Source organism: Bacillus cereus group sp. N31 (assembly GCF_016483245.1).
GTDB lineage: Bacteria > Bacillota > Bacilli > Bacillales > Bacillaceae_G > Bacillus_A > Bacillus_A toyonensis.
Genome location: NZ_JAEHCH010000033.1, coordinates 1 through 55949 on the forward strand (window position 1 = coordinate 1; position 55949 = coordinate 55949).

A 55949-nucleotide genomic window follows, 5' to 3' on the forward strand; every position below is an offset into this window, starting at 1 on the left:
AGAATTAAGTGAATATAAAGCAATTTATATGATTCAAGATCATCTGTACTTAGTATATGAAGCTATACAACAAGACATTCAAGAAGTATCAAAAATTTTTCTTCGTCTGTTTGACCTCTTACAGAAAAACGGACGGAAATCCCATCGATATGAGAAAAAGACAGTTTTTGATATTTTAGGCGTTGTTTATAAGTGCACTGTATCCAATCTAAATAAGAAAATTGCATAACTTTTAAAAATACACCTTATTAAGGTTTATTTGGAATGCGTATTTTTAAAAACAAATAAACAAAATATCAAGCATGTAGACAAAAAGAACGGAAGTTCATGGAATACCCAACCTTAGCTTGATGGGCATGGGGTCCCGCCCACATTTTAACGAAAATATACGCTAAGCAAATTTCAACAGAATAAGAGCCGGATTTTCTACTCTGAGAAACATCCGGCTCTTATTCCTCATTTAGTTAGTTTGTAATTTGTTCTCTTCATATTCTTTCATTATTTTATAAAACGTATTTTTCTTGAGTTCTAACATTTCCATAAACATAACAGCAGTTATTTCTCCTCTTTTCCATTTTGAATAAGTTTCTTCTATTATATTCATTTGTTGTTTGCTTAAGGTCGAAAGGTTCACCTGAGGACGGCCTAAATGTTTTCCTTGAGACTTAGCTACCGCAATCCCTTCGGCTTGTCGCTGATGAATTTTTTTACGCTCTTGATCCGCAACGTAGGATAGCAAAGATAAAAATTGATCTTCCATTGATCGGCCCATATCACCCATCTCACGAAATTTCCGACTATCAAACAGGGTTTCATTTTCTAAAACTACGATATCAGCTTGTAATTCTCTTGTTATATATTTCCATTCTGAAATTACCTCATCATAATTGCGGCCCATACGATCTAAGGCATCTATGTAAACAATATCACTTGTACTTAATATCTTTCGTAATAATTGATATTGGGGGCGATCAAAATGTCGTCCACTTGCTTTATCGACAAAAATGCGTCGAGCTTCCACTCCTCGTTCGATCATCTTATGTAACTGACGTTGTTCATTTTGATCTTTTGTACTTACACGTATATATCCATAAATATTTGCCACGTTTTGTACGCTCCTCACATTTGTTACCACAATTATACCATTTTTGTTTATAAAGGTATTCATTAAAAATAAACGTTTATAAAATGATTTTAATCACCTTTATAAACCTGGTATTTTAACGTTTCATAGATAGGGCCCTTTAGTTTGTAAAGGTATACCTTTACAAACAGGTGATGTTTTTCAAAGAACCTATTATAAGCTTTTAATCATTTAAAGAGAGATACGATTAAGCAAATTTATTTTACATAATAAAGAAGATAACATGAATGAAATCTTGCTAAGAGCATTTTTGAACAAAATAAGCGGAAACACTCTGTTAAAAGTTATGAATTAACAACAATATTTGAAAGAATATTATAAAAATTAAAGAGTTATAAAATTTAATGGAAATTTTATAATCACCCTACTTTTTATTTAACTAATTTTCTCTATCCTATATATGTGCAGTTATTTATATAACACATTTATGTTAGAGAGGGATTCGTACTTAACTAAACATTAAATAAAAAATGATGATGAAAGGTAAATGTATGATGAAAAAAATAAAAACGCTCATTTTTCCAATTAGCTTCAGTTTATTGCTAATTGGATGTAGCAATAAAGAATTAAATGGGAATTGGAGATTAGTGGATAATGATAATAATTGTCCGATTTCTTACACGTTTAGCGAAAAAATAGAAGTTAATCCAGAAACCCAAAAAAAGAAAACTATATTGTTAATAAAAATGTATACCGAAAAAATGTCAGATGAATTTAAAAATTCAGGGGCATACACTTGGCTTGATAATGATTGGATGAATATTGATTATGACAAAGATTTTACTCAGAAACAAAAAATGGTACAAGAGAAAGACAAATTGACAGCATATTTTCCAGAGGTAGAAAAAGTATGTACTTATAAAAGATAAAATTAAGATGACCTGGGAATTATAGAAGAAAGTATAGAATGATAAAGATACTTTAGTGGTATCGTTAAAAGAAAATTAGATATTATATGGAACAACGACTGCTTTTGCTTGTTATCTATTTAAAGATACTTTTGCCCAAACTTGGCTATATGGGATACGTTCTATTTATAATGCTTCTACATCTTTAATGGAAGAAAAAATATTAAATTAAAGTTAGTAAGGTATTTAAAAATATTTTTTATAGGGACATTTTTCACTTCTATCCTAAAAATGATAAGATTTGTATGTAGAAATGTAAAATTGTATAATCATTCAAAAAATACTAAAATAATTTTTCGCCATAGGGGATAATAGGAATTTAAACTATCCTCTAAAAGAACGAAATACATAATAGTATTTTTAAAGATGGTATAAAATAGATTAATCAAGTTTTAAATTGGAATATATGTAAGTAAAAGAAGAGGGAGAATAAAATGAAGCCCATTACAGTTTTAATAGCTGATGATGACTTGGAGATTGCTGAATTAATTGAAATACATTTAAAAAAAGAAGGATACCAGGTTGTGAAAGTAACTGATGGAGAAGAGGTAATTCAGGTTATTCAATCACAGCAAATCGATTTAGTTGTGTTAGATATCATGATGCCAAAAATGGATGGTTATGAGGTAACGCGGAAAATCCGCACCAAACATTATATGCCAATCATTTTTTTAAGCGCGAAAACATCTGATTTTGATAAAGTGACAGGCCTTGTACTAGGTGGAGATGATTATATGACGAAGCCTTTTACACCAATCGAATTAGTCGCACGTGTGAATGCTCAACTTCGCCGATTTCTAACGTTAAATCAATCGAAAGTAGAAGAGGAGAATAGATCCGTTTTAGAGGTAGGCGGCGTTGTTATTGATTTTGAGAAAAGAACGGTACATGTATACGGAGAACGAATTGAATTAACCCCGAAAGAGTTTGATATCTTATATTTATTAGCGAGTCATCCCAATAAAGTATATAGTCTTGAAAATATATTTCAGCAAGTATGGACAAATGATTATTATGATGATAGTTATAGTACAGTTACGGTGCATATTCGTACTTTACGAAAAAAAATTGGGGAAGATAAAAGAAAGAACAAGTTAATAAAAACGATATGGGGAGTAGGTTATACATTCAATGATTAAAATCATGAGAAGTTTTCGTTTTAAAATGATTGCCTTGTTTGCACTAAGTATGGTATTAGCAGCTTGCGGAACATATATAATTCAAAAAACATTAGGGTTCTCTTTTAGAATGATGGTTAGTCATGAAGACTATGTAGCAAGTAGGGTGGTTAGAGGAAGTGATTATTTTTCTTTTATTCCCTTCATCTTACTATCTATCTTGTTCTTTTTCTTTTTAACGAAACCATATTTAAAGTATTTTGATGAAATTTCTAATGGCATTCATCATCTTGCTAAAGGAGATTTTACAAATAAAGTTTATATATCATCAAATGATGAATTTAGTGATATTGCACGAGCAATTAATATCGCGAGTAAAAACTTAAAAGAAGCGGTTGAACGAGGAGATTTTGCAGAAAGTAGTAAAGATCAACTTATTGTTAACTTAGCTCATGATTTAAGAACACCATTAACATCTGTCCTGGGTTATTTAGATTTAATTCTCAATGAGAAAAACTTAACTGCAGAACAAATTAAATATTATTCTACAATTGCATTCGCAAAATCACAACGACTTGAAAGTTTAATTGATGAGTTATTTGAAATTACACGAATGAATTATGGTGTACAACAATTAGATAAAAAAAACATTAATATAAGTAAATTGTTGGTGCAATTAGATGAGGAATTATATCCATTATTAGAGAAAAAGCAATTAGAGGCTAGATTACATGTTGAACCCAATTTAACTATCAACGGTGACGGGAATTTGTTAGCACGAGTATTTGAAAATCTTGTAACAAATGCGGTTCGATACGGAAATAAAGGACAATTTGTTGATATGAATGGATATATTGAAGATGGAGATGTTGTTGTACAGATTGTTAATTATGGAGATAGCATCCCTGAAGAAGAATTACCCTATCTTTTCGATATGTTTTATACGGGTGATAAAGCGAGAACAGTGCAGAAAAACAGTACAGGTCTTGGATTATTTATTGCAAAAAATATTGTTGAACAACATAATGGAAACATTTCAGCACAAAGTAATGAATTTAGAACAATATTCGAAGTGAGATTACCGCAAGAAGAGAATGTAAAAATTTAATAAATATTTAATTTTCACCCCACTTTTTATTTAATTAATTTCTTCTATCCTATACATAGGTTAGGTCAAGGAGGAGTTAGAAATAAAAAGTGGGCTTTTTATATTGTGCACCGTATGTGCTGGACTTTATATAAAACAATGATTTTAAAAAGGAGATGTTTAAATTTTGTAATCTAATTTATATATCATTCCTGAAAAGATTAACTAATTACACAAAAAGAAATGCTGGTTTCCAAAAAAAGCATAGGAAAAAGTGAGGATAATATGAAAAAAGTAAATAAAGTAGTCATCGTTGGAGTGTTAACAATTGGTATAGGAGTTGGGGGGTATATGACGTTTGCTGGGAATTCTGAACCAGTTATGACCTATAAATTATCTGAAGTGATAGAAAAACATATAGAGAATCAGCAAAACTTAAGTGGAGAAGTTATTCCAAATGGCATTGAAACCATTTCATTCGATCCGACAAAAGGGATGTATGATTTAGCAGTCCAAAAAGGTGAGGAAGTAAAAAAGGGACAGCTCCTTTTTAAATATAATGATCCTATCACAAAACAAGGCGTAACGGAAGCTGAAATACAAAAGAAAATTGCACAAAAAGAAGTAACATTACTTCAAAAACAAATTGATGTAGCGAAACAAAAAGTAAAAAAGGAGAAAAATGTTGGTCTTTCTGGGGAAGCAGTAAAAGCTGCAGAAATTGAAGTGCAACAATTAGAATCACAAATTGAAATGAAAAAGTTTGAAGTAGAAAAAGCGGATGAAATGATTAAAGTAGCGAGAGAGAAGTTAAACGCACTTTCTGTAACAAGCCCTACTGATGGTGTAATTGATGATATTGTCAGAAATGCTGATGAAAAAAAAGGTATGAGCGGTATTACACTGCGTCAGGCTGGTCCATTTAAAGTGAAAGGTCAAATGTCTGAATTTGAACTTGCTAATGTAAAAGTTGGACAAGAAATAACAGTTTCATCAAAAACTGTAGCGGATAAGACATGGACAGGAAAAGTAACAGAAATTGGTTCTACACCATTAAAAAGTATGGATGAAAACAAAACAGTTTCTAATTATCCATTTACCATTACTTTAGACAATAGTGAAGGCTTACAAAATGGTTTCCACGTATACGTAAAAACTACATTAGGTGAAGCAACGGGTACAATCGTTCCAAAGACCAGCATCTTAAAAAAAGGTGACAAAAATGTTGTCTTTGTTGTAAAAGATGAAAAGGCAAAAGAACAAGTTGTCACGGTTGAATTTGAAGCTGGTAATGAAGCAAAAATTTCAGGAGTGAAAAAAGGAGAAAAAATTATCTCTAGACCTAATGTAAATCTAAAAGATGGTATGGAGGTTACCACGCAATGATTAATTTACAAGGCATTACAAAATCTTTTCAAAATGGTGAAGAATCCATTCAAATATTGCACGGAATTGATGTAACAATAAATCAAGGAGATTTCACTTCTATCATGGGGCCTTCTGGTTCTGGTAAATCAACATTAATGAATATTATCGGGTGCTTAGATAAGCCCACGACGGGTTCATATGAATTAGCTGGACAAAATATTTCAAACATGTCTGAAACCGAACTTGCGCATGTTCGTAATAAAGAGATTGGATTCGTATTTCAAAACTTCATGTTACTGCCACGACTTACAGCGTTGCAAAACGTTGAATTACCGCTTATTTATGCAGGAATCGATAAAAAAGAAAGACGTGAGCGTTCATTAGCAGCTTTAACAAAAGTCGGTTTAGCTGATCGTGCTACCCATCTTCCAAATGAATTGTCAGGTGGTCAAAAACAACGTGTTGCAGTCGCACGCGCAATTGTAAATAATCCGAAATTTATTTTGGCCGATGAGCCAACAGGTGCACTAGATACGAAAACAAGTGAACAAATTGTAAATCTATTTTACGAATTAAACAAACAAGGCTCAACTATTATTCTAATTACCCACGATCGTGAAATCGGGGAAGCGGCAGCACGTCGAATTGTCATTCGTGACGGAAACATTGTTCAGGACTGGAGAGAATAAATTTGAATATAAATGAAAATATACGTATGGCCATATCTTCTATCTTTGCACATAAAATGCGATCCATTTTAACGATGCTAGGAATTATTATTGGAATCAGTGCGATTATTACGATTCTCGCAATGGGTGATGGAAATACTGCAAAGATACAAAAAGAGATTGAAGAGAGCCGCCATATGGATGAACTCTATATAGAGTATATCAATCCGGATTTTCCACTAGATATAGCGAAAATCACACCAGATATGGTAAAGAAATTACAAGAAGTACCAGGTGTAAAGGACGTTTACCCACATATGAATATGGACGTAAAAGCCTATGTGAAATCAAAAGAAGTTCCTCTTAATTTATATGTGGGAACAGGTAATTTTATGCAGGATCAAAAACTAAAAATGGTACATGGGCGTGAGTTAACAGAGACTGAACTGGAAAAACCAATCCCTGTTGTAATTCTCAGTGAAGCTTTATTTACAAAACTGTTTGATACTTGGAATGATGATTTGTATATAGATATAAAAGGAAAACCATATAAGATTGCCGGGGTGTATAAATATGATAATATATGGCAATCAAATTTGCATGCAGGATATACATCGATTGACAATGCACCATTGATTGCAGGGGTTGAGGAATATGATGCAGTGACAATTAAGTTATCTTCTTCTAGTGAGCGAGAAACTGTAGGGAAACAAGCTGTATCTGTATTAAATGGATTGAAACCACTGGAATTTGAGCATCTATTTACAGTAGCGGATGAGAAACAAAACGATTCGGTCGTAGAAGAATCATTCAATACGATAGAAATGGTATTCACGGGTGTTGCTGGAATTTCTTTAATCGTAGGTGGTATTGGTGTGATGAATATCATGCTTGTATCCGTTACAGAGCGTACACGTGAAATAGGTGTTCGAAAAGCACTTGGTGCAACACGAAGAAAAATATTAATGCAATTTCTCATCGAAGCCTGTATTTTAACGGCAGTGGGCGGAGCAATTGGTTTTGGATTAGGTATGTTCTTTGCTTGGATAGCTGCATTCGTAGGTGGATGGCCATTCATTATATCCCTAAATCTCGGTCTACTATCTGTTGGGATATCTATAGTAATCGGTATTGTCTCTGGTATACTTCCGGCTAATAAAGCAGCTAAATTGGATCCAATTGATTGTCTACGGTATGAGTAAGAATAGTGAAAGGTATAAGTTTGATTGTAAGATGTTCATACAAAAGAGTGAATGCCCCTATGAGTATTCACTCTTTTGTAAAATAAGGACTTTCATGATGTACCCATCAAGCTGAAAATTTCAATTCCCTTTATCACAATATATCAGATATCAAGATCAAAGAAAATTAGTGTGCTATAGATAGTAGAACAAGAGAGGAATATAGTGATGAAAACAGTATTAGAAGTGAAAAATATAAAAAAAGTTTACGACACAGGTGGAAATAAATTTGAAGCATTAAAAGAGATCAACTTACAAGTGCAAGAAGGTGAGTTCGTTGGCATTATGGGACCTTCTGGATCTGGTAAGACGACGCTATTAAACGTTCTTTCTACAATTGATAATGTGACGAATGGTGAGATTTTAATTGATGGAGAAGACATCGTGAAGATGAATGATGATAAGCTGGCGTTATTTCGTCGGAATCATTTAGGTTTCATTTTCCAAGATTATAATTTATTAGATACGCTAACGGTGAAAGAGAATATTGCCCTCCCACTTGCGCTCTCAAAAGTGGAAGCGAGAGAAATTGATCGACGTGTTTTGGAAATTGCGAAGAAGTTTGGGATTGATTATATTTTAAATCAATTCCCATACCAATTATCTGGGGGACAGAAGCAACGCTGCGCAGCATCTCGTGCAATCGTTACAAATCCAAGGATGATTTTTGGAGACGAGCCAACAGGAGCACTTGATTCTAAGTCAGCAACAGATTTATTAGAAAGTATGAAGTCATTAAATGAATATGATAACTCAACCATATTAATGGTAACGCATGATGCGTTTGCGGCAAGTTACTGTAAACGAGTGATTATGATTAAAGATGGTGAATTATATAAAGAATTACACCGAGGAGAATTAACACGTAAGCAATTCTTCCAACAAGTCATTGATGTAATGTCTTCCATTTCTGAAGATAAGGCTGATGATCTTATCTAGTATGGCCATTTACAACATAATGTGTAATTAAAACACTGTATATTTTGTAGTAATAGTTTTTAGGAGGTTAAAATAAATGACTTTAATTGAAATCGTTCAACGAAATATAAGGCGAAATTTTAAGGAGTATATACTTTATTTTGTATCTTTAGCTTCGAGTATGCTGATTTATTTTATATTTGCGTCACTTCGATATAGTACGCAAATAAAAAAAGAAATGCTTAATAATGTAATGATTAATAGTGTTCTTCAGTCTTCAAAAGTGATACTCATTATTTTTATAGCCATATTTATTATTTACTCAACTAATTTTTTTATAAGAAAACGTAAAAAAGAGATAGGGTTATATTCTTTACTAGGTATTACTAAAAAAAAAATTGGTACGATGTTATTTTGTGAAACATTAATAATGGGGGGGGTAGCTTTAATAGTTGGAATACTGATTGGCAGTATAAGCTTTAAGCTATTTTTAGAAGTTCTAATGAGTTTGATGAAATTAAATGTTCCAATTACGTTCGAGTTTTCTATAAAGGCCATAATAGACACGATTATTGTTTTTTTATCCATTTTATTATATACAGCATGGAAAAACTCTCGCTTAATTTATCAATTTCCATTAATTGAAATGTTCCAAGCGAATCATAAAGGAGAAAGTATGCCAAAAGGATCTAAATCTATGGCATATATGGGTCTTATTTTAATTGGATTTGGTTATGTTTTAGCATTCTTTTTCCGTGAAGTCGTAAAATTTGTGCAGAATCCTGAGGACCCTATGAATCCGTTAATGGATCCTAAAATAATCCCGTTTTCTATTTTGATTGCGATTGTTCTTGCAACCTACTGTCTATTCACGTCTTATACAGTTATAGTATTAAAGAAAATTAAAAGTAAGAGTAACATCTATTTTAATGGTATGAATATGCTAAATATTTCACAGTTGTTATATCGAGTAAAAGGAAATGCCAAATTACTTGCGACTATTGCTATCTTAAGTGCCATAGCTTTAACGGCAGTTAGTACAGTTGTATCAGGGTATTATGTAGGGCAATCTGAAACAAATGAAGATTTTATGCAACTGTATGGAGTCTCATTGTTTATTGGAAGCTTTTTAGGGATTATATTTGTACTAGCAACTGGTTCCATTATTTATTATAAACAACTATCTGAAGCGCATGCTAATCAGAAATACTATGAGGTTCTTCATAAGATAGGTGTGACGAAAAAAGAAGTAAGAAAGTCAATTTCGAAACAAGTTAGCTTTAGTTTTATTTCACCTATAATAGTCGGACTTACTCATAGCTTATTTGCTTTACCAATAATAAACAACATGCCTATATATAATATTATTATTCCCATTTCCATTAGTATTATTGCATACTGCGTAATCTATTTTGGATATTATGTATTAACTGTTAATTCGTATTTTAGAATTGTGTATAAATAATAAATTCTTTTGATATTGCGTAATAAAAATAGGAAATACAACCTAGCAAGTTCTAAATGATAAAGAATAATGAAATGAATAAAAGCCGATATCCTTAACGTGCTGGGAATCGGTTTTTTCTATATGAAAAATTGCTTAGCGTACGAAATTCGCATTTTGTGGTACTATTACAATTTATATAATTATTTTTTGAAAATTTATTGTTTTTTAAATTTGAGCTAGAAAGATCGTCTCATCAGTCCTATCCATTTGGGAATATGAGACTATCAAATGGTGATTCTATAAAATTCAAATCGTACGTCATAGCTTTATTTTTTAAAAATGATATGATTCAAATTGAGCCTTCTGACTCGTATTGTATGCTTCAAATGCTTATGGATTACGAGGAAGATTGTACAAAGTGGCAAAAAGATTTTTGGTTAGTGTGTTATGAACTAGCTAAGAACAATATATTAAACGATAGAGAATTGGTTAGAACTAAGTGGTTGAAAAGTAAATAAACCTCTTAGTTTTTAAATAGAAATCTTAAAAAGAAAATACGTGTTTATAAGATGTTTTTAATCAAATTTTATTTTAAAGCAACATTTTAAACAAAAGATTAATTTCTTTTTTTTATGATTTAAATGTATTTTAACATTATTATAAAAGAGCCTAAATCATAGCCTGTTTTTATTATAGCTATAGCTGAAATTATGGCTAATGGATATTTAATAAATGGTTTTTTTTAGGATTCCTGTATATTTTTCATATTGTAAACCTCCATTGCGTTGATAATCTTAGTTTATATATTATCATAAATATTTATATAATGATTAATAGTTATTATGTTTAGCACTATTAAATATAATGGGAAGAAAGGTACTTAAATTTACAGAGAACAAAATGATCAAACTTTTTTATAAAAATTGTATACTAATTCACAAGGAAAGCATCCATTTTGAACAAACTTATTTCAAAATGGATGCTTCTTATTTACCATATAATATGTGTTTGCGTAATGTTTCTGATTAAACTTTATTCCAAACCAACATTTAATTCTTATTGAACTAACGGTGCAGGATATTGGAATAGGGATGTTGATATAATTAAAGGGGAATGTACTTTATTTTATAATTTATGAGGTGGAAAATGGACTCTTTAGAATTAAACAAATCTAAATATATTGTCTCTAATATCAAAAATATTTTGCATAAAAAGCTTATACTTGAAAAACCGTTAACTAAAGATGAGGTGAAAGAATTAAACCTAGTTAATCCCCCTGTATACGAAAATGAGAAGTATCTCATTCAAGAACGGTGGTTTTATAGTATTAATATCGGAGAATGGGAAGATGTGGAGATTTTTATTCAAGGGAATAATGAAAATCCCGATGTGGAGATTATCGAAATGGCAGAAAAAATATTCGATGAACTCCATCTACATATAAGCCGTGCATTAAAATATTTACAGGAATTCTTCCCTAATCAAGAAATAAAGAACTACTATCTATCCACAATATGTTTTGGAAAGATGGTTAATTTTGACGATTATATATTTTCAGGGTTTAGTTTAGCTTTTATTTTTGATGGTCACTTTGAGTTTCAGTATAAAGTAAAATTTAAAGAGGATGGATGGCCTATTGGTTTTGAAGGTGGGCCACTTTAATAATTATAGATAATTTTTTCTTATTGAACTAATGGGTGCTTTAGTTGAACAAGATTTAAACAACTTTATTATTGATTTTTGAGTGCACACACCTTTAAATGGATAGAAATTAAACAACCTTAAAGAGCTTTAATACAATACAATGTAGCAAAGCTCTTGTATTTTTTATATCTAAATTAAATAACTTTATTATCACTTTATATTTCTGTCCTATGGCCTATTTTTCCCCGTATCTCATATTCATAAAGAAAAGACACCCTAAGGTGCCTTCCCCGACTTGAACCATCAAAAACCTGAAATTTTTACATTTTTATAGAAATTATTAGGAGAATACTTCCTGTTTTTATGTTAAACTATTTGAGCTAGTATTTGTATTAATATTAGGGGGATGAATAGTATGTTGGGCAATTTCAATATGAATTCCAGTAATTATGAAAGTGGTGCGGAAATCTTAGAATTATTAGGCAGTTTAAGTCGTTTATTAATTGTACGTGAATTGACTGTAAGCGGGACTTTGACAGTTTCCCAGTTGAATGCTGCGACGCATATTTCGGAACCTATGATTTTACAACATTTACGCAAACTAACTAAAGGTAATATGGTAATTATCGAGCGCAAGGGTACAAAGCTTTATTGTAGAGTAGAAGATAAGAAGGTCATTGATATTATTGATTTATTAGGATTATCATATTAGGTTCTATTCTATGTCTTTTTTGAATTCAAGCACTTTATAAATAAAACAATAACCAAAAGAAAAGACACCCATATAAGAGTGCCTTTTCCGATAGTTTTTTAGCAGAAGCAAGAAGCTCCAACAATGATTAATAAAATAAATAAAACAACTAATAAGGCAAATCCTCCGCCACAACTACCGCAACTACCACCAAAGCCCATTTTAATCTCTCCTTTGAGTAGGAGGGGAAAATTAAGGTCACTCATGTATTTTAATGGATTCACTTTACCTTATGTTTTTAAGGATTAATTGAGCAGGTCCGTTTGAAAATAAAGAAAAGACACCCTAAGGTGCCTTCCTCCGACTTGAACCACTTTAATTTTAATAATATGTATTGGACTCCCATCCAAAGATAATTCTAACATGTTTTCATATAAATGAAAGCGGATTCTTTAACTTACTTAATTACTTTGTCCATAACTTCTTTATATTTGTTAAATTGGGCATCTTCCATATCACCATTCATTTGTATAAGGAAGTTACCTTTTGCGTAAGTATGAGAGAATAGCATCTGATTACCATTACCTAAATCGTCATAGTATTTCTTAGCTTTCTCAAGATCTTCTTTGTTTTTAAACTCAAATATTCTACCACCACTATCTTCACCTAATGCTGGAACAAGAATGCGTTTTGCTTCTTTTCTAGTATTTCCAAATTCTTTTTCTGGTAGGTCACTAGGATTGTCAGCTTCTAATCCTGCAGCTTTAAATTCTTCAATTACCTTATCAACCGTGACATTATTTGTCATTGATTTAACGCTGTCACAAGCGGATAAACCAAATAATAATAGAGCTCCAATAAGTAATACTGCTAATCTTTTAAACATAGTTTTTCATTCCTCCTAATGTAAATAAATCCGTAAATATAATAACAAATTATTCATCTTTATATCGTTATATATTGTCTAACGGAAATGAAAAGGAGTGCCGTAGCCCCCTTTTTTTAAAATTACTATATCTGTAATGATCCGACTAAGTTTATTACTCTGTTTTATCAAGATCATCCGATAATTTCTTTAAAATATCACGTGCTTCCTTCTTCTCTTCATCTGTTAACTTTGCAGTCTTACTCTTTGCTTCAAGTGATTTAAGGATATTACGTAAGGAAATCAAACAAAATAGTTATAAAAAAAGACCCCTTACGGAAAGATAAGAGGCCATCAAAAAATGTTGTATTTGAAACACGTGATGTTTCATAAAGGTATCATAAAAAAATTTATATATTATGTATAATAAATATAAAAGTTTGTGAAAATAATAAAAGTGTATAAAATCCGTATTTAAATGAAGAATCCCTAGAGTTAGGGCTCTAGGGATTCTTGTTTTGGTATAACTCACACGGTTTTATAAAAAGAATAGAACGTACTGAAGATAACATATGAATGTTTCATAAATGTATCGAAAAAGTGAACAAAATTGCTATTGTAGAAGAAGCAAAAATGAAGTTTCTAATAATTAAGTACAGAAAAGGTGTTATTTCCAGTGGATAAAATGCGCGTGAGGCACCTAATCATTATTTTACCAGAGGAAAAGAATATGTTATGAACCTTGTTGAATGAAAAAATGAATATTTTACTTTAAGCGAAGTTAATGAAATATATTTTGGGGGTTATATCAATGATTGTTATCTCGATGGACACTTTAATTTTATAAAAGTCCTAGAAGAAAAACACAACTATGAGGAATAGCAAGCTATAAAAGTGAACAAAATCGTTATTTAAATAAAAGAAACCCCGATTGTCTGCGGGGCTTCTAAGGGTAATCGTCAAGTAATGACGTACTCGACTAAATAAACATATCATGAGTTTTTTGGTGAAAATACTGTTAAATGTATCCAAATGAGTAAGGGCATCATTTTGAACAAAAACGCTATTTTAATAAAAAAAGAGCTTGCAAGGAAACAAGCTCTAACGTAATTGAGATGTCTATATATTACCATTCATTTCATTATAATTCCATCCGTTGTGGTTGAGAAATAAAGTATAAGCAATTTAATAAAAATTTTTATTTTGTAGAAATAAAAACCCTAGTTTCCTAGGGTAATGGTATAACAGCCAAATATATTTTATTCTTTTATATCGTAACTTAATATTACGTTAAAAACATCAGGGAAATGTAACCAATTGCAGAAAATAAAAGAGCAGCCAGTAAAAGTTAACTGCTCATCTCCAAGGGGGAATGGAGAAAATATAATGTTGTCTACAGTATTGACGGAATATTGAGTTTTATTCAACGTAAGATTCAGATTTAAATTAAAATCTCAGCAATTAATATTATCATTCTTACAAGAAACAAGCGTATAACAAAATCCTTATTTGAATAAAGAAGCCCTAGGGTTAGGGGATCTAGGGCTTCCTGTGTTGGTATATCTCACAAGATATTATAAAAAGAAAAGAACTTACTGAAGATAACACATAAATGTATCAAAAAAGTGAACAAAATCGTTATTTGATTAAAAGAAAAAAGAGCACAGGTTGATATGTGCTCTAAAATAATCATTTTAAAATCTATTAAATTGTTTCTTTTGTATTAGGGGTATCAAATTTATCAATTAACTTAAAGATTGCTTCTAAAAGAATTGTAGATAAAATCGCAAAGGTTAATACAGCATGTGGTGATAATTGTACTGCTGTGAAATTAAGGTTTGCTAGCCAAAAATATCCGACATACATTGTCAGGAATGTACTAACAATTGAAATTGTAAATCCTAAGAAACCTAATTCTTTTAGCTTTTCTTCAGATAATTTAAATACGTGTAATATGAAAGAGAAGATAATCCCAACTATGAAAAATCCAATACATAGGGTTAATAGTGAAATTATACTAGGGTATTCAACGTCATCAGGCATCCATTGTTTCATTCCTACAATTATTGCTGTAGGGAGCGCGATAGGTATTAATAGTGGTGATACTATTAGAAAAATTGCCAATAGTCTATTGCTGTTGTTTGTCTCATTGTTGTTGTGATTATTCATAAAGCCTCCAAAAATAATTTTAAAATTAATATCCTAGTGGATTTTAGCACATAAGCATTAGTAAGGCCACAGTCAAAAAAAGTGGATTTAAACAAAAGTGCTGTTTGAATAAAAAGAAGTTCAATACGGGGGAGAATAGTCATCTCTTATGCTGGGGAGGTTAACGGATATCCAAATTTATTAAGGGTGATTATATGTTGAAAAGCAAAGTGGTTATTTTGCTTTTGGGAATTATAATAGCAGTTTTATTTTTAAAGCCGTTAGATACCAAAGCAGTTAATATTGATAATCAAGATTTTTATAATTCTTACAATACTTTATTAGCACCATATGCAAGCAAAGCTATCAGAAATAAGCTTGGGCCAAATCATCAGTATAGTTTAACGGACGCAAAAATTTTAAAAGTTGAACGGTTTCCAAAAGAAAATTTTAGTTTTATCGTCACAGTTCAATATAAAACTTATACAGGCGCTCATAATCCTCCGAATGGCATAGAAACCGTTACTTTTAATATAGATCCAAGTGGAGTAAAAGTTATAAATTTTGTTCATAAAGATGCTTAAAAAAGAAGTGATATCCTTCACACATTAATTAGGGGGATATTCAAATTAATAAATATAATAAAAATTTCATTTTGTATTAATTTAAAACACGAAAAGAGCACTTAATAAAGTGCTCTCATGACAAGATAATTCATTTGTAAAGAGAGGAACACAGAATACTATATGTGTGCCCAGTTAATGGAGTGCTTTTTACAAACAAAAAGCAGCTAGCAAAAGCTAACTGCTCCTTATAAGGAGATACAGAGAAAACTACTTCAAATGAGTTGTGGCATACAGCTTATATACAGTATTGACGGAATATTGAATTTCATTCAAGAGGTTATGTTATATGATTAATTAAAAACTCTTTTATTAGCAGTAAAACTCCGAGGAGAGATAAGACTTCAATCGAAAACCAAAACATATCTTGTTGAGGTTTTTTAAACTCCATTACTATGGAGGAAAATAAAAATAAGGCAATGACTATACCAATACAGAGACGGATCACATCAGGCATTTATGGCACTCCTAATAATTAATTATTTTTTTATATAGGTATTTCCAATGGTACGGAATTTTAAAAATGTTTTATGGAAAATCAAATAAAAGAACACTATTCGAGTTGACTTTAAATCCTTATAGCCTCAAGGTAGGTTTTTAGTTTCTCTTTAAACAATTAAAGTAAGCCTCTACTTTCCAAAAATTTTGTTTGAGAATTGAATTATCCGATTCTTTTGAAACCTAACTATAATAATTCATTTTCAATATCATCAGCAATTCAATTATTATATAGAAATACAAATTCAATGACTTATATTTTATGTTTTGTTACGCTATATATAGCTTGATTTGTTTTTAACATAGACATATTAAGGGTACTTAATAATTTTTAGGAGGCTTTTTTGAATGAAGTTATGTAAGGTGAAAACCTTGTTACCATTATCTGCTGCAATGATTACAATAGTATCAAATCCATTAGGCGCTGCGGCTTCAACGGCTTATACGGTTCAAAAGAATGATACCCTAGAAGCAATAAGTAAACAATATGAGGTGTCCGTACAATCACTTAAACAAGCTAATAGTAAAGCAAATGATCAAATTAATATTGGAGAACGCTTAACAATTCCAGGATCTTCAACTGCAAACGAAAATGTTCAAAAAAATAATTCAGCAGTTTCAAGTAATACATATCAAGCAATTTACCAAGTGAAAAGCGGGGATACATTAAGTTCTATATCACAACAATATAAGGTTTCAATACAGATTATTAAACAAAATAATAACGTAGACGGAAATCAAATTTTTGTCGGTCAGCACTTAAAGATTGATACGGGTATTCCATTACAAGAAGTGGATTTAATGGCTCGATTAGTGAATGCAGAAGCAGGGGGAGAACCGCTTGAAGGAAAGGTTGCAGTTGCAAAGGTAGTGTTAAATCGGGTTAACGCTAATGGCTTTCCAAATACAATTAAAGACGTAATTTATGAACCCATTAAAAATGGTTATGCATTTACTCCTGTTACAGACGGTAGAATTAATCAGCCTGCTACACAGGAAGCAAGAATGGCAGTAGAAGAGGCTCTCACTTCAAAAGGAACAAATTCTGATTGGCTTTATTTCTATAATCCAAAAACCTCGACTGATAAATGGATTACAACACGTCAAACCGTTGCACAAATCGGAAACCATTTGTTTGCTAAATAAAATAATAATATATTAATGGATTTCCAATGAGATAAGGAGAGGTTATTTTTGCGTGTAATACATTCACTATTAGCAATATTAGCGGTTATATTTTTAATTTGTGGTGTTATTATTCACGAATATGTATTGGTGTTTTTGGTGGGGATTTGTTGCATGGTGATAGTAAGTTTTATGATTTCCAGTATACGTAATTGGAAGGTGAATAGGAAGCGCATTTCTATCGTGTATTTTTCTTGTGTATTAATATTATTGCTCTTAACAATATATCTTTTGTTTATCACTTTTTATACACGTTCTTTGGAATTTTAGTACTTTTATTTGTATAGCAAAAAAACCTCAGATCATGTTCTTTTGGTTTTTATTGGCCAGTTATGATTCAGTTTGTAATACCTTTAGAAAAAATATGTTCATTCTGTTAATAGAGAAACCGGTATTTAAAAAATCAAAAATAATGATGAAATCCTCAAAAAATAATCAGCTCGGTTTAACGAGCTGATTATTACATCCAGAAATCCTCAAAGTCTACGCTGTAACCTTTTCTTTTTAAGGACCTAATTAGTTTTTGGCCATTCCCTAATGAAGGCTTGTATGCGTTTGAACGAGAAATACGACTAATTGTATTTTGATTAACTCCACTCCATTCCTTTAATTCGGTTTGAGTAATATTATTTTTCCTTAAAAATTTACCAAACTTTGATAATGGTTTCCCCAAGCCAAACATTGTGAACACTCCTATTCTTAAATCCTCTATTAATCACATCTTTTCCAAAGCATGATTTTTTTAAACAAAAGTGTTAATAATGTACAAGCCCCACGCAATATGATGTATCAAGGTAGCAACCATGGTATCTAGCAAACTTATTACCAAAGTAGATACCAAATCAACTAGCCTTTGAACTAGCAAAGTATCTACCACGTTAACAGTCAAGATAATGCTATCAAGGTAATAAGCGTATAAAACCTATATTTTATCTAGTTTGTTCATTCTGTTTATAGAGGGGGCATTTAAATGCGTGGTAGGAAGGAAACAGTTTCTTTTCGTGAGTTTAAGGATCGGTCATATGAAGAGAAAGAAAAGAAAATACGTAAATACAATACATTAAGTCCTTTCGCATTCCTTCATATGTCGGATCAGGTACTCAACACTTACATTGCATTAGGAGTAATGGGAACTGTTTTAATCGGGGCAGTCATGTTAGAAAAATATTTGGTACGACATGACTATATATCCGCAGCCAAATTTGTAAGTGAAGGAATTTATTACGGCATGCGAATTGGTGGAGTTTGTTTGATTGGATATGTATTTATTCGCATCGTAATCATGTTTTAGGGGGGAGTATATGAAACTGATTAAGAAGTGGCTTCTTACACAAAGGTTAAGGAATCAACTTATAGAGGTATTTGGAAAAGCAGGTCTATATACGGAACATCAAACACGCGGGGGGAAAGTACCTATTTATCCAAAGGTACATACTGTTTCTTCCTCAGCAGAAAGTGTGAGATATGTGTTTACCATACCAAACGGATTAGATCCACAAAAGATTGAAAAGAAGTGGTTTTGTTTCCAGCAAATATTAGGACGAAATATTACGATTGAAGGTGATGTGAAAAAATTTGTCTTACATGTATTCCGTTCGAACGCTGGGCTAAAATCGTACAATTATTGTTATAAAGAATGGAAACCACTATTAAAAGATTACCGTTTACCTGTTGTGGTCGGCAGGGACCAATTTGGAAAGATGATTGCGTACGATATGATTGACTCCAATTCACCACACTTATTAATTGCAGGGGAAACGGGAAGCGGGAAAAGTAGTATGGTACGTGTTATATTATCCACACTTATTCAATATATGTCTCCTGAAAAGTTACATTTATATCTTGGTGACTTAAAAAACTCTGAATTTCATTTTTTGCGTAGAGTGAAGCATGTAAAAGAAGTTTGTATGGAAGAAATCGAAATGAAAATAATGCTTCAAAAGTTATGGAAGGAAATCAGAGAACGAAGAACACTTATGGAAGAATATGAAGTTGATCATATTGATGCGTACAACAAAATAAATCCTAATTATCAAAAACCATATATTCTACTTGCTATTGATGAAGTGGCTATGCTTAAAGATGAAAAAGAGTGTATGGCTACAATTGAAAAGATTTCAGCAATCGGGCGGTCGCTTGGAGTCTTTCTTATGCTTAGTATGCAGCGGCCAGATGCCAAGGTGTTAGATGGTAAGTTAAAACTTAATATGACTGTAAGAATTGGCTTTAAATGTGATAGTGTGATTAATAGTAATATCATGGGTACTCCTGGTTCAGAGTATTTAGAGCAATCTGGCCAAATGATTTTTAAACGAAATGGATTAAAGAAAGTGCAAGCACCTTACTTGTCACTATGTAAAGCGAAACAAATTATTGAGCCATATCGTATGGTTAAAGAGGAGAAAAAATCTAAAAACCCTTTGCCAAAAGAAATGCCTTTATTCGGGGTGTTAGATGATGAAGAGTAGAGATATAGGTATTTTGAATGACTTGAAACGATTTAGGTGTATGTCTCGTGACGATATTATTTATTTACATTTTCAAGGATTAAAGAATGCAATAACTTGTTGTAATACAGTTATGAAACGATTAAGAAGAGATGGGCATGTTGATGCTAACGTATTGCAGCACCCATACATTTATTTTCCACAACCCAGCTCTATCAAAAAAACGAGTCAAAAAATTCCTCATTTCCTTGGTATTATGGACATATACAAACAACTCGTTCATTATGAAAATCCTAAACTCTTCGAAGTTGAACCAAAGTATGGGAAAGAATATATGGAACCGGATGCTTTTACAATATGGCGTAGATCGCCATTCTTTATTGAAGTTCAAAAGTCAGTATACAGTAAAAAGATAATGCAAGATAAGATAAATAGATATGAGTTATACTTCCATAGCCAAGAGTGGCATAATGAATCTTGGCAACCGAAAACTTCTAAATTCTTTCCTTCAATCCTTATCATTACTGACAAATATTACGACGTTCAATCTTCTTATTTCCGTGTATTCCAGGCGAATTCTATAGAGAATTTTATAAAAAATTTAGCGGTAAAATCATAAAGAAAGCCTGCATAGAGTAGAACTGTTTCTTTTCAATAATGTATTAAGTCATGTGTGATGATGATTGTTAGACGGCAATAAATGCGGAAGGGTAAATTTGAAGCAAGTTATGAAATAGTAAAAAAATGAAAAAAGTAAACCTTTAAATAATTTTCAATGGTTAAGCGAATATCTCATTGTATAGCGCTAAGGGTGATAATATCTCAAGTATGAAATAATTAGTTATTTGTGACGGCCGATTCTCTTACGTGGAGGGTTAGCCGTTTTTTATTATTTTTTATCTCTTAGTTTTCTATATAAAGTATATTAAAAAGATAGGGTAAATCTTCTTCTGGAATGATACCTCCAAAATTAATAACTTGTACGATAGCCTCTCAATTATTAATAAATCCATTTATCTTAACAGATTGTCCCACATATCTGTTTGTATCAATACCTTTTTAATGTACGCTATAAAATACCCTTTATCTTATCTTTATCTTATCTTTACCTTATCTTTAAATTTTTATATTAAACTATAAACCTTAAAGTATTGATGTTTGAGTCTAAAAAGGAGCGGGAGATAGATGGTCATTACATATTTTGTAAATAACCAATTACCTTTGAAAAATAGAATTTCTTATACGAGGAGGAATATATGAAGAATACGTGTAAAATACGAATTATTATATTATTGTTTATTAGTATTTTAGGTTTAGGAACAATGCTTGGAATACTATATCTTAATCATAAAACCAATATTCAACAAAATAAAGCGCTCGCAACCGAAAAACGTGTTTTGCAATATGAGCTCACCTTGAAAAAAGAATTAGAAAAATATAATTTAGGAGAGAAAACAGCAGTTTTATTAGGAATTATGTACCAAGAGAGTAGAGGTGAGGGAAACGACCCTATGCAGTCTTCTGAATCACTGGGATTAAAGCCAAATGAAATTCAAGAGACAAGCTTGAGCATTAAACAAGGGGTAAAACACTTTGCAAAAATGTACAAATATGGAACGGAAAAAGATGTTAGCATGGAGACAATTATTCAAAGCTATAATATGGGACCAGGGTATATTGATTTTATCGCCAGTCAAGAAGTTAAACAACACTCGGAAGATTCGGCCAAAAAGTTTTCTAAGATGAAAGTTGATCAAAATCCAGCGTTGTACACTTGTGGTGGAAATAAAAATAATTTTAGGTATCCATATTGTTATGGTGATTTCACATATGCCACAAAGGTAAATGAAAAAATAAAACATATTGAAGAACTTCTTCGAAATGTACATGCCCCTTCTAAATAAGCTGTAAAATGATACTATCATCAACAATAAAATATTAGAATGTAACTTATACTTTAAATAATTCTTTTTTGTATATATTTTTGGTATGTTCTAATGCAGGATTCTTATAATAGGGGTCACGCAATATAGCTATCAGGCTAACAATACAAAATATCCCCTAAAATAAAAAAAGACGTTATTCTTTCTGAGAAATCATTGGAAAAATTAACGTCTTTTTATCGATGTGACGGTATCCTATATAAAAAATTTCAATCTTATTTCAATAAGGTGAAATAAGATTGAGACTCTTTTGTTATTTATTTTATGGAAAATGGAATGGTAATCAAAAATTCTACGCCTTGTTTTGTGTTACTCATAGAATACGTGATAAAAAGGGATTCGAAAATTTGTTTTACAATATATAACCCTAAACCACTCCCTCCCGTATTTCGATTTCTTGACTTTTCAATTCGATAAAATGGTTTGAAAATATGTTGTATATCCTCTTCTTTTATTTTGACACCTGTATTGATAACTCGTATTTGGATGTTGTTTTGTTTAGAATCCTTTGTTAACTTTATATAGACTTTTTCGTTATACGGTGAATACATAATCGCATTATGAATGATGTTTTTACAAGCTTTTTCTAAAAGAACATAATCCGTATAAACAAAAATGTCAGAATCGACTTCTTTTATTATTTGAATGCCTTTTTGAGAAGCAAAAAATTCGAGATTTTTTGTGATTGTATCTATTGATTTGGAAAGATTTACTTCTTCCACTTGAAGTTTAAAGGTATGTTGTTCTAATTTTGACATGCTTAAAATTTCGCGAACCAGTTGTTCTATATTTTCAATTATTTGGAAATTTTTCTTTAAATATTGGTCACGATTTTGATAAGGGCCGATATTATATATCATCCCTTCTAAGTATCCTTTCATAACAGTAAGAGGAGTTTTTAATTCATGTGCTACAATAGCAAAGAATTCCCTTCGCTTTGCTTCTATTTCTCTTTCTTTTTCAATATCACTTTTCAATTGATGATTCGCTTTTTGTAAATCAAAAATTGCCTGTTGTAAATTGATGGACATATCATTTAAGCTATTGGACAATTCCCCTAATTCATCCATAGAACGAACCTCAATTTTTTCGGAGAAATCCAAGTTTGCCATCTTTTGTGCACCTTCATTAATATAAATAAGTGGTTTAGTAATAAACCTTGAATAGAGATAAGCACTTCCTAAACCAATAACCAGTACAATAATACTAATATAGGGTAGAAAACGTACCAAGACCTGTGAAGCTTCATCGATCGGTTGAAATGTTGCGAACACCACAAGCGTTAAGTTAACATCTTGGAATTGTATTGGCTTGGTAGCCTCATATGAATTACGAGATTGAGCCAAACCCTTTATTGGTACTGTTGTAACAAAACCTTTTGCTGGAGTACCCCCCTGAACAATACTCCCCTGAACAGTACTCCCCTGAATAGTACTTTTAAGAAAAGGATAATAAATAAGCCTTCCCTCATTATCTTGAAGATATATCATTGCATTATTTTTTTGTGCGTATTCATCAACAAGTGGTGTTGCATTTTGAAGCGTAAGATCTTTAGATTTATCAATTATTTCTTCGATTCCCGTTTGAAGCTGATCTGTTTTGTATTTCTCATAAAATTTAGGGAGAAAGAAGTATAAAGTTACATAAATTAAGGCTGCAAAGGCTAACAAAATGAGAGATGTAGTCATAAAGAGTTTATAGGTAATTCTCTTCATCTTCATGATTTTTACAATCCTATTCATCGATTTTATAACCAATGCCCTTTACTGTTTTAATATAGGGTATATCTAATTTTTTTCGTATGTTTTTCATATGCGTATCAATCATTCGTGTGTCTCCAGCATACTCATATCCCCAAATTTTTTCTACGATATTTTCTCTTGTGAGTACCTTTTTTTCATTTTGAAGTAGTAGTTGCAAAATTTCAAATTCTTTTGTCGTTAAGGGAACGTCAACCCTATTTACATATACTTTATATGCATCGCCATCGACATGTAGTTCTTTAAATACAAAATGATTATCCGTACTTTGATTATTACTTCTTCTCAGTACTGCTTCGACTCGTCTCATCAAAACATGAAAAGAAAAAGGTTTCGTAATATAATCATCGATTCCAAGATCAAATCCTTTCATTTGATCTTGTTCTTCTTCTAGCGCAGTTAGCATAATAATTGGTATATTTGACTGACTTCGAATCATTTTGGCAACTTCAAATCCATTTAGGTTTGGCATCATCACATCTAGAAGAATTAAATCAAAGGATTGCTTATTAAATTGTTTCATGCCCTCTAATCCATCTGATGCAACTATAACTTTATACTGTTGTGTCATTAAAAATTGTTTGATTAATTCTTGTATTTCTTGATCATCTTCTACCACCAGAATGTGATAGTTCTTCATAATATCACCTCTTGTAGTCATTATCACCTTCCAATCTGGAGTTGATATGGAGACGTATTAGAAACACTATAAAAACTTCACAAGAAAACTACATGTATTTCAAATCAGATCCAGATGCATGAGATAGGTTGTATACATAACGAGACAGAGGGAGGTAATTAAGATGTCACTGGAAGCAAACATCATTCTTTCTTTATTAGATGTACAACTGTGGATGGTCCCTCATTCGAATAATATACGCATAAAAGAGAAAAAACAAAAATTGAAACCAGCACCGTGCTTAAACAAATACACAAGTGTAAATAAAAGAAAGCTATATAAGTCTAGTGAACAAAAATAGGGAGAATCAAATTGATTCTCTCTATTTTTGTATTCAATAATTAGGTACTGAAAATCTTTACTATAACTCTAGATTAACTCCATATAGAATACAGATTAAGTTTGTATGATACATGTACCAAATAGAGAGGAATGATACATGATGTTGACGATTTACACAATCTATCAAATTTTATCCCTTCCTTCTTATTTACACACAAACCTATTACCATCCATTCTCACGAGAATGCTAGGATCTAAGTTTATAACAAAAGAATAAATAGGCTAATGGATGTTTATTGTCCCTTGTTTCCACTTTTTGCAAAACACCTGTATAAACACGCATGCTACTTTGTACATTGAATACCCTATTTGTTGAGAGCCGAATAGGCTCTTTTTTTAGAGACAAGCTCGAAGTGGGTTTGAATATCGTCATACATATATTCATAGGAAATTTCAAATATAATGTTACCCCTACGAAAAAACAGTTGATTTATGTTTAAACCATGACCAAAGGTAAAATTTTCTTTTTTTGAAATGGTGATTCTTAAATATTACATTCATACATCGTATTTCAAATATCAAGATAAAAATATTCAATTGTAAATTAAAGGAGAAAGGGATGTTCACAATGGGACACTATGATACAAATCAAACAGAAAGCAATAGGAATAAAGCCTATAAAAAAACAGGGTATTTTTTCACAGGAATAATTGGTGCAGTGATTGGTGCAATTACCATTGGATTGACCACCCCTTATATAAATGAAATCAAAGGAAGTGCAGGTCAATCTCCTAAGCATAACGAAGTAAATCAGGCTACGCCGATCTCTTACAAACCAGAAGATGTGAGCAATCCTCAAAATATGATTGAATCTGCAAAAGAAGTTGTCGTAGGTGTCATTAACTATAAACAAAATGCAGATTCATTTAATACGCAAGATCAATCAGAAGAAGCTGGTTCGGGATCAGGGGTCATATATAAAAAAAACGGCAATAAGGCTTTCATTGTTACAAATAATCATGTGATAGACGGTGCGAATAAAGTAGAAGTGAAATTGAATAATGGTAAAAAGGTTCCCGCTAAAGTAGTAGGGACAGATCCATTATTAGATTTAGCGGTATTAGAAATTGACGGGGCAGATGTAAAAAGAGTCGCAACACTTGGAGACTCAGAAAAAATTCGTACAGGGGAAACGGTAATAGCCATTGGGAATCCATTGGGGCTAGAAGGTAGTGTAACAAAGGGGATTATTAGTAGCAAGGAACGAGAAATACCTGTTAGTACCCTCGGAAATCAACAAGTGGATTGGCAAGCACAGGTAATTCAAACAGATGCAGCTATTAATCCTGGGAATAGTGGAGGAGCTTTGTTTAATGAACGGGGTGAAGTCATTGGAATTAATTCGAGTAAAATTGCACAACAAGCTGTTGAAGGAATTGGATTTGCAATTCCGATTCATATAGCCAAAACGATCCTAGAGTCTCTTGAGAAAGATGGAACAGTTAAGCGTCCGATGATGGGTGTACAGTTATTAGATGTGGAGAAAATGACAGATTCTGCACGTAATCAATTAAAATTACCAAAAGAGATATCAAATGGTGCCGTGTTGGGGAATATCTCAAATCAATCACCAGCAGAAAAAGGTGGATTGCAACAATATGATGTTGTGATTGCATTAGATGGACAAAAAATAGAAAATGTCGTTCAATTCCGTAAATATTTATATGAAAAGAAAAAATTGGGGGATACAATTAAAGTAACAGTTTATCGAAATGGTGAAAAACTAACAAAAACCGTGAAATTAATGGAACAAACACGTACCACTTAACAGCCACCTTTCGGTGGTTTTTTCTATTTTACTAGTTTTATATGTACGATCATTCCATTCGTCCTCACTCCACATTAATGAACTGGCTCTCTACCAATTTTCAAAATCGATTACGTATTTTAATTTGTGTTCCAGTTTTTCTTGACTATATTAACGAATCACTACATATGCACTCCAGATAAGCCCTAATATCTTTAGATAATCTACTGAATATCTTCATATAAACTCCAGATAGTGTATTTAGAATTACAACTATCAAGGAGGTTAGGAAAAATGAATTTTATAAAACGTGCAATTCTCAGTATGAAAAAAAGAATAGGAACATCATTAATTTTGATGGCGGTCTTTCTGATTGTTACAAACTTAGTGCTGGCAGGATTTGCAATCCAGAATGCATCAAAAAAAGCTGCTGATTCAGCAAGAAAAAAACTGGGTGCTGATGTTACTTTAGGTCTTGATTTTGATAAATTAGGAAAACAAGCAAGGGAAACTGGAGAAGCGCCTAATCCGCCGCAGCTCAATACAAAAGAAACAGATCAATTAGCGAAGTCCAAATATGTTAAAGACTATAATTATATAACCCATAATTTCGGAATTGCGGATGGATTTAAATTAGTAGGAGCTTCAGAAGGAGAAGATGAAGGAAAAGGAAAAGGTAGCGTTGCAATGGTTGGAGGATCAGGTTCAGGTTCAGAAATAGATATGAATTCTTCTCTTATGATAGAAGGAGTTCGCAAGACTTTATTACAAGAAAGTTTTAAAAATGGAAAAAGTAAAATCATTGATGGGAAACCAATTACAGAAAAGATGCAAGATCAGAATGTAACTTTAATGGAAAAACGATTAGCGGAACAAAATAATTTGAAAGTGGGAGATAAGGTTAAAATTCAATCAGGGGATAAGAAGGAAACTCTTGAAGTTGAAATTATTGGTATTTATGAAACGAATGAGCAACCAATGGGTCAAAACCCCCCTCCTATGATGAATCCAGCTAATAAACTATATATGCCTCACTCTACTTTAAAGAAATTAGAAACAGATGAAGGTATGAGTAGCATTCAGGTCGTGTACTTACTGAACGATCCACAGTATATTGATGCATTTAAAAAAGAAGCAAAAAAATCTGATATTGATTTTAATTATTTTAAGTTAGATGCACATGATTCAATGTACAAGCAAATGATTGGCCCTATAGAAAATATCGCTTCTACGTCTCAAATGATTATCTATATGGTATCTATTGCAGGTGCGATTATTTTAGGATTAATCATTATGTTATCGATTAAAGCACGTCGTAAGGAAATGGGGATCTTATTATCTATTGGAGAGAAAAAATGGAAACTGATGGCGCAGTTCGTAGTAGAAGTAGCATGTATTGCTATTTTAGCATTTGGATTATCCCTAACAACAGGAGCTAAAGTTTCTCAATTCGTAGGGGATAACTTACTTTCGAGTGAAATTGCTACAGCAAGCGAAGAAAAAGACAATTCACAACATGGTAGTGTAATGATGGTTGGAGCTGGTGGTACTCCACAAAACCAAAATGAAGAACCAATAGATAAAATTGATGTAAGTGTAACAGGAGAGGATTTAGGGAAAATGGGGGGGATTGGACTGACTATTGCTATATTAGCAACGCTTCTTCCAGCATTATCTATTCTACGCTTAAATCCAAAACAAATTCTTTTAAAAGATGAATAAGGAGGCTCGATATGGAGACAATTTTACAATTTAAAAACTTAGATTATTATTATGAAAGTAACGGAAAAAAGGTAACGATACTAGATAATGTGAATTTTTCTTTTCAAAAAGGGCATTTCTACACGATTTTAGGGCCATCTGGATCTGGTAAAACTACAACTCTTAGCTTAGGTTGTGGGCTGGATATACCTAAAAATGGTTATGTACTGTATAACGGCAAGGATATTAGAAAAATTGGCTTGGATCGATACCGTAATCAACATGTATCTGTAATTTTCCAATCTTATAATTTGATTACCTATATGACTGCTCTTCAGAATGTATTAACGGCAATGGAAATTACAGGTGTGAAGGTACAAAATAAAAAAGCAAGAGCATTAGAATTATTAGAAAAGGTAGGGCTCACAGAAGTAGAAGCAAAACGAAATGTCTTGCAATTAAGTGGCGGGCAACAACAACGTGTAGCAATTGCTCGAGCACTTTCTTGTAATGTCGATTTACTAATCGCTGATGAACCAACAGGAAACCTTGATGGAGAAACAGCGAAAGAGATTATTGAGCTGTTTCAGGAGCTCGCCCATCAAGAGAATAAATGTGTAATTGTTGTTACGCATTCACAAGAAGTTGCAAAAATATCAGATCGAGCAGTTTATTTAAGTAAAAAGAAGTTAGTAGTAAATGAAATTAATAATAGTTAAGAAAAAAGTTACTATCGTTCTTAATTCACATAATTTTCAAAATTAAAATCTGTGGATGTTACTATTTGTTATATAATGTATTTGTCAAAGCATTACCCCTGTAGTTTCTATGATGAATCTGTAAGATAGTTTGTTTGCCCCGTATATTCATCTTAAACTAAAAAGAACTTGTAGAGATTCCTACAGGTTCTTTTTGTTTTAAGGATTATATATGGATTTAAAATATAATTGCAATTTTTTGAGGGGGGAAAAGTACATGTTTGTAAAAGCAGAAAGATTATTAGTACGGAAATTTGAGTTCAAAGATTGGCAAGCTGTCCATGAGTATACATCAGATATCAATGTTATGAAATACATACCTGAAGGGGTTTTTACTGAAGAAGATACAAGGAACTTTGTGAATGAAAACATTGGTAAAAACGCTAAGAACTTTCCTGTGGTATTAATAGATGAAGATATCCTGATTGGTCATATAGTATTTCATAAATATTTTGGTGAGCATACTTATGAGATTGGTTGGGTGTTCAATCCAAAATACTTCAATAAAGGATATGCTTCTGAAGCAGCACAAGCTACATTGAAATATGGCTTTAAGGAAATGAAATTACATAGGATTATCGCTACATGTCAGCCACAAAATATCCCATCTTATCGAGTGATGGAGAAGATTGGAATGAGAAGAGAAGGCTATTTTAGGAAGTGTATACCACATGGGAATGAATGGTGGGATGAATATTATTACGCTATTTTAGAAGAAGAGTAGTGTCTTAGAATGCATTATTTAAAGTAAAACTCCTATCCCTAAAGAGGCAAGTTGACCAACGTTAGTAGGATTCTTGCTACCAAAGGCGAAGTCCATTTCTGCTATCGCTGAAGTGCAAGACCGTGGTGTCCCATTACGACTCTCGTGATTGACCCTATGGGTTCTTAAAATATAGAATATTAGCAATATATTATGGTAAAATGTGTATAACTATAAATTATTAAATAGATTGGAGAATACTAGAATGAAAGTACAATTACTAAGAGTAGGGATATTGGCTTGCTTCATGATATTTTGTTGGTCCTATGAAGATGTTTCTGCTGCATCTACGTGTGAGCCATATGGTGAAATTAAGCCTAACCAAAATCCCTCTCGTCAGCACATAAATTGCCTACTAACGAACGCAGCATTAAAAGAAAATGTTCCTCCTGAAGTTGTAAAAGCTGTAGCTACACAAGAAAGTGGATGGAAACAATTTAATGGAAACGGCCAGCCAATCATAGCACAAGATGGTGGAATTGGGATTATGCAAATTACCAATCAACCTCAGTTCGATCAACAAAAGTTAAAATATGATATTAATTATAATATTGAAGCAGGTGTTAAAGTTCTTCGTAGCATGTATCAGCGAACAGATCTACCTAAGGTAAAAGCTGCTGGACCAGAAGTAATCGAAAACTGGTACTTCTCCGTTATGGCTTATAATGGAACAAAACCTGCAAACAGTCCTTTGTATAAAGCTACCGGTCAAAAAAATTTAAATGCTTACCAAGAAAAAGTGTTTTCTATTCTAGAACAATACAGTTTTTTAAATGATACAAAATTGGGGCAGTTTCCTTTCAGTACAGCTGATTTCGAATATGATCCTAACACGAGTAAAAATATTGTATTTAAAAAGAAGGAGTACGTACTAACAAATCCACATTCTTCTATCTATCACCTAAAAACAGGTGATCAAGTCCTTGTAACAAGAGATGGAGTAAATTTAAGATCTAAACCTACTTCCGCTTCAAGTGGGAAACCGTTAAGTAAAAATACGAACTTGATTATTCAAGGAAACGCTGCATATGATGAATCTGTAGATAGTAGTAATCAGTTTGTATGGTATCCAGTTAAAACTGCAGATCAAAAACTAGTAGGTTATATTTCTTCTGCATATATTATGAAAAAAGTATAATTTAAGATCAAACGGTGAAGATAATCACTGATAAAGATATGGTAGTGATGGGAACAGTTGAACCAAATATAGTTGTGGGTTTTGGTGCAAAAAAATTCTTAAACTTGGACATACCGATACTGTTACTCTACAAAGGCTTGTAATTGGTATGGAAACAAAAAAAGTTGTTCAAGTGGAAGCATTTTGATCCTAACTGTATTTTGTAAACAGTGAAATGATACAAGCGGTACAACTTGAATCTTCGTAAAGAAGCATCCCTACGTGTATACTACTTAGGAAAGTTTGGGAGGAAGTGAAGAGATACGAGCTCCCAACGAAAGTAAAAGAAAAAATAGATATGAAATAATTAGTTACTTGTGATGGCGAATTCTCTTACATGGAGGATTCGCCGTTTTTTTATTTACAATGAGAAACGCATGCTAGGATGAATATTGGGGTGAACTGAAATGTCTGACTGGTCAATGCTGTGAACGTATTAATGATTGATTTGTATAAGTACCTATACATACCAGGTTAACGAAATTTTGTTCATTTATTTTCACTAGAGGTGCATCTCGGGGGGAAGAAGAAAGTGTGCAAAAGAAGTGTTAGAAAGCCGTAGCATGATTGACAGAATTAAACTCGTAAGATATCTCGTAATAGATAGCATAATAGAGAATTAAATTGTTTTATATTTTAATATATTGTTATAATATTACGAAGGGGATAAGGTAATATAAGGTAAATAAGGTAAATATGCTAATGTTATTGTATAAATATAGCGCAAACAGGGAGAATGGACATGAAAAGATATCTAGTATTAGGATTATTGTTGTCAAGTTTATTAGTGGGGTGTGGTCAGGAGAACGCCTCTACCAAGAAAGAAACGCTTAAGAGTGAGCAAGAAGTGAAGAAGGACGCGCAAGCCGATAAGAAGGTAGATGAAACAAAGCGTGATGAATTAAAGGACGCGGAAAAGCTGAATGATAATGTGCCAAGGGATAACGAAAACAAAGCGATTGATACGGAAAAAAATGAGGATAAAGTTGATATTGTGCAGTATCAGCTTCCATTAGATGAAAGTAGTTCTACAATGCCTGTCGATTACTTTGAAGCACTTGAACATGGTATGCCATATGAAGAAGTAGTTAAGGCATTACACCGTAATGCGACAAGTGCATTTAAAACGAAGAAGTTTGATACTGAATTAATTGAATATATTTATGAGGCGCCAGAAGCGGTGATACAAGTTCAATTTAAGGACGGTAAGTTATTTGGTACGGATTATGTTGGCCAAGATAAGGAAATGTATTCAGTTATTCCTGTCGGATGGGATGTCAAAAATAATCGTTGGGCTGAAGAGAAAAACGTAAGCGTGCAATCTAATAAGAGTAAGTCAAATAATCACAAGTCTCAAATGAACGAAGGTAAGAATGTTGAAGCCAATGATAAGCCCGAAGAAGTTACTACCAACCATAAACCTAATAATAACGAAGTTGAACAACAACGTAAGGAAGTAGAAGAATTTAAGCCGAGTGATGCAGACCTGGAACGTATTAAACGACAAGAGGACCGTTGGAATACGCCATCAGGAGGTGTTGGTGCTACATGGCAACAAGAAATGGAAGAGATGAAAAAACAGTAATAAAATAATGTATATACCTATTATACGGATTAAGTGAATTTAAAGTGGAAAATTTATTTGATTTACTAACTCTTAATAAGAGTGGAAGATTATCACAAGGTAAAGTAATTATTGCTTTAAAATACTTTGTGATAATTTATAACAAAGTCTGATTATTGATAGAAATAATCGATAAAAACCCCTATTAATTTTTATGTTAATAAGGGTTTTTATCGATCTTATTTTCAAAAAATGCTCTTTAGACTTGCCTATAAATCAAATTTTATTTTTAACTAATACTACGGTTTAAAAATAATAAAAGTTAATCTATTTCTAAATTTAATTGGCTACAATTAAATTTCTTGTCTTATCGATATGATTAAGTAACATACTATACTCTTCTTCATACATAGCTAAACGTTGCGAAAGAGAGTGATTCTCTGCTTCTAAATATTCAATTTGATTTTGTAAAGTTGTCAATTCATCCATTTCTTTATAATTTTGTAGAAATGAAATAATGTCATCTAATGTAATAGATAAAGAGTTTGTTTCTTTTTTTTGTTGGGAGGGAGAAATGTTATTTTCCACTTTTCGATTTTGTTTTGCCTGTTGTATTTCTTCTTCGTATTGTTTTCGCAAGTAAGAGTTCCAACGAAATCCGCAAGCAGCAGGAGTTCTGGCCAATGGTTTAGCCGCTTCTTTAAATGCAGCTAACTGTGTTCCACCGTTACGAATATTTTGAAGCACTATTGTTGCGAGAAGTAAATCGTTATCGTTAGTCCAGGAATCTTGTCTTGAAATTACCACGTTTCCATCCCCCTTATATGCTTTTTATTATATATATGCAAGTACTTAAAATGATAGAAGCTCAACTTCTCTTAAGATAATTAGGAGTAAGTTAATAGAAGTATGTATTTTTTAAAATGCGAAATTGCATAAAAAATTAGGTTGACTATTCACTATTGTTGTAACTATAATAGTTACAGCTAAGTAACTGAATTAATAGATTTGATGACATGAATTAGTTGTATTAGTGATGTATAAGCAATTATTAAACAATGAATGGAGTTGAAAATATAAGCCTACATTTAAGACGTTTGTATAAGAAAAGAAGTTAGGTAATATACATTTTTTTATAATCATATATAAATTAAAAGAGGTGCACATTTTGAAAATTTTTAAGGGAATTCTAGTTTCTTCAATTGCGTTAACAGCATTTAATGGGGTAGGTGGTATACTTCCAAGTGAAAAGTCAGAAGTTGCCTACGCAGCTACTTACAATTATTCAAATAAGCAATTGAATTCTACTGTACATAAGCAAGTTACTAAACAATTAATTTTGAAATTTAAAAATGAAGTAAATTTACCATATCAGGATGGGATAGAAAAATTTATTAAAGAAGAAAAACAAGACCCTGAATTAATTAAAATTTTAGCTGAATACCCAAATATAACTATAAATCGACTTTTTAGTTCTTTAAACCCTACAGAAATTAAAAATTTAGGTGAAGAAATAAAAGACTCTGATCATATTTCTTCTAATTTGCTAAATTATTATATTGTAGAAACCCAAGGTAATATCGATGTACAAGCATTACTTGTAAAATTTGAGAAATCATCTCTTGTTGAAACGGCATATCTACAGGAAGAAGAAGCACCACCAGAAGAGAGTTTACCAAATTTATCTGTTAATCCATATGATGAGCCTAGACTTACAAGGCAAGGTTACCTTGAACCAGCACCATTAGGAATCAATGCACCTTATGCCTGGAGTATAAAAGGTGGAGATGGAAAAGGAACCACTTTTGTAGATATGGAGTATGGCTGGTTATTTACTCATGAAGATTTAGTGAATCAGAAAATCGAATTGATATCAGGACAGAATAAGAGTGAACACCATGATCACGGTACTTCAGTCTTAGGGATTGTTTCGGCAGAAGATAATAACATAGGCGGAATTGGGATTGCACCAAAAGCTAAGGTGAAAGTTGTATCTCAGATTAGAGATAACGGTAGATATAATACAGCAGATGCTATATTAAGTGCAGTTAACAATATGCAAGCTGGAGATATCCTTTTATTAGAAGCCCAAGCAACATACGATGGATATGGAGATAAGAACTATCTTCCTGTAGAAGTAAAACCAGATATATTTGATGCAATACGTATAGGAGCAAATAAGGGAATTATTATCATTGAAGCAGGTGCAAACGGCGGAAATGATTTGGATCAATTTAGAGACCGTAATGGTAAACAAGTTTTAAATCGTAATAGTCCTGATTTTAAAGATTCAGGGGCAATTATGGTTGGGGCAGCTTCTGCAAGGGTCCCTCATAAACGTTCATATTTCTCTAATTACGGTAGTAGAGTGGATGTTTATGGGTGGGGAAATGCAGTAGACACAACAGATGCAAAACCAAGTGAATTTATGACAAATCTATATACATCTAGCTTTAGCGGAACGTCTAGTGCATCACCTATTATTGCTGGTGCTGCTGCATCAATTCAAGGGATCGCAAAAAATAATCAGGGGAAAGTATATACACCAAGCCAGCTAAGGGATATTTTAAGTGATTCTAGTACTGGAACGAAATCTAATGATCCAACTACCGATAAAATTGGTGTGTTACCTGACTTAAAAGCCATTTTATCTAAACTTGGTTTTTCACCAAACTTAAGTAATGATTCTTCCATTGTATTTCCTGAGGAACAAGAAATAAATAATGGAAATAAGGGAAATGAAGGATCTACTATTACATTCCCAAAAGAGGATTCAGCTAATAGTGAAGGGAAATCTAGCTTCATTTTCCCAGAATAATTGTAGAGATATCTTTTATTTAGTATGACAGACTTTTATAAAAATAGTTGTTAATAATACTAGTCAGATAGGCTCTTATGTGTAATAGCATAAGAGCCTATCTGTTATACTTTTAACTAAAAGAGAAAAATGCTTTAATCAATTTTTTTCAAAAGGCCTTTTATTTATTATCTTACAAAAACGTAATGTTAGTGTCACATAAATGAATTTTGCTATTAAGAAGATTAGGATATAATTTTTGTGAAAAGAGATGTGAGGTGAATAATATGAAACGAATTATGCTCATGTGTAGTGTTGTTGTTTTCTTTACAGTATTATTAACAGGTTGTAACTTAAACCGTCTCGGTACAGATACATATTATGTGCAAATTACCAAGGATGGTGAACAATTAAAAGAGAAAAATGTAAATGGGGATACAACTTACCAATATAAATTATCTGGATTTGATAAGGATGGTAAAGAGAAAGAAATGGAGTTTACAGCATTAAAAAATCTTCGTAAAGAAGCATTTTTACTTATATATTACTCGGAAGAAAAAGGTGTGAAATCTTGGGAAGAGATTAAGAAAGACGATCTCCCTACAAAAGTAAAAGAAAAATTAAAGGTGAATTAACATATAAAAGACGCCATTGTTAGAGAAATATATCCCTTATTTGTTTAGAGTTTCAAAAACAAAAAACTGACAGTTATTGTCAGTTTTTTCGCTTTTACAGAGATAAGTACGTAATTTTTAGGTGCTTTAAGTACTAATAAGGTTTAATTTTTTTTATTATTTTAGCCAAGAAGACTTCTTCCTCAAGGAACGCGAAGTGAGTAGATGGGAGATGTATTGGCTTCGAGCAAGGGCTGTCAGGAATCCCCCTCTTCTAAACGAGGTGAAAGTGGGGGGGGTTCAAGTATTTGTTGTAGCTTAATGGATTTCGTAATGGTTATGATATAATAAAACTCAAGTATAATAAGGGGGATTAATTAAATGATTTTTCAAAGCATGATAACAGCTATTATAGAAAAATTACAAGAGACGGTGAATCCCTATTGGATAATTGTGTTTGGATCAACGGCTGAGAACAGAGAACGGGAAGATAGTGATATTGATATAGCTTATTTAAGTGACACAACTTTAGGGAACTATGAACGTTTTTTATTAGCACAGGAGTTAGCTAACATTGTTCATAGAGATGTTGATTTAGTTGATTTATCCGAAGCTTCTACAGTTTTTCAAGCTCAGATTATACATACGGGAAAGACAATATTTTGTTCTGATGAAGAACGGAAAATTATTTTTGAAATGAAAACTTTAAAAATGTATTCAAAATTGAATGAGGAACGCAAGATAGTGTTCGATGATATAAAGAAAAGAGGTTCTATATATGAAGAATGAGGTTATTTTAAATAAAATTTCCACAATAGAGCGCTGTATAAAAAGAATCCAAGATGTATATGAAAATGACCCTGAAAATTTGGAGGATTACACAAAGCAAGATTCAATAATATTGAATATACAAAGAGCTTGTGAAGCGAGTATTGATTTAGCAATGCATATTGTTGCTGGGAAAAAATTAGGACTACCCCAATCTAGTCGAGAGGCTTTTGATTTATTGGTTACAGCAGGATTACTTAGCGCAGAGCTAGCAAATAAGTTAAAGGCGATGGTGGGATTTCGAAATATTGCTGTTCATGATTATCAAAGTGTAAATTTAGATATTGTTCGTCAAATTATTGAAAAACATTTAACGGATTTTAAACTATTTACGAAAGAAGTTATGGGGATATTGGAATTTTAAACGAAAGAACAGAATAATAGAGCTAAGAAAGTGAGCAATCCTGAGAGCCACGAATTAGCTATTGATAGTAATGTTAAGAAAACGCCATATACAATTTTATACCTTACAATTTCAAAACCAAAAAGCAATGAAACTTATATGTAGAATAAAAAAGGGACCTATTTAGTAGGTCTCCTTTTTTATCTCGGAAGATATTAAATAAAAACCAGTCTTCATTCTTCACAGATAAAAACACTAAAACAATATGACTTTAAAATATCAATAAAGTTCACTAAGGGTGGTTTTTGCTCATCCCCTCGAAAAGGGGAAATAAGAAAAAAGCAAGCTTCCCTTTTAAGAAGATTTGCTTTTTTCTAAGCTATATTCATATTCTTTGACTCTTCTACATTTGCTATGGTAAGCGCTTTAATAAATACAACGTATTTATTGATTAACAAAAATATAAAACCCTTTTTCCCATCGATCTTTGAGCCATTGCAATTCTTCTTTCATATTGGGAACGTATTCGTTTGTTCGTTCCATTAATTTATAGGTTTCCACTAGTTCCAAACATCGATTTGGACTAGTAAGAGAATGTATAAAGAGCATATCACGTTTTGTTACCGATCCAAAAGAGATCCCTTCACGGCTCACCGATAATAACTCTTGAATTTCCTCTTGATCCATATTTGTTTTCTTTAGGTAATTATTCATATCGATGAATGTAGTGTAGCTCCATTTCATATTGTCATAATCATTTTCTTGTAGGAGCATTTCACGATAGGATTCCATATCATGTATGAGGAAATTACGAATCGCGTCTATAGAAAATTGCATGTACCAAACTTCCTTTACTGTATAGGATATGTGTGAGTTTTGAGGTTCCTTTAAAAAAGTATTTTCCTAATATGTAGGGAAATACTTTTTTACTTTACCATATATTTAAGTTCTTAGCTGACTTTAAAACCTGGTAATTTTGAAGGGAGAATCTTCATCGCTTCTCCTGTTTTGGGATTACGACTGTTATGCTCTGCAAGTTCCTGGACTTCGGATGTCCTCAAAAACCAAGTAACTGTACTTTTTCTCCTTGTTATAAACATTTTGCGATTTGGTACAATCCTATTTGTATCGCTGAAAACGCATCTTTTGAGTTAAGTTTGTTTCTTGTTTAATGAGTTCGATTTTTTCATCCTTCATACCTATATATTCAACAAGATTTCAGTAATCAATATAACGTGTTTGCTATATATAAAACGAGTTTCTTGCATTAGCATATTTATACTAGAGAAAGTTATGCTGTCTCGAAAAAAATCAGAGAATGATTTATATCTGATGTACTGACAGGCGTGTTGTTTTTTGGGTATATCTTCAATGTTCTTAATATAGCTACTTTACTTGTTTTATTAATAATTTGTATTTTGAAATTCAAGGATGATATTAATGTATATTTGCGTAAGTGAATAGTTTTCTGTTGAGTTTATAATAGGTGAAAAAAACGATTAATAGTTGGGGTACGGAAAGGATTCGAATTTACATTCTTTCTCAATACATATTATGGATAAATAAAGTAAAATATGGGTTGGAGTTATGTCTCATGTTGTGTTAATCCTAACAATAACTAAGGGTACATAATATGCTTTCATACCTTTGAATAATTTTGTTATAGAAGGGATGGAGATTTAAATGGCTTAAATTGTTGGTATTAATAGATACCTTTGTACTGGGGCTTTAATCTATATGCGTGAGGGCCTTTCCTTAAGTCTTGTCAGGAAGTAAGGAACAGTAAGCAAACACTTATACAATATGAATAGAGGAGAGGAATGCCTTATGAAAATACGTAGTCAAATTACATGTGCAAGTCTGGCCCTTTTAATAGCTGGAAGTTCCCTGTTATATACAACACCAACCTCAATTGTAAAAGCAGAACCCACTCAAAATGTATCTAGTTCGTTACAAACAAATACTCAACGAGATCATACTTCCGTCAAGCAAGCAATGCGGGATACATTGCAACTTGGATACCCGGGGATACTTGCTAAAACTTCTGAGGGTGGAAAAACGTGGGGGTATGCCGCTGGAATAGCGGATCTGAGAACCAAGAAACCAATGAAAACAGATTTTCGCTTTCGCATTGGGAGTGTGACGAAGACGTTCACCGCAACAGTTGTACTTCAATTAGTTGGAGAGAATCGCCTGAAGCTAGACGACTACATCGAAAAATGGTTACCTGGTGTCATTCAAGGAAATGGATATGATGGTAACAAGATTACTATCCGGCACATATTGAACCATACAAGTGGTATCGCTGAATACTCAAGGTCAAAAGACGCTGATTTTACGGATACAAAAAAATCATATACGGCTGAAGAGTTAGTGAAGATGGGGGTTTCTCTGCCTCCAGACTTTGCTCCAGGAAAGGGCTGGTCTTATTCAAACACAGGATACGTATTACTGGGTATCCTTATTGAAAAAGTAACTGGAAACAGCTATGCGGAAGAGGTTGAAAATCGAATTATTGAACCTCTTGAATTGTCGAATACATTCCTACCAGGCAACTCAAGTGTTATTCCAGGCACTAACCATGCCCGTGGATATGTCCAACCAGACGGAGCAAGTGAGCTAAAAGACGTTACTTATTATAACCCAAGTGCAGGTAGCTCTGCTGGAGATATGATTTCTACTGCTGACGACTTAAACAAATTCTTCTCTTACTTGCTCGGTGGCAAATTACTGAAAGAACAGCAACTAAAACAAATGCTTACTACAGTTCCTACAGGAAAAGAAGGAATCGATGGATATGGTCTTGGAATCTATGAAACTAAGCTTCCAAGCGGTGTCTCGATATGGGGACACTCAGGCGGCATTCTAGGGTTTACAACTCTAGTTGGAGGTAAACTTGGAGGCAAGCATACGTTGGTCGTCAATTGGAATAGTTTGGGTAGAACTGGCAGTCCTAATCCTTTTAAAAATATTTTACTTGCTGAATTTAGCAAGTAGGAAAAAGGAAAAAATTAACATAGTTTTCATAGTTGAAAATATACTTTTCTGGTTCAAAAGCCCCAACTTATTTTCAAGAAAAATTTGGGGCTTTTTTTGTTTTGGTGGCGTTTATTTTTCTTAAGCTGATGGATATGGAGTATCTGCCCTAAGTTAAATAAATTTTGACTTAAAAACAAGTGATTTTAACAACGTTAGGAGTGTTTCATGCAGCACAATGTCATTTGTGTTGTATTGGAAGAAGAAAAATTACATTAGAAAAGAGCCAGAATTCATCCTGTTAAGGGTAAATTGACTCTTAATATTTAAAAGGATGGAAAAAAGAAACACAGAAATAAAAAACCTCTGTGTTTCTTTTTGATTAATATATTTACTGAACTTTCCGGTACAGATGCTCCTTCTACCCTATTATAAAAGCGATTTTGAACGTAAGTAATTTGTAAGAAATGGGTAAGAAAAAAGAAATTTTCATTGTGTATGATAAAAATATAAAGAGGCGTGAAAGGCGGAACAGATATGACTTATATATGAAAAACAGACCAGTAACAAGAGTGTTTCAAGGAAAAGAAGTAATTTCTGTGGTTAACATATATGTGGAAAAAGAGGGATTTACCCAGGACAGAATGGCGTTTGTAAAAATAATAATTATGAAAATGATTACGAATTCAATGTTGACTTTTTTTCATTGGTGGAGATGGTAGCTGTGTGGTTAATACGAAATAGCAAGAAACCACCTATACAATATGAATAGAGGAGAGAAATGCCTTATGAAAACACGTAGTCAAATTACATGTGCAAGTCTTGCCCTTTTAATAGCTGGAAGTTCCCTGTTATACACAACGCCAACCTTAATTGTAAAAGCAGAACCTACTCAAAGTGTATCTAGTTCGGTACAAACAAGTACTCAACGAGATCGTAATTCTGTCAAGCAAGCAGTGCGGGATACATTACAACTTGGATTCCCGGGGATACTTGCTAAAACTTCTGAGGGTGGAAAAACATGGAGTTATGCGGCTGGGGTAGCGAATCTGAGCAGCAAGAAACCCATGAAAACAGATTTTCGCTTTCGCATTGGTAGCGTGACGAAGACGTTCACGGCAACAGTTGTACTTCAATTAGCCGAAGAGAACCGCTTGAATCTAGACGACTCTATTGAAAAATGGTTGCCTGGTGTCATTCAAGGAAACGGGTATGATGATAAACAGATTACTATCCGGCAATTATTGAACCACACAAGTGGTATCGCTGAATACACAAGGTCAAAAAGTTTTGATCTTATGGATACTAAAAAATCGTATAGGGCTGAAGAATTAGTAAAGATGGGGATTTCGATGCCCCCAGATTTTGCTCCAGGAAAGAGCTGGTCTTATTCAAATACAGGATACGTATTACTTGGGATCCTTATTGAAACAGTAACCGGGAACAGCTATGCGGAAGAGATTGAAAATCGGATTATTGAACCGCTTGAATTATCGAATACATTCTTACCTGGCAATTCAAGCGTGATTCCAGGAACCAAGCATGCACGTGGATATATCCAACTAGACGGAGCAAGTGAGCCAAAAGATGTTACTTATTATAACCCAAGTATGGGGAGCTCGGCTGGAGATATGATTTCTACTGCTGATGATTTAAACAAATTCTTCTCTTACTTACTTGGGGGTAAATTACTAAAAGAACAGCAACTAAAACAGATGCTTACTACAGTTCCAACAGGAGAAGCTGCACTTGGCAGATATGGTCTTGGAATCTATGAAACTAAGCTTCCAAACGGTGTCTCAATATGGGGACACGGAGGTAGCATTCCAGGGTTTGTTACTTTTGCTGGAGGCACACTTGGAGGCAAGCATACATTAGCTGTCAATTTGAACAGCCTGAATGCTGAGAGTCCTGATCCTTTTAAAAATATTTTACTTGCTGAATTTAGCAAGTAGGCCAAAAGGAAGAACGGATAAATTTTATCATATTTTCATAGTTAAACAAATAAATGATGAAATTGATCACTTATCTAAGGAGGCAATTCCCTCATGAAAAATAAACTAACTGGTGTATTAGCCGCTACATTAGCGCTAACTATGATTCTACCAACAGGGGCGAAAGCATTTTCTGACGGTAAGACTACAGTTGTATCTAACGCAGAAGTAGCTAGCCAAGAACTGAAGAAGATTGCAGCAGAAAAGGCTGCGCTACTCACGAAGTCCCATGGGACGACTAGCGTGCAGTATGCGCTAATTGATAATGGCAAGCTTACTTTGTCGGGGCAGGCTGGAAAGAACGATATGGAAGGGGAACAGCCGCTAACCAAAGAAACTCTATACGGGATTGGTTCAGTCAGTAAAATGTATGCAACAGCGGCTGTAATGAAATTGGTCGACGAAGGAAAAGTCGATTTGGATGCTCCTGTGGTCAACTATGTTCCTGATTTTAAGATGAAAGATGGGCGGTACAAACGCATTACCCCGCGTATGTTGTTGAATCACTCCTCCGGCTTGCAAGGTTCCACGTTAAGTAATGCATTTTTATTTAACGATAATGATACCTATTCCCATGATTTCTTGTTGCAGCAATTGTCCAACCAGAGCCTGAAAGCAGAACCTGGCGCGTTCTCGGTATACTGCAACGATGGCTTTACGCTGGCCGAAATTTTAGTGGAAAGAGTCAGCGGTATGAGCTTTACCGAATTTCTACATCAACGGTTTACAGAACTCTTAAAGATGAATCATACAAAAACGCCACAGGACAAATGGAGAGACGAAAAGCGGGCTGGACTTTATTTTCCGGCGTACCAAGGGCAGCTTCCAATTGAATCGGTGAATGTGATTGGTACGGGAGGGGTCTCTTCCACAGCAGAAGATATGGTACGATTCTCACAATTATTTATGGGACAGGGAAAAGGGATCCTCTCTGATAAGGTAGTCAAGGCGATGGAGCAAGAGGAATATAAAAAAGGAATGTGGCCGGGGGATGGAGATAATATTTTTAACTATGGTCTTGGCTGGGATAGTGTGAAACTATACCCATTCAGTGAATATGGGATAAAAGCCTTGGCTAAGGGCGGAGACACGGCACTGCAACATGCTATACTGGTCGTGCTTCCAGAACAGAAAATGGCAGCGGCTGTGTTGTCATCCGGTGGACGAAGCTCTACAAATCAACTGCTGGCAACAGAATTGCTGCTCGCCGTGCTTAAAGAGAAGGGTACAATTAAGAACATCAAGCCGAACAAATCTTTTGGCAAGCCGGTCAAGGTCAAGATGCCTCAAGAAGTGGCAAAGAAAGCGGGCTTTTATGGCAATAGCGAGACTCATTTCAAAATTGAAATTACGAAGAATGGAGAACTGTTCTTACCATCTAATCGAGAAGAAAAATATGTATATACTGCGGATGGAAGCTTTATTAATGAGAAGGGTACTTCTAAGCTCAACTTTGTCACCGAGAAGAATGGAAGAACTTATTTGAAGGAGAGCACATATAAATCGACACCAGAATTAGGGCAAAGTGCAATGACTCACTATTTAGCCGAGAAACTAGAAGACAATGTGCTATCAAAGAAAACCGCTGCCGCATGGGCGAAGCGGGAAGGTGTCAAGTTCTATCTCGTGAATGAGAAATTTAGTTCTATTGAATATCTCGTACAACCGAAACTTATTACCACACAAATTACTCGTAAGGAAGGCCTGGCGGGCTATTGGGAGGGCAGAAAAATTACAGGTCCGAACACCGCGACGCATCAGCTCCAGATCCCCGTGATGAATGGCCGTGATACGACGGAAACGCATTTCTATACAGAAGGCGGCAATGAATATATGGAAATGGCCGGGTTGTTATACGTAAGTGGAACCAACGTAAAACCACTTGATGCTAGTCAATCAACCAAAGTTACGCTGCAAGCAAATGGGCATGCGAAATGGTTTACGATCCCGCAAGCGGCAGCAGGAAAAATGATGACCGTGACATTGCCATCGAAGGGTGCGTTCGCGGTGTATGATGAGAATGGAGTATGTGTCAACTTTACCATCGTGAGCGGCAATAACAAAGTAAAACTGCCGAAGAATGGAACGGTTGTAATTGCTGGGGCACCGAACTCAGAATTTGCAATTACGTTGAACTAGCTACAATTCTAGATGGACTTCAACAAAACCAGTACGACATAGGAACGGTGTTTTGCTGGTTTTGTTTGTATTTACGTATTATCTTTAAGAAGAGAATTTCAACGAATAATATCATGCTCAAACTCTGCAAAAACAGCTATCATACTAATTTAGGGCAATCATCATTTGCTCCATTAATCTTCTTGATGTAAATACGTTCGCAGCCGGTATTATGATGTACAAGCCCTATACGATACAGGAATTATTGGAGGTGTTTCAGCTACTAAGTTTACGCCATATGGCACACTCACACGTCAACAGGCTGCACTTATGTTAGAACGAACTCTAGAATATCTAGGTGTAGAAAAAGAGTCAAATATAGAGTCCTACCACATCGCTATCAAGCTAAAATTTTATAGTACCCCCAGAACGAAATTTTGTACTAAATTGTAACAAAATTTCGTTCTGGGGGTATTTGCATTTCTTAGCTTGATGGAGATGTGACGCTACCCTTATAAAGGTATAGTTTTCGTACTTTCATATACAATCATGTCACTTAAGTAATGTGAGCGTCGCTGCTATTACATTGTCGACAAATGAACGTTGGGGGCGAGATTTCATTATAACCGTTAGACCGATTAACGCTACAATCAGTGCCTGTGACAAAGACTTTGCATCTGTGTTGACTTCCAGCTCACCTGATTGGATTCCTCGTTCGATGGTCTCCTGAAAAATGACGGCGAGGTACATTTGATGTTCTCTGGTCAAAATTTCAAATCTCTCATCATGAGGTGCTAGTTCAACCATTGTATTGATACAAAAACAACCTTTACTAAGATCCTCTGCGTATTCTTCATTGACGACATCGGCAAAGAAAATAGAAAATGACTCTTTTACAGAGGAGTGACTTTGAAGCCTATTTCTTATATCAGAGGCCCGAGACATTGTATATCTACGAAGTGCGGCTTCAAACAATTCTTTCTTATCTCCAAAGGTCGAATAAATACTAGGGCGTTGAATGCCCATTCTAGAAGTAAGATCACTTAATGAGGTAGCCTCATATCCCTTCTCCCAAAATAACTGCATTGCTGCATCTAAAACTTGATCCTCATCAAATTCACGGGTTCTTGCCATTAAGAATTCTCCTTCTCAAACTTTGATTTTATTAATTGTTTTAGGATAGGCGTGTAGGTAAATACAATTGTTCTTTTATTACCAAACAGTATGTAATTATTATATAATTAGCCATTCTTTATGTCAAATCAAGCTGCATTCATTTAATGCAACATAAACTTTAGTTCAAAAATCGTTGACATCATGAATAAGACTAAGTTATATTTACCAGTAATCATATTGTACCGAACGGTATGTTATGGTTAAGAATCTAATGTGATTGGAGGTTAAGGTATGTTCAAAACAGAGACAAATATAGATGATGATCCACTCTACACTAAGATAAGTCATAAATCTTCCATAACAAAACCTAATTTGAATCAACAGCCATCCATGTCTCACGCTTTGGCATTATTGTTTGCGGCTGCCTGTGGAATGTCTGTTGCCAATATTTACTTTGCACAGCCGTTGCTTGATCAACTATCTAATGAGTTTGGTATTAACCATTCCATTATTGGTGTTGTTATTACCGTTACACAAATTTTTTATGGAGTGGGCTTACTGCTACTAGTACCGCTTGGAGATTTGCTAAACCAGCGACGTCTAATTGTCGGTCAAATGCTATTATCTACAACAGCTCTGGTTATAGTTGGTACTGCTTCCTCCAGCATGGTACTTTTCGCAGGTATGGCTTTGGTGGGGCTGCTTGCAGTTGTGACACAGACTCTCGTGGCGTTTGCAGCGCCCATCGCTTCCCCAACAGAAAGGGGACGTGTCGTTGGCATTGTAACAAGTGGGATAGTTATTGGCATACTTCTCGCACGTACTTTTGCTGGTATATTAACAGATGTTGCGGGATGGCGTTCTGTATATCTATTTTCTGCTGCGCTCATGCTCTTGATGGTTTTTATGTTTATAAAGATGTTGCCCAATGTTGAGCGCGAGGTAAAATCGCTATCCTACCCTCAGTTGATTAGATCGGTGCTTACTTTATTTATTCAAGAACGAACGTTACGCGTTCGCTCCGTTCTAGCCATGCTGATTTTTGCTGATTTCAGCATTTTGTGGACTTCACTAGTACTGCCACTTAGTACACCGCCAATTGCTCTATCTCATAGTGCAATTGGCGCATTCGGTCTTGTAGGTGTGGCTGGAGCCTTAGCTGCGGCACGGGCAGGGAAATTGGCCGATCAAGGTTACGGACAACGAACGACAGGCATTGCTTTAGCTCTATTATTGATTTCATGGTTGTTCATCAGCTATATGGAGCAGTCATTAATCGCATTAGTGATAGGGATAGTTCTACTTGATTTGGCCGTACAAGCAATACATGTCACGAATCAAACCATGATTCTTCCATTGCATACAGAAGCACGGAGTCGACTTACTGCTGGATATATGGTGTTTTATTCTATCGGCAGTGCTGGTGGTTCAATTGCTTCGACTCAAATATACGCACACTTTGGCTGGGGAGGGGTTTCCTTACTCGGAGCCTCTGTCAGTGCTTTCGCTCTTCTTTTTTGGGCTATGACCAGACGAGTTAAGATTTTATGAAATAAACGTGTGTTATCCAATATGAGAAACATGTTACTACCATAAAGGAAATGATTAATTTTTTTGACTTACAATCTAATTGGACTAGGAGAGATAACAAATGGAAATAGGTATTACGTCTTTTGTAGAAACGAAACCAGATGTTCATAGTGGTGAAGTGATAAGTCACGCACAGCGGTTGCGTGAAGTTGTTGAAGAAATCGTTCTTGCTGATCAAGTAGGACTTGATGTGTTTGGTGTTGGTGAGCACCATAGGAAGGATTATGCAGCATCCTCTCCAGCGATGGTTCTATCAGCGGCGGCACCACAAACGAAAAAGATACGGCTTGCGAGTGCAGTAACCGTGCTTTCTTCAGCTGATCCTGTACGTGTTTTTCAGGATTTCTCTACACTGGATGGCATTTCAAATGGACGTGCAGAGATTATGGCGGGTCGTGGTTCCTTTATCGAATCTTTTCCACTGTTTGGCTATGAATTGAAGGACTATGATGAACTGTTTGAAGAACATTTGGACCTACTGCTCAAAATACGTCAGTCCGAAAAAGTGACTTGGGAAGGCGGGCATCGACCAGCAATCAATAATTTAGGTGTGTATCCAAGACCTGTTCAAAATCCTTTACCGATATGGGTTGGTAGCGGTGGGAATCAGGAATCTGCTATCCGTGCCGGTTTTCTGGGATTACCACTTATGCTGGCGATTATTGGTGGTAGCCCAATGCACTTTGCACGAATTGTACAGCTATATAAGAAAGCGGCGGCTCACGCTGGTCATGATGTATCAAAACTTCAGGTGGGATCTCATTCGATTGGATTTGTTGGAGAGAATACGGAATTGGCAGCAGATACATTTTTCCCTTCCACTCAGGCAGGCATGAATAAACTTGGTAAAGAGCGGGGGTGGCCTTATTATGATCGTTCCAGCTTTGATGCTGCACGAAGTTTTGAAGGGGCGTTGTATGTTGGTGATCCAGATACAGTCGCCGAAAAAATCATCCATCTTCGTAAGCATGTAGGGATTACACGCTTTATGATGTATGTACCATTAAGTACCATGCCACATGATCAAGTCATGCGTGCCATAGAATTGCTTGGAACAGAAGTTGCCCCTCGTGTAAGAGAGGAAATTGCCAAATGGGAAGCTGAAGGAGAACAGGAGACACATCTATTCCGTTAATTATTCCATAAGGATTGCATCAAGTTTCATTATTTAATTGGAGGAATTGAAATGAAAATTGACAGTCGAGTATTACCAGAATTAAAACAGGCTTTCTCACAATTTCCAGGCTTTCAATTAGAGGAGGATTTAGAGGCGAGTCGAAGTCTCTTGTCGAATCCACATTTGGAAAAATCAGAGCTTGTACATATGACCAAGCGAATGATTCCTGGCGCAGCCGGCGAGATGTTAGTTAAAATTTACGAACCCGTTGAGAAAAATCTTGATAAACTTCCAGCTATGCTGTGGATTCACGGTGGTGGATACGTAATGGGCCACCCTGATATGGACGATGTTTTGTGTGAACGCTTTGTTCAGACTGCTGAATGCGTTGTTGTGTCTGTCGATTATCGACTTGCGCCCGAGCATCCTTATCCAGCGGCTATTGAAGATTGCTATGCAGGCTTGGTTTGGATGACAAATGAGGCAGAATCGCTTGGTATTGATGTGAATCGTGTTGCAATCGCCGGTGCAAGTGGAGGCGGTGGACTAACAGCAGCACTTGCGTTAATGGCTCGTGATAAAGGAGGTTCATCTATTGTTTTTCAGATGCCGCTGTATCCAATGCTTGATAGCCGCAACATAACACCATCAAGCTACGAGATTATAGAAGACAACGCAACATGGAATAGAGCAAACAATTTGACGGCTTGGGGTATGTACTTGGGCAAGGAGAACGATACTAACGAACCATCTCCCTATGCCGTACCTTCGAGAGCAGACAACTTAGCAGGGCTACCGCCAACTTATACATGTGTTGGTCAACTCGATTTATTCCGAGATGAAACCATTGAATATGTAACACGACTTGCACAAGCAGGAGTAGACGTTGAATATCATCTATACCCTGGCTGCTTCCATTGCTTTGAAGTACTTGTGCCTGAAGCCGAAGTGAGTCAGCGTGCCAGTCAGAATTATTTTGATGCGATGGCCCTGGCGCTTCATCCATAATTTATTTATCACCAATGATTATCAATAATTGAAATGCTAATGATTATAATAAAAAAGAACCTTCAATAGGTTCTTTTTTATAGTTGGTAAATATGTTATCAACAATAGATGGTAATAAAAATAGAAATTCAGACACTTTTTAATAATGGGCTAAGTTTTCTTAGGAAGAAATCTATTTCTCATGACTGATCGCTAGATATAATAGGATATATCATTTATTAATTTGGGTGGGTGATTTAGCTTTTTGAGTTTACCACACTTAAATTTAAATTTTGTTTAGGGACAAAATGTTAAAGTTTTACATTCTGAATTAACAGAAAATTAAGGTGGTAAAAATCCTATTAAATCTTTTATCAGGTAACTCATATTTCTTTGGCCTTATTTTCATGGTATTACCGAACGTTTATATGTCTCTAAGGGAAAGAAATACTTTAAGTTTTATTACCATCTAATGTTTGATTAAGATGGTAACATGAAAATAAAACGTTTACAACCAGAAAATAAAGAAAAAATATAAAAATTCGACTTTATTCGACATTACTACTATGAGAGAAAGAATCTAAAATAAGTAAATCTTATATTTAGAGGGGGTATTTATCTTATAAATAACGGTTAAAACGTTTGCAAATGTTTCACGAGTAATTAAAAACGTCTAATATAAAAATTATATTGTGACAATTTTAAACGAACATACTTTATAATTCATACTTAGATTATTGAACTATCCCCACTTTCACTTCATTTAGAAGAGGGGGATTCCTAAGTAAAGAGTTCTATCGAACTCTAATTTATTAGGCTATCTCCGCGGTCCTTGCGGTTAGAAGCCTTATCGCTTTATTCTTTAGATTAATACTTGCGTTAATATCCCTATCATGGTGAGTACGACAAGAAGGGCAGTCCCATTTACGCAGGTTTAGATTTTTAACGTCTTTGTTTTGATATCCACAATTTTAATGGGCTTATAAAGGGAATATACAAGGAATATACAAGGAAAAGGAAGGTGTAATCCTTCCTTTTCTTATCCAGTATGTCCATGTGAATATTTGATAATATTTACCGTACTTTGAGTACCTGTTGAAGAACTCGATCCAAAAGTTACTGTGACAACAATTAAGATACCAAGTAAGCTAACCGCTAATTTTCTCATTTTAATGCTCCTTTTTTAAACTTTTTTTCACTGGCTTTGCTAGCTTCATAAAAGTAATAGCTTGCTTTTACATGATTATTTTCTTTATAAAATTGGGTTGCTAATTTTTCAGTATATTCATTTATATACTCATATAGTTCTTCGCGTTCAAAATAAGAAATTCCTTCTAAAATGGCTTTTTCTACATCACTTGCACAACTATTAAGGTTCATTTTTTCTAAAATATTAAAGTGATGTATATAACCTTCAATACATAACTGAGTGGAAAGTTGTAGTCCCTTTTCAATTAGCTCTTGAGCTAATTGGTTTTCTCCTAATTTATAATGTTCTCTTGCCTCAATAAATAAAGCTTTATAATCACTTGGTAGTTTTTGATTAACTTCAGATAAATATCGTAATGCTAACTCAGAAAGGTTTTGTGTAGCATACATAAATCCTAGATTGTGACGGACAATTAAAATATTGTATTCTAAATTTTCTTTTTGGAATGCATCCATCGCTGAAATATAATGTTCTTCGGCTAATTCCCACTCTCTTAAATGAGTACATGCCAGCCCGTATAAGTTATTGCAAAAAGCAACTTTTAATTCATATCCCATGTGTTTTGAAAAGATATCTTTAGCTTTCATAACATGATTAATACATAAGATCGATTTATGTGTATGACAGTAGAAAACAGCCAATTCATAATGGAATTCAGCGTATTCAATTTCGTCAGGTATTGTTGATAATAAACTTTCAGCTTTATCAAAATGTATTCTTGCAAGACTATGATTACCCGTAACATTCGAATGTATTGCTTTAAAGAAGTGATAATAGTATGAAAGGAAGTCATCTGTAGGAGTCTCGTAAGCATCACATTGTTTAAAACTATCTTTAGAAATACTTAAACTATCAACTAGATATTGGTGTCTAAAATCAAGAAGTGAGTAGTATAATAGTATGGTTTGATTTTCTTCTATATCTTGGATTTTATTTTCAATTTCTTGTTTCAGTAATTGAGCGGCATCTACATGTCTGGCTCTAATTTCCTGATACCATTCATTTAATAAATGATTTATTTGTTCGTGTCCCTTTAATTGAACATTCATTGTTCAGTCTCATCCTCTCCATAGATACTATATAGCAATTAGTATCATAGCAGAGTTTTCCTCTATTAAAACCTATCAAACAGCATTTTTCAATATAAGACGGAATATTCTATTAATTAAATTCGGTTTAATTTTGGTTTAAATAGTATTTATTATTGTTATTTTTGTAAAAATAATCTCTTATTTAGGCTACAAAGCAGATAAGAAATATTTTCTCAACAGGATAAAAGGTATTCATCTATAAGTACTATGTATAAGGATAATAGGAAAATAGAAATAAATAATAAAGGGGAATGTGAAATGATAGCATTAAAAAATGATTGGGATATAAAAGAAATTTCGGAAGAGAATGTAGATTTGTTAAAGGTTATGGCTCATCCAGTAAGATTACAAATTGTAAATGAATTAATGCATCATAAAAAATACAATGTTACACAGTTAACGGAAATAATAAGGCTCCCTCAATCTACTGTTTCACAGCATTTATCAAAATTGAGAAGAACTGTACCCCATACAGAAAGAAAAGGATTAGAAGTATATTATTATATTGGAAATGCTAAAGCTCGTCGGATTGTAGAAATTTTAGGTTTGTAGGTTAAGAACATGCAAAAAAAGTTCCTTTTATAAAGTAAGGAACTTTTTTATTTATATATAATAATTTCATTTTGTAAGAATTACTGTGTAGATAAGAAAATATTGCTCATATAATTTCTGTACATTTCAAAGCAGTGTAATTAAATAAGGTCTACGTATTTATTTTCAATAGAACTTATCAAAAGCCCCTGAAAAGTAGGGGCTGGTTGTATAGATAAAGGTACATTTATTATAGGAATATATGTAAAATTAATTAATCATTAGTTTATTATTTCTGAATTAGTTGTAAAGCTTTCATCTGTTCTAAAAGAATTAAATTGTTTTGTTCAATCATCTTTGCTACTGCTTCAAAGTATGCTTGATTCTCAAGAACCTCAATCCGTTTCTCTTTAGGAAGTGATTGAAGTATTTCTTTCATTTCTTTACACTCGTATATGCTATTCTCTGAGTCGTCTATTAATTTATTGCGACGATTTGTGTATTCAAGTGCACCTAACGTCGCTAATGCGCGGGTATCTAGTCCTAGGATTTCCATGCATACATCTCCTTTCCTCTATAATAATTCGATAGGGAAAAGGAGATTCCTTTAGTGATTTGGTAGAGTTTTTATATTGCAATGCTTATAGGTGATTTTCCAACTGTTATTACTGTATTTACGGTATAGTCAACGGAGTTAAGAATTGTAACTGTATATTGTTCCGGCTGAGCAATATAGATGAATTGCCCATCAGGTGTAAATGTAGCGTCTGCTGGATTGTTGATGGAAATCGTTCCTGTGGATAGTTGTTGTGCTGTATCAAAAATAGTGATTTCATTGGTTGTTTTGTTTCCTAGCAATGCTACGGGTTGATTAGGTGAAAGAGAAAGGGTTCCATTTAAGATAAATGTATTTTCATCTTGTGGCGTGACTGTTAAACTCTTAAGTTTAAACCCACTAAAATTAAAGCAGCAATTAGAATCAGTTGTGTAAAAAACAATCTCATTAATGGAGAATTTGTGCCATTTAGAAAAAGCTGCTGGTCCTTGTCCATATTGATTTTGAACAGGAGAAATAGTACGCCATATATACGAACACTATGTACTGGACAGGAAGCATCTGGTGAATTGGTTTGTAGTAGGCAAGGGTTCGGTGTTTGCATTGTACATGGTTCAAATGTACATTTGAATCGCTCTGTATTCCATGTAACGGCAACGGTGTAATTCGTATCATTAATTATATATCCTTCAGGAGCTGTAATTAAAACCTCAAAATCTACATGTTGATTGCACGTGCCTTGGCAAGGTAACATGGGCTTTACTTCCTTTATCAAAAATTATGTGTTTTTTCATGGGGTCTATAAAGTTGATTACATACTGTAATAAAAAAATATTTTTAGAACCTATGCCTTTTAAAGAGATAATCATGTTTGAAAGGCCTGTCTTCTTTGATACAACATACAATTAGGTGGCAATGCTCTATATTATGATTCTTATTTCCTAATGCGTGTCCATATTGTGGTTATCTTAATCGTTAGAAGGTATAATCCAATAATGGTAAAACATATTGAAGTAAGTAGAAGGTTAATCTCGATACGTTAAGTTTAATGATAGGGCACGCGATAAAGTGCTATTAAATTCGAGGAAGCCAAAGTATAAAAGGGGCATTTATTGCAGCTCGAATATCTATTACTGATTTATTGCATATAAAAAGTAGCTGCACAAAAGTGCAGCTATTTTTTTCTTAAAAACATTATTATGCAAATAGCATACTTAACGTAAACTTGCGCTTAATGGTACTTGTGAATAAACTGTGAAATTGCTACCATAAGTACCGTGTCTAGAGAATGAAGAAGAAATTGAACTGTTCCAATTTTTATAGGTAGATCCAGACATATCTGCTCTTAGTAGCACGTTTGAAAAGCTAGATTGGCTAAAAGAATTACGTCCAGTATCTTCCACACCCTGAACCATTTTTACTGGTTCATATTGAGAAAATGTACCATATACAGGCTGATTTGCGTATCTAGGGCTTCCATTTACATACATAGTAACTGTACCATTTCCGTTATTAACTAATTTAAGATTTACTCGATCACCATCTTTAATTGATGTATCATACTGTGTATTCCAATACTTACTGTTTTGACCGGATTCATTATATCCTGAATTAAGAAATACTTTATATCCACTTGGTGTTTTTGAAATACCACCTTCAACTTTAGATGCTCCAATACCTAAATACCAATTTACATATCCATCCTTAACAACAACTGACTTTGGTAGATTTATATCAGCTGAAATCCCGGTATAGTTACTATTTGTAACACTTTTTACAGCACCTTCTGTAGCTGCAAAGCTTGTAGTTGAAAACATTGATAGAGAAATTAGAAGTGAACCAAATAGATACATCATTTTTTTCTTACTTTTCTTTAATACTTGATTCATTTTAGGTCCCCCTTACTTTTTATTGTTAAATTGCATTGAAAGTTGGCCAACTAACTATGACTTACAAAGCAAAGATACATCAGGATTCATTGGATGTATATATTTTCCTGTTATAAGTCATTGAAATGTCAAATATATTAGGTGTTTCATATTTATCAATATAGATGGAGTTGACAGATTAAAGTGGTATGTCTATTTAAATTCACGAAGCTTTTGTTAAAAATACCATTAAGGCCTATAAATGTGTTGGATATAAGATGTACTACGATTTATTTGCGAGAGATAAATATGGAATGAATACAAAGAGGACTTTTCAAAGGATGTATCTGAAATTTTTAGAAATAGAATGACGATAAATGAAATAAATAAACAGTTTTTGTTAAGGAGTTTATTGGTTCGTAGGTGGAAGGAAATATTTGATTTAAAAGGCGTGGATTTCCTATATGAAAAGAAGAAAGGGGGTCCAGCCATGGAAAATACAAGATCTAAGTTAAGTAATGCAGCTATTGAAGGGGATATAGAAGCATTAGAAGAAGAAAATGAACGTTTACGTATGGAAATTGATTATTTAAAAAAGTTAAAGGCCTTAGTTCAAAAAGAGAAGAAATTATATAACAAGAGTAAGCGTAATGTATCTTAAAGAATACGAAGTATGGAACATTATAAGATGGAATCAGATAACTATTTAGATTATTATAATCACAAAAAAATTAAAGTGAAGTTAAAAGAAATGAGTCCAGTACAATACCGGACTCACATTCAAATGGCACTTAAGTTTGTGTTTAACTTTTTGGTTCCAGTTTATAATATTCGGTCGGTTGTTTGCTACGTTTAGCGATTGTTAGTTTTTAACTCATCTCATATTGCGTTTAGTTTAAGTATTGCGAGTAAAAGAATAGGAATAGAAAAATTAACGTTTTGCTAAATAATCTGTTAAAGAAACTTAAAGGAATAACAAGTTCTCCTATTGTAAGGCTTTTGAGTTTATCCTTATTCGGTCTTTTTATTAATTCTTTAAATGTTTGGAAGTTTATTCTATTAATGAAAGACCAACTTGGCACAGCTTTTGTATCTGAACCTATTCTGAAAATGATATGAATACTATGTGCATGAAAACCGCTTATAATTAAAATAAGCAAAAATCCTATGATAATAAACCAAGTCATTTTCCAATACCTCCTTACAGTATTTAATATTAAGATATTAAAACTGCTGAGAAAGTGTGCTATTGTCCATAAAAAATATTGAAAAATTGTTGAGGAAACGTTGAGAATGTTGCAATGCTATTGATCGTTGAGGAGATATTTATGCTTTTTCATTTGATATTTATAGAAAAATAAAATAAAAAAGAGAACAGTTGCGTGGACTGTTCTCTTAAGGAGCGGAAGTGCTGAACATTTTCAATGACAATGATTCAAACATTCCGTTAATAGTATGTGCATATGTTTGAAGTTCATACAAGAAGGTAGCTAAAAAATAGCTACCTTGCCTCAGGGAAAATTCAAGAAAATCAGAGATTCATTATGGATACAGATTGGCTGTTACCAATCTATTTGTATTATTGGAAAGGATTCCGCAAGTTATTCATAAGTTAAAATCTCACTTCATTATAGGTTCAGTGGCTGGCAAAGTAAAAAGAGCACTTTTGTAAAGTGCTCTTTTTAACATGTGTATTAGGATTTGGTCTGGCCCCATTTGGTGAGACAAAGAAAAAACACCTAGATAACATGTTTCCTATAAGCTATAGGTGACATATTA

At 33.5% G+C, this 55949-nt stretch carries 52 protein-coding genes and 6 pseudogenes; 39 read left to right on the plus strand and 19 right to left on the minus strand.

Going from position 1 to position 55949, the window contains the following annotated elements:
* Positions 1-229: pseudogene (locus JDS81_RS26565) on the plus strand (IS4 family transposase); the annotation flags it as partial.
* 231 nt (positions 230-460) lie between these two features.
* Here JDS81_RS26565 and JDS81_RS26570 read toward each other — a convergent pair.
* Complete coding sequence (locus JDS81_RS26570; RefSeq protein ID WP_097953864.1) at positions 461-1105, minus strand: recombinase family protein; 645 nt, start codon at positions 1103-1105, stop codon at positions 461-463.
* A gap of 530 nt (positions 1106-1635) precedes the next feature.
* Between JDS81_RS26570 and JDS81_RS26575 the strand changes: the two genes are divergently transcribed.
* The 10 genes from JDS81_RS26575 to JDS81_RS26620 all read left to right on the plus strand — a co-directional run bounded on the left by JDS81_RS26575 (position 1636) and on the right by JDS81_RS26620 (position 12255).
* Positions 1636-2013 (plus strand): hypothetical protein, encoded by a 378-nt coding sequence (locus tag JDS81_RS26575; RefSeq protein ID WP_242481406.1) that lies wholly within the window; start codon positions 1636-1638, stop codon positions 2011-2013.
* A 473-nt stretch (positions 2014-2486) separates the two neighbouring features.
* A complete protein-coding gene (locus JDS81_RS26580) occupies positions 2487-3191 on the plus strand; it encodes a response regulator transcription factor (RefSeq protein WP_097953863.1) in 705 nt (234 codons plus the stop codon).
* On the plus strand, positions 3184-4278 hold the full coding sequence (locus tag JDS81_RS26585) for a HAMP domain-containing sensor histidine kinase (RefSeq protein WP_097953862.1): 1095 nt from the start codon (positions 3184-3186) through the stop codon (positions 4276-4278). Before JDS81_RS26580 ends, JDS81_RS26585 begins: the two co-directional genes overlap by 8 nt.
* Before the next feature lie 264 nt (positions 4279-4542).
* Entirely contained in the window at positions 4543-5643 is a 1101-nt protein-coding gene (locus tag JDS81_RS26590) for an efflux RND transporter periplasmic adaptor subunit (protein WP_097953861.1), read from the plus strand.
* Positions 5640-6314 carry an ABC transporter ATP-binding protein gene (locus JDS81_RS26595; RefSeq protein ID WP_097953860.1) on the plus strand — a complete coding sequence of 225 codons (675 nt, stop codon included), beginning with the start codon at positions 5640-5642 and terminating at the stop codon, positions 6312-6314. The genes JDS81_RS26590 and JDS81_RS26595 overlap by 4 nt, the downstream gene beginning before the upstream one ends.
* A gap of 2 nt (positions 6315-6316) precedes the next feature.
* Positions 6317-7495, plus strand: a complete 1179-nt coding sequence (locus JDS81_RS26600; protein WP_097953859.1) for an ABC transporter permease — start codon at positions 6317-6319, stop codon at positions 7493-7495.
* Positions 7496-7702: 207 nt separating this feature from the next.
* The gene (locus JDS81_RS26605) at positions 7703-8473 is read left to right on the plus strand and encodes an ABC transporter ATP-binding protein (protein ID WP_097953858.1); all 771 of its coding nucleotides are present in this window, start codon (positions 7703-7705) and stop codon (positions 8471-8473) included.
* A gap of 76 nt (positions 8474-8549) precedes the next feature.
* The gene (locus JDS81_RS26610; protein ID WP_097953857.1) at positions 8550-9917 is read left to right on the plus strand and encodes an FtsX-like permease family protein; all 1368 of its coding nucleotides are present in this window, start codon (positions 8550-8552) and stop codon (positions 9915-9917) included.
* A gap of 1128 nt (positions 9918-11045) precedes the next feature.
* Positions 11046-11561 (plus strand): hypothetical protein, encoded by a 516-nt coding sequence (locus JDS81_RS26615; protein WP_097953856.1) that lies wholly within the window; start codon positions 11046-11048, stop codon positions 11559-11561.
* Positions 11562-11958: 397 nt separating this feature from the next.
* Positions 11959-12255 (plus strand): ArsR/SmtB family transcription factor, encoded by a 297-nt coding sequence (locus JDS81_RS26620; protein WP_097953855.1) that lies wholly within the window; start codon positions 11959-11961, stop codon positions 12253-12255.
* 98 nt (positions 12256-12353) lie between these two features.
* Here JDS81_RS26620 and JDS81_RS26625 read toward each other — a convergent pair whose 3' ends face one another.
* From JDS81_RS26625 to JDS81_RS26635, 3 genes are all read right to left on the minus strand, one after another.
* The gene (locus tag JDS81_RS26625) at positions 12354-12455 is read right to left on the minus strand and encodes a YjcZ family sporulation protein (RefSeq protein WP_079995239.1); all 102 of its coding nucleotides are present in this window, start codon (positions 12453-12455) and stop codon (positions 12354-12356) included.
* Positions 12456-12691: 236 nt separating this feature from the next.
* Positions 12692-13120 (minus strand): stress protein, encoded by a 429-nt coding sequence (locus JDS81_RS26630; protein WP_199688644.1) that lies wholly within the window; start codon positions 13118-13120, stop codon positions 12692-12694.
* A gap of 1683 nt (positions 13121-14803) precedes the next feature.
* The gene (locus JDS81_RS26635; RefSeq protein WP_097953853.1) at positions 14804-15268 is read right to left on the minus strand and encodes an epimerase; all 465 of its coding nucleotides are present in this window, start codon (positions 15266-15268) and stop codon (positions 14804-14806) included.
* Between the two features lie 194 nt (positions 15269-15462).
* Here JDS81_RS26635 and JDS81_RS26640 point away from each other — a divergent pair, with 194 nt between their 5' ends.
* Positions 15463-15831 (plus strand): DUF3888 domain-containing protein, encoded by a 369-nt coding sequence (locus JDS81_RS26640; RefSeq protein WP_097953852.1) that lies wholly within the window; start codon positions 15463-15465, stop codon positions 15829-15831.
* A 319-nt stretch (positions 15832-16150) separates the two neighbouring features.
* Here the strand turns inward: JDS81_RS26640 and JDS81_RS26645 are convergent, their stop codons facing one another.
* Positions 16151-16327, minus strand: a complete 177-nt coding sequence (locus tag JDS81_RS26645) for a hypothetical protein (RefSeq protein WP_179864508.1) — start codon at positions 16325-16327, stop codon at positions 16151-16153.
* 389 nt (positions 16328-16716) lie between these two features.
* Here JDS81_RS26645 and JDS81_RS26650 point away from each other — a divergent pair, with 389 nt between their 5' ends.
* Complete coding sequence (locus tag JDS81_RS26650; RefSeq protein WP_097953851.1) at positions 16717-17514, plus strand: cell wall hydrolase; 798 nt, start codon at positions 16717-16719, stop codon at positions 17512-17514.
* Between the two features lie 499 nt (positions 17515-18013).
* Here JDS81_RS26650 and JDS81_RS26655 read toward each other — a convergent pair whose 3' ends face one another.
* Complete coding sequence (locus tag JDS81_RS26655; protein ID WP_097953849.1) at positions 18014-18235, minus strand: helix-turn-helix domain-containing protein; 222 nt, start codon at positions 18233-18235, stop codon at positions 18014-18016.
* A 288-nt stretch (positions 18236-18523) separates the two neighbouring features.
* On the opposite strand from JDS81_RS26655, the gene JDS81_RS26660 reads away from it, so the two are divergent.
* From JDS81_RS26660 to JDS81_RS26670, 3 genes are read left to right on the plus strand one after another with little or no spacing between them, the layout of a single operon-like run.
* Entirely contained in the window at positions 18524-18844 is a 321-nt protein-coding gene (locus JDS81_RS26660; protein WP_097953848.1) for a hypothetical protein, read from the plus strand.
* Positions 18845-18854: 10 nt separating this feature from the next.
* Positions 18855-20021: an FtsK/SpoIIIE domain-containing protein gene (locus JDS81_RS26665; protein ID WP_097953847.1), complete on the plus strand. Its 1167-nt coding sequence runs from the start codon at positions 18855-18857 to the stop codon at positions 20019-20021.
* A 40-nt stretch (positions 20022-20061) separates the two neighbouring features.
* Positions 20062-20619: a replication-relaxation family protein gene (locus JDS81_RS26670; RefSeq protein WP_097953867.1), complete on the plus strand. Its 558-nt coding sequence runs from the start codon at positions 20062-20064 to the stop codon at positions 20617-20619.
* A gap of 296 nt (positions 20620-20915) precedes the next feature.
* Here JDS81_RS26670 and JDS81_RS30610 read toward each other — a convergent pair.
* Positions 20916-21032: pseudogene (locus JDS81_RS30610) on the minus strand (vancomycin resistance histidine kinase VanS); the annotation flags it as partial.
* Positions 21033-21256: 224 nt separating this feature from the next.
* On the opposite strand from JDS81_RS30610, the gene JDS81_RS26675 reads away from it, so the two are divergent.
* Positions 21257-21904, plus strand: a complete 648-nt coding sequence (locus JDS81_RS26675; RefSeq protein WP_097953846.1) for a lysozyme family protein — start codon at positions 21257-21259, stop codon at positions 21902-21904.
* Between the two features lie 296 nt (positions 21905-22200).
* Here JDS81_RS26675 and JDS81_RS26680 read toward each other — a convergent pair whose 3' ends face one another.
* Both JDS81_RS26680 and JDS81_RS26685 read right to left on the minus strand, forming a co-directional pair.
* Complete coding sequence (locus tag JDS81_RS26680; RefSeq protein WP_097953866.1) at positions 22201-23664, minus strand: sensor histidine kinase; 1464 nt, start codon at positions 23662-23664, stop codon at positions 22201-22203.
* A 13-nt stretch (positions 23665-23677) separates the two neighbouring features.
* A complete protein-coding gene (locus tag JDS81_RS26685) occupies positions 23678-24343 on the minus strand; it encodes a response regulator transcription factor (RefSeq protein ID WP_000800732.1) in 666 nt (221 codons plus the stop codon).
* Positions 24344-24506: 163 nt separating this feature from the next.
* Here JDS81_RS26685 and JDS81_RS26690 point away from each other — a divergent pair, with 163 nt between their 5' ends.
* The 8 genes and pseudogenes from JDS81_RS26690 to JDS81_RS26720 all read left to right on the plus strand — a co-directional run bounded on the left by JDS81_RS26690 (position 24507) and on the right by JDS81_RS26720 (position 32455).
* A complete protein-coding gene (locus JDS81_RS26690) occupies positions 24507-24683 on the plus strand; it encodes a hypothetical protein (RefSeq protein WP_000050962.1) in 177 nt (58 codons plus the stop codon).
* 600 nt (positions 24684-25283) lie between these two features.
* Positions 25284-26492, plus strand: coding sequence for a S1C family serine protease (locus JDS81_RS26695; protein WP_097953845.1), 1209 nt, complete (start codon positions 25284-25286; stop codon positions 26490-26492).
* Positions 26493-26765: 273 nt separating this feature from the next.
* Positions 26766-28193, plus strand: a complete 1428-nt coding sequence (locus JDS81_RS26700; RefSeq protein WP_097953844.1) for an ABC transporter permease — start codon at positions 26766-26768, stop codon at positions 28191-28193.
* Positions 28194-28204: 11 nt separating this feature from the next.
* A complete protein-coding gene (locus JDS81_RS26705) occupies positions 28205-28891 on the plus strand; it encodes an ABC transporter ATP-binding protein (protein WP_000447838.1) in 687 nt (228 codons plus the stop codon).
* 256 nt (positions 28892-29147) lie between these two features.
* Entirely contained in the window at positions 29148-29654 is a 507-nt protein-coding gene (locus JDS81_RS26710) for a GNAT family N-acetyltransferase (RefSeq protein WP_097953843.1), read from the plus strand.
* A 244-nt stretch (positions 29655-29898) separates the two neighbouring features.
* Positions 29899-30831 (plus strand): transglycosylase SLT domain-containing protein, encoded by a 933-nt coding sequence (locus JDS81_RS26715; RefSeq protein WP_097953842.1) that lies wholly within the window; start codon positions 29899-29901, stop codon positions 30829-30831.
* A 236-nt stretch (positions 30832-31067) separates the two neighbouring features.
* A pseudogene (locus JDS81_RS31215) lies at positions 31068-31177 on the plus strand (YxeA family protein); the annotation flags it as partial.
* A 435-nt stretch (positions 31178-31612) separates the two neighbouring features.
* The gene (locus tag JDS81_RS26720) at positions 31613-32455 is read left to right on the plus strand and encodes a hypothetical protein (RefSeq protein WP_097953841.1); all 843 of its coding nucleotides are present in this window, start codon (positions 31613-31615) and stop codon (positions 32453-32455) included.
* A gap of 318 nt (positions 32456-32773) precedes the next feature.
* Here the strand turns inward: JDS81_RS26720 and JDS81_RS26725 are convergent, their stop codons facing one another.
* The gene (locus JDS81_RS26725) at positions 32774-33241 is read right to left on the minus strand and encodes an RsfA family transcriptional regulator (RefSeq protein ID WP_016119175.1); all 468 of its coding nucleotides are present in this window, start codon (positions 33239-33241) and stop codon (positions 32774-32776) included.
* A gap of 361 nt (positions 33242-33602) precedes the next feature.
* Here JDS81_RS26725 and JDS81_RS26730 point away from each other — a divergent pair, with 361 nt between their 5' ends.
* From JDS81_RS26730 to hepT, 4 genes are all read left to right on the plus strand, one after another.
* Positions 33603-35252, plus strand: a complete 1650-nt coding sequence (locus JDS81_RS26730; protein ID WP_097953840.1) for a S8 family peptidase — start codon at positions 33603-33605, stop codon at positions 35250-35252.
* Positions 35253-35518: 266 nt separating this feature from the next.
* Positions 35519-35866, plus strand: a complete 348-nt coding sequence (locus tag JDS81_RS26735; RefSeq protein ID WP_000822235.1) for a YxeA family protein — start codon at positions 35519-35521, stop codon at positions 35864-35866.
* A 360-nt stretch (positions 35867-36226) separates the two neighbouring features.
* The gene (gene mntA / locus JDS81_RS26740) at positions 36227-36634 is read left to right on the plus strand and encodes a type VII toxin-antitoxin system MntA family adenylyltransferase antitoxin (RefSeq protein ID WP_000577221.1); all 408 of its coding nucleotides are present in this window, start codon (positions 36227-36229) and stop codon (positions 36632-36634) included.
* Positions 36624-37037 carry a type VII toxin-antitoxin system HepT family RNase toxin gene (hepT, locus tag JDS81_RS26745; RefSeq protein ID WP_097953839.1) on the plus strand — a complete coding sequence of 138 codons (414 nt, stop codon included), beginning with the start codon at positions 36624-36626 and terminating at the stop codon, positions 37035-37037. Before mntA ends, hepT begins: the two co-directional genes overlap by 11 nt.
* 423 nt (positions 37038-37460) lie before the next feature.
* On the opposite strand, the gene JDS81_RS26750 is transcribed toward hepT, so the two are convergent.
* Positions 37461-37853 carry a hypothetical protein gene (locus JDS81_RS26750; protein WP_097953838.1) on the minus strand — a complete coding sequence of 131 codons (393 nt, stop codon included), beginning with the start codon at positions 37851-37853 and terminating at the stop codon, positions 37461-37463.
* A gap of 113 nt (positions 37854-37966) precedes the next feature.
* Entirely contained in the window at positions 37967-38116 is a 150-nt protein-coding gene (locus tag JDS81_RS26755) for an HU family DNA-binding protein (RefSeq protein WP_142316329.1), read from the minus strand.
* A 727-nt stretch (positions 38117-38843) separates the two neighbouring features.
* Here JDS81_RS26755 and JDS81_RS26760 point away from each other — a divergent pair.
* From JDS81_RS26760 to JDS81_RS31140, 4 genes and pseudogenes are all read left to right on the plus strand, one after another.
* Positions 38844-40013: a serine hydrolase domain-containing protein gene (locus JDS81_RS26760; protein ID WP_097953837.1), complete on the plus strand. Its 1170-nt coding sequence runs from the start codon at positions 38844-38846 to the stop codon at positions 40011-40013.
* A 767-nt stretch (positions 40014-40780) separates the two neighbouring features.
* A complete protein-coding gene (locus JDS81_RS26765; RefSeq protein WP_097953836.1) occupies positions 40781-41947 on the plus strand; it encodes a serine hydrolase domain-containing protein in 1167 nt (388 codons plus the stop codon).
* A gap of 93 nt (positions 41948-42040) precedes the next feature.
* Positions 42041-44125, plus strand: coding sequence for a serine hydrolase domain-containing protein (locus tag JDS81_RS26770; RefSeq protein WP_097953835.1), 2085 nt, complete (start codon positions 42041-42043; stop codon positions 44123-44125).
* Between the two features lie 222 nt (positions 44126-44347).
* Positions 44348-44557: pseudogene (locus tag JDS81_RS31140) on the plus strand (S-layer homology domain-containing protein); the annotation flags it as partial.
* Between the two features lie 99 nt (positions 44558-44656).
* Here JDS81_RS31140 and JDS81_RS26780 read toward each other — a convergent pair.
* The gene (locus JDS81_RS26780) at positions 44657-45238 is read right to left on the minus strand and encodes a TetR/AcrR family transcriptional regulator (RefSeq protein WP_087968765.1); all 582 of its coding nucleotides are present in this window, start codon (positions 45236-45238) and stop codon (positions 44657-44659) included.
* Positions 45239-45511: 273 nt separating this feature from the next.
* On the opposite strand from JDS81_RS26780, the gene JDS81_RS26785 reads away from it, so the two are divergent.
* The 3 genes from JDS81_RS26785 to JDS81_RS26795 all read left to right on the plus strand — a co-directional run bounded on the left by JDS81_RS26785 (position 45512) and on the right by JDS81_RS26795 (position 48935).
* The gene (locus JDS81_RS26785) at positions 45512-46771 is read left to right on the plus strand and encodes an MFS transporter (protein WP_097953834.1); all 1260 of its coding nucleotides are present in this window, start codon (positions 45512-45514) and stop codon (positions 46769-46771) included.
* Positions 46772-46871: 100 nt separating this feature from the next.
* Positions 46872-47945 (plus strand): LLM class flavin-dependent oxidoreductase, encoded by a 1074-nt coding sequence (locus JDS81_RS26790; protein ID WP_097953833.1) that lies wholly within the window; start codon positions 46872-46874, stop codon positions 47943-47945.
* Positions 47946-47996: 51 nt separating this feature from the next.
* Positions 47997-48935, plus strand: coding sequence for an alpha/beta hydrolase (locus JDS81_RS26795; RefSeq protein ID WP_097953832.1), 939 nt, complete (start codon positions 47997-47999; stop codon positions 48933-48935).
* A gap of 791 nt (positions 48936-49726) precedes the next feature.
* On the opposite strand, the pseudogene JDS81_RS26800 reads toward JDS81_RS26795, so the two are convergent.
* A pseudogene (locus JDS81_RS26800) lies at positions 49727-49882 on the minus strand (zinc ribbon domain-containing protein); the annotation flags it as partial.
* A 196-nt stretch (positions 49883-50078) separates the two neighbouring features.
* Entirely contained in the window at positions 50079-51173 is a 1095-nt protein-coding gene (locus JDS81_RS26805) for a Rap family tetratricopeptide repeat protein (RefSeq protein WP_097953831.1), read from the minus strand.
* Positions 51174-51473: 300 nt separating this feature from the next.
* Between JDS81_RS26805 and JDS81_RS26810 the strand changes: the two genes are divergently transcribed.
* Entirely contained in the window at positions 51474-51767 is a 294-nt protein-coding gene (locus JDS81_RS26810) for an ArsR/SmtB family transcription factor (RefSeq protein ID WP_097953830.1), read from the plus strand.
* A 268-nt stretch (positions 51768-52035) separates the two neighbouring features.
* Here JDS81_RS26810 and JDS81_RS26815 read toward each other — a convergent pair whose 3' ends face one another.
* The 3 genes from JDS81_RS26815 to JDS81_RS26825 all read right to left on the minus strand — a co-directional run bounded on the left by JDS81_RS26815 (position 52036) and on the right by JDS81_RS26825 (position 54191).
* Positions 52036-52302, minus strand: coding sequence for a hypothetical protein (locus tag JDS81_RS26815; protein ID WP_000404246.1), 267 nt, complete (start codon positions 52300-52302; stop codon positions 52036-52038).
* A 376-nt stretch (positions 52303-52678) separates the two neighbouring features.
* A complete protein-coding gene (locus tag JDS81_RS30615) occupies positions 52679-53056 on the minus strand; it encodes a hypothetical protein (RefSeq protein WP_242481407.1) in 378 nt (125 codons plus the stop codon).
* A 460-nt stretch (positions 53057-53516) separates the two neighbouring features.
* Positions 53517-54191, minus strand: a complete 675-nt coding sequence (locus JDS81_RS26825; RefSeq protein WP_097953829.1) for a hypothetical protein — start codon at positions 54189-54191, stop codon at positions 53517-53519.
* 469 nt (positions 54192-54660) lie between these two features.
* Between JDS81_RS26825 and JDS81_RS26830 the strand changes: the two genes are divergently transcribed.
* Together JDS81_RS26830 and JDS81_RS31145 are read left to right on the plus strand one after the other, a co-directional pair.
* Positions 54661-54831 (plus strand): hypothetical protein, encoded by a 171-nt coding sequence (locus JDS81_RS26830; protein ID WP_179864506.1) that lies wholly within the window; start codon positions 54661-54663, stop codon positions 54829-54831.
* Positions 54824-54948: pseudogene (locus JDS81_RS31145) on the plus strand (IS3 family transposase); the annotation flags it as partial. The gene JDS81_RS26830 and the pseudogene JDS81_RS31145, both read left to right, overlap by 8 nt.
* 112 nt (positions 54949-55060) lie before the next feature.
* Here the strand turns inward: JDS81_RS31145 and JDS81_RS26840 are convergent.
* Positions 55061-55357 carry a hypothetical protein gene (locus tag JDS81_RS26840; protein ID WP_097953827.1) on the minus strand — a complete coding sequence of 99 codons (297 nt, stop codon included), beginning with the start codon at positions 55355-55357 and terminating at the stop codon, positions 55061-55063.
* Positions 55358-55949: the final 592 nt, after the last annotated feature.

Bases quoted from the DNA above. Each gene is read 5' to 3' on its own strand.
- JDS81_RS26575 (WP_242481406.1), top strand. From the start codon at position 1,636: ATGATGAAAAAAATAAAAACGCTCATTTTTCCAATTAGCTTCAGTTTA.
- JDS81_RS26580 (WP_097953863.1), top strand. From the start codon at position 2,487: ATGAAGCCCATTACAGTTTTAATAGCTGATGATGACTTGGAGATTGCT.
- JDS81_RS26585 (WP_097953862.1), top strand. From the start codon at position 3,184: ATGATTAAAATCATGAGAAGTTTTCGTTTTAAAATGATTGCCTTGTTT.
- JDS81_RS26590 (WP_097953861.1), top strand. From the start codon at position 4,543: ATGAAAAAAGTAAATAAAGTAGTCATCGTTGGAGTGTTAACAATTGGT.
- JDS81_RS26595 (WP_097953860.1), top strand. From the start codon at position 5,640: ATGATTAATTTACAAGGCATTACAAAATCTTTTCAAAATGGTGAAGAA.
- JDS81_RS26605 (WP_097953858.1), top strand. From the start codon at position 7,703: ATGAAAACAGTATTAGAAGTGAAAAATATAAAAAAAGTTTACGACACA.
- JDS81_RS26610 (WP_097953857.1), top strand. From the start codon at position 8,550: ATGACTTTAATTGAAATCGTTCAACGAAATATAAGGCGAAATTTTAAG.
- JDS81_RS26615 (WP_097953856.1), top strand. From the start codon at position 11,046: ATGGACTCTTTAGAATTAAACAAATCTAAATATATTGTCTCTAATATC.
- JDS81_RS26620 (WP_097953855.1), top strand. From the start codon at position 11,959: ATGTTGGGCAATTTCAATATGAATTCCAGTAATTATGAAAGTGGTGCG.
- JDS81_RS26625 (WP_079995239.1), bottom strand. From the start codon at position 12,455: ATGGGCTTTGGTGGTAGTTGCGGTAGTTGTGGCGGAGGATTTGCCTTA.
- JDS81_RS26630 (WP_199688644.1), bottom strand. From the start codon at position 13,120: ATGTTTAAAAGATTAGCAGTATTACTTATTGGAGCTCTATTATTATTT.
- JDS81_RS26635 (WP_097953853.1), bottom strand. From the start codon at position 15,268: ATGAATAATCACAACAACAATGAGACAAACAACAGCAATAGACTATTG.
- JDS81_RS26640 (WP_097953852.1), top strand. From the start codon at position 15,463: ATGTTGAAAAGCAAAGTGGTTATTTTGCTTTTGGGAATTATAATAGCA.
- JDS81_RS26645 (WP_179864508.1), bottom strand. From the start codon at position 16,327: ATGCCTGATGTGATCCGTCTCTGTATTGGTATAGTCATTGCCTTATTT.
- JDS81_RS26650 (WP_097953851.1), top strand. From the start codon at position 16,717: ATGAAGTTATGTAAGGTGAAAACCTTGTTACCATTATCTGCTGCAATG.
- JDS81_RS26655 (WP_097953849.1), bottom strand. From the start codon at position 18,235: ATGTTTGGCTTGGGGAAACCATTATCAAAGTTTGGTAAATTTTTAAGG.
- JDS81_RS26660 (WP_097953848.1), top strand. From the start codon at position 18,524: ATGCGTGGTAGGAAGGAAACAGTTTCTTTTCGTGAGTTTAAGGATCGG.
- JDS81_RS26665 (WP_097953847.1), top strand. From the start codon at position 18,855: ATGAAACTGATTAAGAAGTGGCTTCTTACACAAAGGTTAAGGAATCAA.
- JDS81_RS26670 (WP_097953867.1), top strand. From the start codon at position 20,062: ATGTCTCGTGACGATATTATTTATTTACATTTTCAAGGATTAAAGAAT.
- JDS81_RS26675 (WP_097953846.1), top strand. From the start codon at position 21,257: ATGAAGAATACGTGTAAAATACGAATTATTATATTATTGTTTATTAGT.
- JDS81_RS26680 (WP_097953866.1), bottom strand. From the start codon at position 23,664: ATGAAGATGAAGAGAATTACCTATAAACTCTTTATGACTACATCTCTC.
- JDS81_RS26685 (WP_000800732.1), bottom strand. From the start codon at position 24,343: ATGAAGAACTATCACATTCTGGTGGTAGAAGATGATCAAGAAATACAA.
- JDS81_RS26690 (WP_000050962.1), top strand. From the start codon at position 24,507: ATGTCACTGGAAGCAAACATCATTCTTTCTTTATTAGATGTACAACTG.
- JDS81_RS26695 (WP_097953845.1), top strand. From the start codon at position 25,284: ATGTTCACAATGGGACACTATGATACAAATCAAACAGAAAGCAATAGG.
- JDS81_RS26700 (WP_097953844.1), top strand. From the start codon at position 26,766: ATGAATTTTATAAAACGTGCAATTCTCAGTATGAAAAAAAGAATAGGA.
- JDS81_RS26705 (WP_000447838.1), top strand. From the start codon at position 28,205: ATGGAGACAATTTTACAATTTAAAAACTTAGATTATTATTATGAAAGT.
- JDS81_RS26710 (WP_097953843.1), top strand. From the start codon at position 29,148: ATGTTTGTAAAAGCAGAAAGATTATTAGTACGGAAATTTGAGTTCAAA.
- JDS81_RS26715 (WP_097953842.1), top strand. From the start codon at position 29,899: ATGAAAGTACAATTACTAAGAGTAGGGATATTGGCTTGCTTCATGATA.
- JDS81_RS26720 (WP_097953841.1), top strand. From the start codon at position 31,613: ATGAAAAGATATCTAGTATTAGGATTATTGTTGTCAAGTTTATTAGTG.
- JDS81_RS26735 (WP_000822235.1), top strand. From the start codon at position 35,519: ATGAAACGAATTATGCTCATGTGTAGTGTTGTTGTTTTCTTTACAGTA.
- mntA (WP_000577221.1), top strand. From the start codon at position 36,227: ATGATTTTTCAAAGCATGATAACAGCTATTATAGAAAAATTACAAGAG.
- hepT (WP_097953839.1), top strand. From the start codon at position 36,624: ATGAAGAATGAGGTTATTTTAAATAAAATTTCCACAATAGAGCGCTGT.
- JDS81_RS26750 (WP_097953838.1), bottom strand. From the start codon at position 37,853: ATGCAATTTTCTATAGACGCGATTCGTAATTTCCTCATACATGATATG.
- JDS81_RS26755 (WP_142316329.1), bottom strand. From the start codon at position 38,116: ATGTTTATAACAAGGAGAAAAAGTACAGTTACTTGGTTTTTGAGGACA.
- JDS81_RS26760 (WP_097953837.1), top strand. From the start codon at position 38,844: ATGAAAATACGTAGTCAAATTACATGTGCAAGTCTGGCCCTTTTAATA.
- JDS81_RS26765 (WP_097953836.1), top strand. From the start codon at position 40,781: ATGAAAACACGTAGTCAAATTACATGTGCAAGTCTTGCCCTTTTAATA.
- JDS81_RS26770 (WP_097953835.1), top strand. From the start codon at position 42,041: ATGAAAAATAAACTAACTGGTGTATTAGCCGCTACATTAGCGCTAACT.
- JDS81_RS26780 (WP_087968765.1), bottom strand. From the start codon at position 45,238: ATGGCAAGAACCCGTGAATTTGATGAGGATCAAGTTTTAGATGCAGCA.
- JDS81_RS26785 (WP_097953834.1), top strand. From the start codon at position 45,512: ATGTTCAAAACAGAGACAAATATAGATGATGATCCACTCTACACTAAG.
- JDS81_RS26790 (WP_097953833.1), top strand. From the start codon at position 46,872: ATGGAAATAGGTATTACGTCTTTTGTAGAAACGAAACCAGATGTTCAT.
- JDS81_RS26795 (WP_097953832.1), top strand. From the start codon at position 47,997: ATGAAAATTGACAGTCGAGTATTACCAGAATTAAAACAGGCTTTCTCA.
- JDS81_RS26805 (WP_097953831.1), bottom strand. From the start codon at position 51,173: ATGAATGTTCAATTAAAGGGACACGAACAAATAAATCATTTATTAAAT.
- JDS81_RS26810 (WP_097953830.1), top strand. From the start codon at position 51,474: ATGATAGCATTAAAAAATGATTGGGATATAAAAGAAATTTCGGAAGAG.
- JDS81_RS26815 (WP_000404246.1), bottom strand. From the start codon at position 52,302: ATGGAAATCCTAGGACTAGATACCCGCGCATTAGCGACGTTAGGTGCA.
- JDS81_RS30615 (WP_242481407.1), bottom strand. From the start codon at position 53,056: ATGTTACCTTGCCAAGGCACGTGCAATCAACATGTAGATTTTGAGGTT.
- JDS81_RS26825 (WP_097953829.1), bottom strand. From the start codon at position 54,191: ATGAATCAAGTATTAAAGAAAAGTAAGAAAAAAATGATGTATCTATTT.
- JDS81_RS26830 (WP_179864506.1), top strand. From the start codon at position 54,661: ATGGAAAATACAAGATCTAAGTTAAGTAATGCAGCTATTGAAGGGGAT.
- JDS81_RS26840 (WP_097953827.1), bottom strand. From the start codon at position 55,357: ATGACTTGGTTTATTATCATAGGATTTTTGCTTATTTTAATTATAAGC.